The organism is Streptomyces sp. NPDC088794 (assembly GCF_044750545.1).
GTDB lineage: Bacteria > Actinomycetota > Actinomycetes > Streptomycetales > Streptomycetaceae > Streptomyces.
In genome coordinates, this window is record NZ_JBIVKB010000016.1 from 52,985 (window position 1) to 108,748 (window position 55,764).

51 protein-coding genes, 4 tRNA genes and 1 pseudogene (1 of these 56 running past the window's edge) are annotated in these 55,764 nt (G+C 70.9%); 30 read left to right on the forward strand and 26 right to left on the reverse strand.

Going from position 1 to position 55,764, the window contains the following annotated elements; all coding sequences use genetic code 11:
- Positions 1-229: 229 nt before the first annotated feature.
- The 3 genes from orn to ACIP6U_RS36485 all read left to right on the forward strand — a co-directional run bounded on the left by orn (position 230) and on the right by ACIP6U_RS36485 (position 1,553).
- Positions 230-832 carry an oligoribonuclease gene (gene orn, locus ACIP6U_RS36475; RefSeq protein WP_401726845.1) on the forward strand — a complete coding sequence of 201 codons (603 nt, stop codon included), beginning with the start codon at positions 230-232 and terminating at the stop codon, positions 830-832.
- An 82-nt stretch (positions 833-914) separates the two neighbouring features.
- Positions 915-990, forward strand: a tRNA-His gene (locus tag ACIP6U_RS36480).
- 65 nt (positions 991-1,055) lie between these two features.
- Entirely contained in the window at positions 1,056-1,553 is a 498-nt protein-coding gene (locus ACIP6U_RS36485) for a GNAT family N-acetyltransferase (RefSeq protein ID WP_401726847.1), read from the forward strand.
- Between the two features lie 98 nt (positions 1,554-1,651).
- Here the strand turns inward: ACIP6U_RS36485 and ACIP6U_RS36490 are convergent.
- Together ACIP6U_RS36490 and ACIP6U_RS36495 are read right to left on the reverse strand one after the other, a co-directional pair.
- Positions 1,652-1,870 (reverse strand): annotated as a pseudogene (locus ACIP6U_RS36490) (DUF6228 family protein); the annotation flags it as partial.
- A gap of 95 nt (positions 1,871-1,965) precedes the next feature.
- On the reverse strand, positions 1,966-3,009 hold the full coding sequence (locus ACIP6U_RS36495) for a LacI family DNA-binding transcriptional regulator (RefSeq protein WP_401726849.1): 1,044 nt from the start codon (positions 3,007-3,009) through the stop codon (positions 1,966-1,968).
- Positions 3,010-3,413: 404 nt separating this feature from the next.
- Here ACIP6U_RS36495 and ACIP6U_RS36500 point away from each other — a divergent pair, with 404 nt between their 5' ends.
- The 4 genes from ACIP6U_RS36500 to ACIP6U_RS36515 all read left to right on the forward strand — a co-directional run bounded on the left by ACIP6U_RS36500 (position 3,414) and on the right by ACIP6U_RS36515 (position 8,273).
- Positions 3,414-4,748 (forward strand): extracellular solute-binding protein, encoded by a 1,335-nt coding sequence (locus tag ACIP6U_RS36500; RefSeq protein WP_401726850.1) that lies wholly within the window; start codon positions 3,414-3,416, stop codon positions 4,746-4,748.
- A 5-nt stretch (positions 4,749-4,753) separates the two neighbouring features.
- Positions 4,754-5,773, forward strand: a complete 1,020-nt coding sequence (locus ACIP6U_RS36505) for a carbohydrate ABC transporter permease (RefSeq protein ID WP_401727189.1) — start codon at positions 4,754-4,756, stop codon at positions 5,771-5,773.
- A 12-nt stretch (positions 5,774-5,785) separates the two neighbouring features.
- Complete coding sequence (locus ACIP6U_RS36510; RefSeq protein WP_401726852.1) at positions 5,786-6,691, forward strand: carbohydrate ABC transporter permease; 906 nt, start codon at positions 5,786-5,788, stop codon at positions 6,689-6,691.
- Between the two features lie 145 nt (positions 6,692-6,836).
- On the forward strand, positions 6,837-8,273 hold the full coding sequence (locus ACIP6U_RS36515) for a GH1 family beta-glucosidase (RefSeq protein WP_401726853.1): 1,437 nt from the start codon (positions 6,837-6,839) through the stop codon (positions 8,271-8,273).
- A gap of 172 nt (positions 8,274-8,445) precedes the next feature.
- On the opposite strand, the gene ACIP6U_RS36520 is transcribed toward ACIP6U_RS36515, so the two are convergent.
- From ACIP6U_RS36520 to ACIP6U_RS36535, 4 genes are all read right to left on the reverse strand, one after another.
- Entirely contained in the window at positions 8,446-9,540 is a 1,095-nt protein-coding gene (locus ACIP6U_RS36520; protein WP_401726855.1) for an SH3 domain-containing protein, read from the reverse strand.
- A 168-nt stretch (positions 9,541-9,708) separates the two neighbouring features.
- On the reverse strand, positions 9,709-11,181 hold the full coding sequence (locus ACIP6U_RS36525; protein WP_401726856.1) for a cellulose binding domain-containing protein: 1,473 nt from the start codon (positions 11,179-11,181) through the stop codon (positions 9,709-9,711).
- 105 nt (positions 11,182-11,286) lie between these two features.
- Positions 11,287-12,690: a sensor histidine kinase gene (locus ACIP6U_RS36530; protein WP_401726857.1), complete on the reverse strand. Its 1,404-nt coding sequence runs from the start codon at positions 12,688-12,690 to the stop codon at positions 11,287-11,289.
- Positions 12,687-13,394 carry a response regulator transcription factor gene (locus tag ACIP6U_RS36535; RefSeq protein ID WP_401726859.1) on the reverse strand — a complete coding sequence of 236 codons (708 nt, stop codon included), beginning with the start codon at positions 13,392-13,394 and terminating at the stop codon, positions 12,687-12,689. Before ACIP6U_RS36535 ends, ACIP6U_RS36530 begins: the two co-directional genes overlap by 4 nt.
- Positions 13,395-13,491: 97 nt before the next feature.
- Between ACIP6U_RS36535 and ACIP6U_RS36540 the strand changes: the two genes are divergently transcribed.
- Complete coding sequence (locus tag ACIP6U_RS36540; RefSeq protein WP_401726861.1) at positions 13,492-14,007, forward strand: hypothetical protein; 516 nt, start codon at positions 13,492-13,494, stop codon at positions 14,005-14,007.
- A gap of 289 nt (positions 14,008-14,296) precedes the next feature.
- Here ACIP6U_RS36540 and ACIP6U_RS36545 read toward each other — a convergent pair whose 3' ends face one another.
- The gene (locus tag ACIP6U_RS36545) at positions 14,297-15,166 is read right to left on the reverse strand and encodes a spermidine synthase (protein WP_401726864.1); all 870 of its coding nucleotides are present in this window, start codon (positions 15,164-15,166) and stop codon (positions 14,297-14,299) included.
- A gap of 100 nt (positions 15,167-15,266) precedes the next feature.
- Positions 15,267-15,704: a hypothetical protein gene (locus ACIP6U_RS36550; RefSeq protein WP_401726866.1), complete on the reverse strand. Its 438-nt coding sequence runs from the start codon at positions 15,702-15,704 to the stop codon at positions 15,267-15,269.
- 300 nt (positions 15,705-16,004) lie between these two features.
- Between ACIP6U_RS36550 and ACIP6U_RS36555 the strand changes: the two genes are divergently transcribed.
- Positions 16,005-17,510: a tetratricopeptide repeat protein gene (locus ACIP6U_RS36555; protein WP_401726867.1), complete on the forward strand. Its 1,506-nt coding sequence runs from the start codon at positions 16,005-16,007 to the stop codon at positions 17,508-17,510.
- Positions 17,511-17,582: 72 nt separating this feature from the next.
- Here the strand turns inward: ACIP6U_RS36555 and ACIP6U_RS36560 are convergent, their stop codons facing one another.
- A complete protein-coding gene (locus tag ACIP6U_RS36560; protein WP_401726869.1) occupies positions 17,583-18,179 on the reverse strand; it encodes a histidine phosphatase family protein in 597 nt (198 codons plus the stop codon).
- Positions 18,180-18,379: 200 nt separating this feature from the next.
- On the opposite strand from ACIP6U_RS36560, the gene ACIP6U_RS36565 reads away from it, so the two are divergent.
- From ACIP6U_RS36565 to ACIP6U_RS36595, 7 genes are all read left to right on the forward strand, one after another.
- The gene (locus tag ACIP6U_RS36565; protein WP_401726871.1) at positions 18,380-19,315 is read left to right on the forward strand and encodes a phosphatase PAP2 family protein; all 936 of its coding nucleotides are present in this window, start codon (positions 18,380-18,382) and stop codon (positions 19,313-19,315) included.
- Complete coding sequence (locus ACIP6U_RS36570) at positions 19,212-20,591, forward strand: hypothetical protein (protein ID WP_401726872.1); 1,380 nt, start codon at positions 19,212-19,214, stop codon at positions 20,589-20,591. The genes ACIP6U_RS36565 and ACIP6U_RS36570 overlap by 104 nt, the downstream gene beginning before the upstream one ends.
- The gene (locus tag ACIP6U_RS36575; protein ID WP_401726874.1) at positions 20,582-22,183 is read left to right on the forward strand and encodes a hypothetical protein; all 1,602 of its coding nucleotides are present in this window, start codon (positions 20,582-20,584) and stop codon (positions 22,181-22,183) included. Before ACIP6U_RS36570 ends, ACIP6U_RS36575 begins: the two co-directional genes overlap by 10 nt.
- Positions 22,180-23,514, forward strand: a complete 1,335-nt coding sequence (locus ACIP6U_RS36580) for an AAA domain-containing protein (protein ID WP_401726876.1) — start codon at positions 22,180-22,182, stop codon at positions 23,512-23,514. The genes ACIP6U_RS36575 and ACIP6U_RS36580 overlap by 4 nt, the downstream gene beginning before the upstream one ends.
- Positions 23,515-23,635: 121 nt before the next feature.
- A complete protein-coding gene (locus ACIP6U_RS36585) occupies positions 23,636-23,998 on the forward strand; it encodes a hypothetical protein (RefSeq protein WP_401726877.1) in 363 nt (120 codons plus the stop codon).
- Positions 23,999-24,138: 140 nt separating this feature from the next.
- On the forward strand, positions 24,139-24,720 hold the full coding sequence (locus ACIP6U_RS36590) for a bifunctional DNA primase/polymerase (RefSeq protein WP_401726879.1): 582 nt from the start codon (positions 24,139-24,141) through the stop codon (positions 24,718-24,720).
- Positions 24,711-24,784, forward strand: a tRNA-Lys gene (locus ACIP6U_RS36595). The genes ACIP6U_RS36590 and ACIP6U_RS36595 overlap by 10 nt, the downstream gene beginning before the upstream one ends.
- Positions 24,785-24,861: 77 nt before the next feature.
- On the opposite strand, the gene ACIP6U_RS36600 is transcribed toward ACIP6U_RS36595, so the two are convergent.
- Positions 24,862-26,139 carry a M6 family metalloprotease domain-containing protein gene (locus tag ACIP6U_RS36600; RefSeq protein ID WP_401726881.1) on the reverse strand — a complete coding sequence of 426 codons (1,278 nt, stop codon included), beginning with the start codon at positions 26,137-26,139 and terminating at the stop codon, positions 24,862-24,864.
- Between the two features lie 312 nt (positions 26,140-26,451).
- On the opposite strand from ACIP6U_RS36600, the gene ACIP6U_RS36605 reads away from it, so the two are divergent.
- Positions 26,452-28,269, forward strand: coding sequence for a putative bifunctional diguanylate cyclase/phosphodiesterase (locus ACIP6U_RS36605; protein WP_401726883.1), 1,818 nt, complete (start codon positions 26,452-26,454; stop codon positions 28,267-28,269).
- Here the strand turns inward: ACIP6U_RS36605 and ACIP6U_RS36610 are convergent.
- From ACIP6U_RS36610 to ACIP6U_RS36620, 3 genes are all read right to left on the reverse strand, one after another.
- Positions 28,248-29,336 carry an LLM class flavin-dependent oxidoreductase gene (locus ACIP6U_RS36610; RefSeq protein ID WP_401726885.1) on the reverse strand — a complete coding sequence of 363 codons (1,089 nt, stop codon included), beginning with the start codon at positions 29,334-29,336 and terminating at the stop codon, positions 28,248-28,250. The two genes, ACIP6U_RS36605 and ACIP6U_RS36610, sit on opposite strands and share 22 nt — an antisense overlap.
- 121 nt (positions 29,337-29,457) lie before the next feature.
- Complete coding sequence (locus ACIP6U_RS36615) at positions 29,458-30,210, reverse strand: decarboxylase (protein ID WP_401726886.1); 753 nt, start codon at positions 30,208-30,210, stop codon at positions 29,458-29,460.
- Positions 30,207-30,995 carry an aspartate/glutamate racemase family protein gene (locus ACIP6U_RS36620; RefSeq protein WP_401726888.1) on the reverse strand — a complete coding sequence of 263 codons (789 nt, stop codon included), beginning with the start codon at positions 30,993-30,995 and terminating at the stop codon, positions 30,207-30,209. Before ACIP6U_RS36620 ends, ACIP6U_RS36615 begins: the two co-directional genes overlap by 4 nt.
- Before the next feature lie 215 nt (positions 30,996-31,210).
- Between ACIP6U_RS36620 and ACIP6U_RS36625 the strand changes: the two genes are divergently transcribed.
- Positions 31,211-32,200: a D-2-hydroxyacid dehydrogenase gene (locus ACIP6U_RS36625; protein WP_401726890.1), complete on the forward strand. Its 990-nt coding sequence runs from the start codon at positions 31,211-31,213 to the stop codon at positions 32,198-32,200.
- Between the two features lie 53 nt (positions 32,201-32,253).
- The gene (locus tag ACIP6U_RS36630; RefSeq protein ID WP_401726892.1) at positions 32,254-33,669 is read left to right on the forward strand and encodes an amidase; all 1,416 of its coding nucleotides are present in this window, start codon (positions 32,254-32,256) and stop codon (positions 33,667-33,669) included.
- Here the strand turns inward: ACIP6U_RS36630 and ACIP6U_RS36635 are convergent.
- Positions 33,650-34,144, reverse strand: a complete 495-nt coding sequence (locus ACIP6U_RS36635; protein ID WP_401726894.1) for a DUF3830 family protein — start codon at positions 34,142-34,144, stop codon at positions 33,650-33,652. The two genes, ACIP6U_RS36630 and ACIP6U_RS36635, sit on opposite strands and share 20 nt — an antisense overlap.
- Before the next feature lie 47 nt (positions 34,145-34,191).
- Between ACIP6U_RS36635 and ehuB the strand changes: the two genes are divergently transcribed.
- The 6 genes from ehuB (at position 34,192) to ACIP6U_RS36665 (ending at position 38,435) form a co-directional block, all read left to right on the forward strand.
- The gene (ehuB, locus tag ACIP6U_RS36640; protein WP_401726896.1) at positions 34,192-35,136 is read left to right on the forward strand and encodes an ectoine/hydroxyectoine ABC transporter substrate-binding protein EhuB; all 945 of its coding nucleotides are present in this window, start codon (positions 34,192-34,194) and stop codon (positions 35,134-35,136) included.
- Positions 35,133-35,852, forward strand: a complete 720-nt coding sequence (gene ehuC, locus ACIP6U_RS36645) for an ectoine/hydroxyectoine ABC transporter permease subunit EhuC (protein ID WP_401726898.1) — start codon at positions 35,133-35,135, stop codon at positions 35,850-35,852. The genes ehuB and ehuC overlap by 4 nt, the downstream gene beginning before the upstream one ends.
- Complete coding sequence (ehuD, locus tag ACIP6U_RS36650; RefSeq protein ID WP_124000211.1) at positions 35,849-36,499, forward strand: ectoine/hydroxyectoine ABC transporter permease subunit EhuD; 651 nt, start codon at positions 35,849-35,851, stop codon at positions 36,497-36,499. The genes ehuC and ehuD overlap by 4 nt, the downstream gene beginning before the upstream one ends.
- A 10-nt stretch (positions 36,500-36,509) precedes the next feature.
- Positions 36,510-37,286: an ectoine/hydroxyectoine ABC transporter ATP-binding protein EhuA gene (ehuA, locus tag ACIP6U_RS36655; protein WP_401726900.1), complete on the forward strand. Its 777-nt coding sequence runs from the start codon at positions 36,510-36,512 to the stop codon at positions 37,284-37,286.
- A 222-nt stretch (positions 37,287-37,508) separates the two neighbouring features.
- On the forward strand, positions 37,509-38,267 hold the full coding sequence (locus ACIP6U_RS36660) for an IclR family transcriptional regulator (protein ID WP_401726902.1): 759 nt from the start codon (positions 37,509-37,511) through the stop codon (positions 38,265-38,267).
- A gap of 94 nt (positions 38,268-38,361) precedes the next feature.
- A tRNA-Lys gene (locus ACIP6U_RS36665) sits at positions 38,362-38,435 on the forward strand.
- Between the two features lie 112 nt (positions 38,436-38,547).
- Here ACIP6U_RS36665 and ACIP6U_RS36670 read toward each other — a convergent pair.
- The 6 genes from ACIP6U_RS36670 to ACIP6U_RS36695 form a co-directional block, all read right to left on the reverse strand.
- Positions 38,548-40,212: a long-chain-fatty-acid--CoA ligase gene (locus tag ACIP6U_RS36670; RefSeq protein ID WP_401726904.1), complete on the reverse strand. Its 1,665-nt coding sequence runs from the start codon at positions 40,210-40,212 to the stop codon at positions 38,548-38,550.
- Between the two features lie 39 nt (positions 40,213-40,251).
- Entirely contained in the window at positions 40,252-40,716 is a 465-nt protein-coding gene (locus ACIP6U_RS36675; RefSeq protein WP_401726906.1) for a DUF3592 domain-containing protein, read from the reverse strand.
- A 182-nt stretch (positions 40,717-40,898) separates the two neighbouring features.
- Positions 40,899-41,114, reverse strand: a complete 216-nt coding sequence (locus tag ACIP6U_RS36680) for a hypothetical protein (RefSeq protein ID WP_401726907.1) — start codon at positions 41,112-41,114, stop codon at positions 40,899-40,901.
- A gap of 93 nt (positions 41,115-41,207) precedes the next feature.
- Complete coding sequence (locus ACIP6U_RS36685; protein ID WP_401726909.1) at positions 41,208-41,813, reverse strand: lytic polysaccharide monooxygenase; 606 nt, start codon at positions 41,811-41,813, stop codon at positions 41,208-41,210.
- Between the two features lie 204 nt (positions 41,814-42,017).
- Positions 42,018-43,145 (reverse strand): SPFH domain-containing protein, encoded by a 1,128-nt coding sequence (locus tag ACIP6U_RS36690; RefSeq protein WP_401726911.1) that lies wholly within the window; start codon positions 43,143-43,145, stop codon positions 42,018-42,020.
- A gap of 122 nt (positions 43,146-43,267) precedes the next feature.
- Positions 43,268-44,602: a peptidoglycan-binding protein gene (locus tag ACIP6U_RS36695; protein WP_401726913.1), complete on the reverse strand. Its 1,335-nt coding sequence runs from the start codon at positions 44,600-44,602 to the stop codon at positions 43,268-43,270.
- A 188-nt stretch (positions 44,603-44,790) separates the two neighbouring features.
- Between ACIP6U_RS36695 and ACIP6U_RS36700 the strand changes: the two genes are divergently transcribed.
- The 4 genes from ACIP6U_RS36700 to ACIP6U_RS36715 all read left to right on the forward strand — a co-directional run bounded on the left by ACIP6U_RS36700 (position 44,791) and on the right by ACIP6U_RS36715 (position 49,902).
- Positions 44,791-44,864: transfer RNA gene (locus ACIP6U_RS36700), tRNA-Lys, on the forward strand.
- 66 nt (positions 44,865-44,930) lie between these two features.
- Positions 44,931-45,668: a FadR/GntR family transcriptional regulator gene (locus tag ACIP6U_RS36705; protein ID WP_401726915.1), complete on the forward strand. Its 738-nt coding sequence runs from the start codon at positions 44,931-44,933 to the stop codon at positions 45,666-45,668.
- Positions 45,669-45,985: 317 nt separating this feature from the next.
- Positions 45,986-47,968: a glycosyltransferase family 2 protein gene (locus tag ACIP6U_RS36710; protein WP_401726917.1), complete on the forward strand. Its 1,983-nt coding sequence runs from the start codon at positions 45,986-45,988 to the stop codon at positions 47,966-47,968.
- On the forward strand, positions 47,965-49,902 hold the full coding sequence (locus tag ACIP6U_RS36715; RefSeq protein WP_401726919.1) for a galactose oxidase-like domain-containing protein: 1,938 nt from the start codon (positions 47,965-47,967) through the stop codon (positions 49,900-49,902). Before ACIP6U_RS36710 ends, ACIP6U_RS36715 begins: the two co-directional genes overlap by 4 nt.
- A 64-nt stretch (positions 49,903-49,966) precedes the next feature.
- On the opposite strand, the gene ACIP6U_RS36720 is transcribed toward ACIP6U_RS36715, so the two are convergent.
- Positions 49,967-50,986: a glycoside hydrolase family 6 protein gene (locus ACIP6U_RS36720; RefSeq protein WP_401726921.1), complete on the reverse strand. Its 1,020-nt coding sequence runs from the start codon at positions 50,984-50,986 to the stop codon at positions 49,967-49,969.
- A gap of 159 nt (positions 50,987-51,145) precedes the next feature.
- On the opposite strand from ACIP6U_RS36720, the gene ACIP6U_RS36725 reads away from it, so the two are divergent.
- Positions 51,146-51,925 carry a GAF and ANTAR domain-containing protein gene (locus ACIP6U_RS36725; protein WP_401726923.1) on the forward strand — a complete coding sequence of 260 codons (780 nt, stop codon included), beginning with the start codon at positions 51,146-51,148 and terminating at the stop codon, positions 51,923-51,925.
- 330 nt (positions 51,926-52,255) lie between these two features.
- Here ACIP6U_RS36725 and ACIP6U_RS36730 read toward each other — a convergent pair whose 3' ends face one another.
- From ACIP6U_RS36730 to ACIP6U_RS36750, 5 genes are all read right to left on the reverse strand, one after another.
- Entirely contained in the window at positions 52,256-52,921 is a 666-nt protein-coding gene (locus ACIP6U_RS36730; protein ID WP_401726925.1) for a class F sortase, read from the reverse strand.
- A gap of 2 nt (positions 52,922-52,923) precedes the next feature.
- A complete protein-coding gene (locus ACIP6U_RS36735; protein ID WP_401726926.1) occupies positions 52,924-53,454 on the reverse strand; it encodes a hypothetical protein in 531 nt (176 codons plus the stop codon).
- A gap of 92 nt (positions 53,455-53,546) precedes the next feature.
- Positions 53,547-54,326: an HAD-IIA family hydrolase gene (locus tag ACIP6U_RS36740; RefSeq protein WP_401726928.1), complete on the reverse strand. Its 780-nt coding sequence runs from the start codon at positions 54,324-54,326 to the stop codon at positions 53,547-53,549.
- 114 nt (positions 54,327-54,440) lie between these two features.
- Positions 54,441-55,496: a 2-aminoethylphosphonate ABC transporter substrate-binding protein gene (locus ACIP6U_RS36745; protein WP_401726929.1), complete on the reverse strand. Its 1,056-nt coding sequence runs from the start codon at positions 55,494-55,496 to the stop codon at positions 54,441-54,443.
- Positions 55,497-55,547: 51 nt separating this feature from the next.
- A protein-coding gene (locus tag ACIP6U_RS36750) for an ABC transporter permease (RefSeq protein ID WP_401726931.1) crosses the window boundary here: on the reverse strand, positions 55,548-55,764 show its 3' end. Its footprint extends 581 nt past the window's final position; 217 of the gene's 798 nt are visible here — the last part of the coding sequence; its start codon lies off the right edge, out of view — the gene reads right to left on this strand; its stop codon occupies positions 55,548-55,550.

Genomic DNA, 55,764 nt, shown 5'->3' on the forward strand with positions numbered 1-55,764 from the left:
CCCCACCCACCCGCTGGGGCTTCACCTGGGGCGGGCCCTTGCCGAGGAGGCGCAGGCCCTTACCCAGGAGGTCGGCACTTCTCATCGCCGGTGCAGGCATTTTCAGCCCGTCCGGCGTTTGAGGACGAGGCCGTCCAGGCCGAAAGCGGGGGTCTGGGGGCGCGGCCCCCAGTGACGTCCACGACAACGCGGGGCACCTAAAAGCGGACGTCACCTTTAGGGTGGTCGCATGAACGATCGCATGGTGTGGATCGACTGCGAGATGACCGGCCTCTCGCTGTCCGACGACGCGCTCATCGAGGTGGCCGCCCTGGTCACCGACTCCGAGCTGAACGTGCTCGGCGAGGGCGTGGACATCGTCATCCGTCCGCCGGCCGAGGCCCTCGAGACGATGCCGGACGTGGTGCGCCAGATGCACACCTCCTCAGGGCTGCTCGACGAGCTCGACGGCGGTACGACGCTGGCCGACGCCGAGGAGCAGGTGCTCGCCTACATCCGGGAACACGTCAAGGAGCCCGGCAAGGCCCCGCTGTGCGGCAACTCGGTCGGCACCGACCGCGGTTTCCTGCTGCGTGACATGCCGACGCTGGAGGAGTACCTCCACTACCGCATCGTCGACGTGTCCAGCGTCAAGGAGCTGGCCCGACGCTGGTACCCCCGGGCGTACTTCAACAGCCCCGAGAAGAACGGCAACCACCGCGCCCTCGCCGACATCCGCGAGTCCATCGCTGAGCTGCGCTACTACCGCGAGGCGATCTTCGTACCGCAGCCGGGCCCCGACTCGGACACGGCCCGGACCATCGCCGCGAAGCACGTGCTGCCCGCACGGTAAAAGCCGTGCGCGAGCACCCCTTCGGACCCTGTACACTTTTTCTCGGCCGGTCGGAAAATCACTGATTGAACGACCGGGCGTGGTGGGTGTAGCTCAGCTGGTAGAGCACCTGGTTGTGGTCCAGGAAGTCGCGGGTTCAAGTCCCGTCACTCACCCCAGGAAATCGGCCGGTGGCCCCGTTGATTCGGGACCACCGGCCGATTCGTATTCCACGGGACGCCACATGGACATCACCACGATCCACACCCCCCGCCTCGACCTCCTCCCCCTCCGCGTCGACCACGCCGCCGAGATGGCCGAAGTCCTCTCCGACCCGGCCCTGCACACCTACATCGGCGGCACCCCCGCCTCCCCCGCCGCCCTGCGCGCCCGCTACGAACGCCTGGTCACCGGCTCCCCCGACCCGTCCGTGACCTGGCTCAACTGGGTCCTGCGCCACCGCGCCGACACCCACCTCCTCGGCACGGTCCAGGCCACACTCACCGGCTCCACGGCAGAGATCGCCTGGATCACCGGCACCCCCTGGCAGGGCCACGGCTACGCCTCGGAGGCGGTAGGCGCCTTGATCACCTGGCTCACCGAACAGCGCGTCCGTACGGCCATCGCCCACATCCACCCCGCCCACCTGGCGTCGGAGGCAGTGGCCCGAGCGGCGGGCCTACAGCCGACGGCCGAGGAACAGGACGGTGAGCGGCGCTGGCGGTTGGCGCTGACCGGCTGAGTCACCTGGTGGATCCCGGATGTCACCGTCGTTCCCACTCCAGCGGCCTTCGGCCAAGGCCGCACGGTCCAGGTCAGCCCCACGTACCCGCCGAACCGGAAGACGGCTGACACCGCCAGGTCCCGGTCGTCGGTCTGCCAGCTCCGTGCGCCGTCCCAACCCCGGTAGTCGGCGGCCAACCCCTCCAGGAACCGCGCGAGATCGTCGGCCCGGACCCAGGCGACGACCTCGTCGACACGAGCGGTCAGACCTGGGGCATGCAGCTCAACGGCATAGTGCGCGGAGTCCGCGTCCAGGGCGATCCGTTGTCCTGGCAGCGGACGGTCACGCCGGCCCTGTCATCGGTGTTGTCGTCCGAGGAGGTCACGAGCGGAAGGCCAGGCCGACACCGCGCAGGCCGTCATCAAGCCGATCACGACGACGCCCGCGTCACCAACTCCGTTGCCAGTACCACCTGTCGGCGTTCCAGGCCCCGTGAAACCGCCGGACGGCGGTCCGCGATCTCTTCGAGGAGGAGGTCGATCATGCGGCGGCCCATTTCCTCGATGGGCTGGCGGACGCTGGTGAGGGGTGGGTCCATGTGGCGGGCTATGGCCGAGTCGTCGTAGCCGACGAGGGCCACGTCGTCGGGGATGCGGCGGCCCTCCTCGCGCAGCACCTGGCGGGCGCCGGCCGCCATGACGTCCGAGCCGGCGAAGACCGCGTCCAGGTCGGGGCGGCGGGCGAGCAGGGTCGTCATCGCTCTGCGGCCGCCCTCCTCGGTGAAGTCCCCCGGCTCGATGAGCTGTTCGTCCACCGGGTGGCCCGCGTCGCGCAGGGCGTCGCGGTAGCCGTCGACGCGGCGCTGGGCGCCGTACACGTCCAGGCGGCCCGTGATGTGGGCGATCGTGCGGTGGCCGCCGGAGAGCAGGTGTTCCACGGCCGAGCGGCCGCCGCCGTAGTTGTCCGAGTCCACGGAGGTGAGCGTCTCCGCGGCCGAGCGGGGGCCGCTGATCACCGCCGGGATCTCCAACTGGGAGAGGAGGTCGGGGAGCGGGTCGTCCGCGTGGACCGAGACCAGCAGGACGCCGTCCACCCGGTGCGCGGCCAAGTACTGGGCCAGGCGCCGCCGTTCACGGTCGCTGCCCGCGAAGATCAGCAGCAACTGCATCTCGGTGTCCGAGAGTTCCGCGCCGACGCCCTTCAGCATGTCCGAGAAGTACGGCTCCGCGAAGAACCGCGTCTCCGGCTCGGGGACGACCAGCGCGATCGCGTCCGTGCGGTTGGCGGCGAGCGCCCGGGCCGCGGTGTTCGGGACATAGCCGAGTTCGGCGACCGCGGCCTCGACCGCCGCGCGGGTCGCGTCGCTGACCCGCGGCGAGCCGTTGATCACCCGGGAGACCGTGCCACGACCGACACCGGCACGCGCGGCGACCTCTTCGAGGGTGGGCCTGCCACCACTCCGGCTCCGCGACATGGCTCCGCCTTTCCGCCGTTGAACCCTGCCTTGGCCTGGAATCTAACAGTCCCGCCCAACCAGTGGACGCCCCTGGGTGCTGCCGCCTCCAGACCCCCGCTCCGGCCCTGAAGGGGCCTTGTCCTCGAACGCCGAACAGGCTGAGAGTGGGCGGCAGCGAAAGAAGCCGCGGATTTATCGACTCCACTTAACAGCCCGATAACTGAACGCATCTCGCCACGCTCACTCCCTTGACACCCCCGCCCGGACCCGCCAACCTTCAACACATCACTGGTGGGAGCGCTCCCACAGTACCTGACACATACACATCCCGCACGTTCCCCGCCCGAGCCGCAGCGTGAACTAACGGGCCCAACAATGCAGTTGGCCGGGGGGTCGGCACGTCAGGGCAACAGGAGGACGCAATGCGCGCACGGACCCGAACCGGTACCGCCCACCGGGCGGTGGCCTTGGCGGTGGTCGCAACGCTGGGCGCCGGGCTGCTGGCCGGGTGTGCCGACGACGGTGGTGACAAGTCCGGGTCGTCGGACGACAGCGGCGGCGGCAAGGGCAAGACCACGGTCAGTCTCGGACTCTTCGGCACGTTCGGCTTCAAGGAAGCCGGCCTGTACGCCGAGTACGAGAAGCTCCACCCCGACATCAAGATCACCGAGAACGTCACCGAGCGGAACGAGAACTACTACCCCGCTCTGCTCAACCACCTCACCACCGGCAGCGGTCTTCAGGACATCCAGGCCGTCGAAGTCGGCAACATCGCCGAGATCGTGAACACCCAGGCCGCCAAGCTGGAGGACCTCTCCAAGGTCTCGGGTGTGAACAAGAGCGACTTCCTGGACTGGAAGTGGGCGCAGGCCACGACCAAGGACAGCCAGACGATCGGTCTTGGCACGGACGTCGGGCCGATGGCCATCTGCTACCGGAAGGACCTGTTCAAGAGCGCCGGACTGCCCACCGACCGCGACGCGGTCGGCAAGTTGTGGGCCGGCAGCTGGGACAAGTTCGTCACGGTCGGCCAGGACTACAAGAAGAAGGCGCCCAAGGGCACCACCTTCATGGACTCCCCCGGCGGTCTGCTGAACGCGGTGCTCAGCAGCGAGAAGGAGAAGTTCTACGACTCCTCCGGCAAGGTCATCTACAAGACCAACCCGGCCGTGCGTGCCGCCTTCGACCTCACGGCGAAGGCCGCCCAGGAGGGCCTGGTCGGTGCGCAGACGCAGTTCCAGCCGGCCTGGGACACGACCATCGCCAACGTGAAGTTCGCCGCGATGGCCTGCCCGCCGTGGATGCTCGGCTACATCAAGGGCAAGTCGAAGCCGGCCGCCAAGGGCCAGTGGGACGTCGCGGTGGCGCCCAAGTCCGGTAACTGGGGCGGCTCGTTCCTGACCGTGCCCAAGAGCGGCAAGCACGTGAAGGAGGCCGAGGCGCTGGCCGCCTGGCTGACCGCGCCCGAGCAGCAGGCGAAGCTGTTCGCCGTACAGGGCAGCTTCCCGAGCGCGCAGGCCGCGTACACCTCCTCGGAGGTCACCGGCGCCAAGAACGACATGACCGGTGACGCACCGATCGGCACGATCTTCGCCGAGGCCGCCAAGGCCAGCCCGGTGCAGGTGATCGGTCCGAAGGACCAGATCATCCAGCAGGGTCTGACCGACAACGGCGTGATCCTGGTGACCAAGGGCAAGTCGCCCGAGGAGGCCTGGAACACGGCCACCAAGACCATCGACAACAACCTGGAGCAGTGACCGGTATGTCAACCCGGCACGACACCGCCGCGCCCCCCGCCAAGGAGGGGGGCGCGGCCCCGGGCCGCCCGCCCGAGGGCTCCGTGGCCGAGGCGGACGCGCGGCGCCGCGCCCGGCTGTCGCGTCGCTGGCAGCGGGACGTGCGCTGGAGTCCGTACGCCTTCGTCTCGCCGTTCTTCCTGCTCTTCCTGGCGTTCGGTCTGTTCCCGTTGATCTACACCGCGTGGGCCTCGCTGCACACGGTGGAGCTGACGGCGCCGACCGACATGCACTGGGCGGGGCTGCGCAACTACACGCGCATCTTCGACGACGACTTCTTCTGGAACGCGGCGAAGAACACCCTGACGATCGGGATCATCTCGACCGTTCCGCAGCTGTTCATGGCGATGGGGCTCGCCCACATCCTCAACTACAAGCTGCGCGCCTCGACCTTCTACCGGGTCGTGATGCTGGCGCCGTACGCGACCTCGATCGCCGCGGCCTCGCTGGTGTTCGCGCTGCTCTTCGGCCGCGACTACGGCATGATCAACTGGGTGCTGCACCAGGTCGGGATCGGCGCGATCGACTGGCAGGGGAGCAAGTGGCCCTCGCAGATAGCCGTTTCGTCGATCATCATCTGGCGGTGGACCGGCTACAACGCGCTGATCTATCTGGCCGCGATGCAGGCGATCCCGCAGGATCTGTACGAGTCGGCGGCGCTGGACGGCGCCAACCGGTGGCAGCAGTTCTTCCACGTCACGCTGCCCTCGCTGCGGCCGACGATCCTGTTCACCGTCGTCGTCTCGACGATCGGCGCGAGTCAGGTCTTCGGTGAGCCGCTGCTGTTCGACGCGAACAAGGGCGCGTCCGGCGGTGCGGAGCACCAGTTCCAGACGCTGGGTCTGTATCTGTACGAGCAGGGCTGGGTGAACCAGCACCTGGGCCGGGCCTCGGCGATCGCCTGGACGATGTTCCTGATCCTCATCGTGGTCGGGATCGTCAACTACGTCATCTCGCGCCGGCTGCGCGCCAGTTCCAGTTCCTAAGGAGACCCGGCCGTGACGACGACCCTGACGAAACCCGCGGACGCCACTCCCGAGGAACCTCGGCGCGTCCTCCGACCCAAGGCCGCGCGGGCGGGTGGCACGCTGCACGCCGGCCCGATCGCGTACGTCGTGCTGATCCTGTTCACGCTCGGCTCGCTGTTCCCACTGGTGTGGACGGCGATCGCCGCGTCCCGTGACAACAACCGGCTGGCGCAGACACCGCCGCCGTTCTGGTTCGGCTCGAACCTCATGCACAACCTCGACATCGCCTGGAACGACGCCAACCTGGGCAAGGCGTTCGTCAACACCACGATCGTGGCGGGCACTTGTGCCGTGACCATCGTGGTCCTGTCGACGATCGCCGGGTTCGCCTTCGCCAAGCTGCGGTTCAGAGGGCGGCAGGCGATGATGCTGATCGTGATCGGCACCATGGTGGTGCCGCCCCAACTCAGCATCATCCCGCTGTACATGCTGGTCGCGAAGCTGGACTGGTCCGACCAGCTCCAGGCGGTGATCCTGCCCGGTCTGGTCAGCGCGTTCGGTGTGTTCTTCATGCGGCAGTACCTGATCCAGGCGCTGCCGGACGAGTTGATCGAGGCGGCCCGGGTGGACGGCGCGAGCAGCTGGCGGGTGATCTGGCACATCGTGTTCCCGGCGGCGCGCCCCGCGATGGCCGTGCTGGGCATGCTGATGTTCGTGCAGACGTGGAACGACTTCCTGTGGCCCTTCCTGGTGCTGAGCCAGAACGGCAACCCGACCGTGCAGGTGGCGGTCGCCGGTCTGGGCCGCGGCTACACGCCGGACCAGTCGCTGATCATGGCGGGCGCGCTGCTGGGCACGCTGCCGCTGCTGGTCGTCTTCGCGATCTTCGGCAAGCAGATCGTGGGCGGCATCATGCAGGGAGCGGTCAAGGGCTGACCCCGCTCGTCCGCCCGTCTCGTCGAGGGCAGGGGCCGGGTCAGCGTCGACTCGGCCCCATCCCTCTCCGCGCACACCCCTCTTCTCCTGCTTTCTCCTCCTTCTTTACACGTCGGTCTCCACGACCTCCTATGGGAGCGCTTCCATGTCTGAGCCCGCAACGCCGGCGACCCCGGTGACCTTTCCTCCCGCCTTCCTCTGGGGCGCGGCGACCTCCGCGTACCAGATCGAGGGTGCGGTGCGGGAGGACGGCCGTACGCCTTCGATCTGGGACACCTTCAGCCATACGCCGGGCCGGACGGCCGGCGGCGAGCACGGTGACATCGCCGTCGACCACTACCACCGCTACCGCGACGACGTGGCGCTGATGGCCGACCTGGGCCTGACGGCGTACCGCTTCTCGATCTCCTGGTCGCGGGTGCAGCCGACGGGCCGGGGCCCGGCGGTCCAGGTGGGCCTGGACTTCTACCGCCGGCTGGTCGACGAACTGCTGGCACACGGCATCAAGCCCGCCGTCACCCTCTACCACTGGGATCTGCCGCAGGAGTTGGAGGACGCGGGCGGCTGGCCGGAGCGCGACACGGCGTTCCGGTTCGCCGAGTACGCGCAGATCGTGGGCGAGGCGCTGGGCGACCGGGTGGAGCAGTGGATCACCCTCAACGAGCCCTGGTGCAGCGCCTTTCTGGGCTACGCCTCGGGTGTGCACGCGCCGGGCCGCACGGACCCGGAGGCCTCGCTGCGGGCCGCGCACCACCTCAACCTGGCGCACGGCCTCGGCACCACGGCCCTGCGCTCCTCGATGCCGTCCCGCAACTCGGTGGCGCTGAGCCTCAACTCCTCGGTGGTCAGGCCGGTTTCGCAGGACCCGGCGGATCTGGCGGCGGCCCAGAAGATCGACGACCTGGCCAACGGCGTCTTCCACGGCCCGATCCTGCACGGCGCGTACCCGCGGACGCTGCTGGCGGCGACCTCGTCGGTGACCGACTGGTCGTACGTCCTTGACGGCGATCTGCGGGCGATCCACCAGCCGTTGGACGCGCTGGGCCTCAACTACTACACGCCCACGCTGGTTTCGGCGGCCGAGTCGGCCGGTCCCGGTCCGCGCGCCGACGGCCACGGCGCGAGCGCGCACTCGCCCTGGCCGGGCGCGGACGACGTCACCTTCCACCAGACCCCGGGCGAGCGCACGGAGATGGGCTGGACGATCGACCCGACGGGCCTGCACGAGCTGATCATGCGCTACTCCCGCGAGGCCCCGGGCCTGCCGCTCTACATCACCGAGAACGGCGCGGCCTACGACGACAAGCCCGACCCGGACGGCCGCGTCCACGACCCGGAGCGCATCGCGTATCTGCACGGACACCTCGCGGCGGTCCGGCGCGCGATCGCGGACGGCGCGGACGTCCGGGGCTACTACCTGTGGTCGCTGCTGGACAACTTCGAGTGGGCGTACGGCTACGAGAAGCGGTTCGGGGCGGTGTACGTGGACTACGCGACGCTGGCCCGGACACCGAAGTCGAGCGCGCTCTGGTACGGGCGGGCGGCTCGGTCGGGGGCGTTGCCGCCTGCCACGGAGGTCTGAGCGTCTCGCCGGAGGTGGCGCGGTGCTCCGTCGTTGTCTGCGGCGCCGTTGTGGCTGGTCGCGCAGTTCCCCGCGCCCCTGGGGCGTTGACGGCCTCTTGGTCGAATCGGGCCGGCCCGCTCGGCGGGGGGCCGGGGTGCGGGCCGTCGTGGGGGCGGGCCGCACCCCGGCGTCAGCAGGTGGCGGGGACGAGTGTCTCGGGGGCGTCGCCGAACGCGGTGCCGGTGACCCAGCCCGTGCCGCCGTCGGCGAGGCTCAGCTGGATCCAGACGCTGCTCGTCCTGCCGTGGGCGGTGACCTGTTCGGCCTGCTGTACGCAGAGCGCGGGGTAGTCGGTGCCGGCCATGACGCTGCTGAGCTGGGTGCCCGTAATGCTCGGGGTCGAGCGCACCGGCGCGTTGGCGTCCGCGTGGACCGTGGTGGTGCCGGTGCTGGGGGGTGCGTCCGGGCTCTCGTCCGGTGAGACCGTCGGCGAGGGGCTGCCGTCCGTCACCGTGGGACTCGGCTCGACGTCGGGACCGGCGACGTAGACGGTGGCCGCCTGCCGGGTGCTCGCGGTGACCTTGTCGCCGGGGCCCGGGTCCCCGTCGGCGGCCGGCGGCAGTTGGACGGATCCTTCGGAAGCGAGGGGGATCAGGACGCGGGACACCGTGCCGTCGTCCTGGTCGGCCGGCTCGGTGGCGTACTGCACCGTGAGGCAGACGGCGGACAGTTCGGCCGCCGTGTCCGCGACGGAGTCGCCGGCCGACACCTCGGGCAGGGTGACCGGGACGCTCTCGCTCTGCGGGCAGGAGGGCGCCGACGAGGTCGGGACCTGGGTGTCCTGCGGGGTGTCGGAGATCGTCAGCGTTCCGCCGGTCTGCTGTCCGGTGAAGTCGGTCCGGAGAATTCCCTTCGCGGGGGCCAGGGTGATTCCGTCCATCGCCGGTTCCACCTTGTGTTCGGTATGGATCACATAACCGGCCTCGGCCAGCCCCAGCTTTTGGTCGACGTACCGAATGACGGCGGTGAGATATCCCTTCGGACTGACCGCGAACTGGTGTTCCACACCGGTGTCCACGCTGAACGCGCCGATCGGTGTCACAAAGGAACGCCCCACGGAGATGCTGATCTTTCCCGAGGCATCGAGAGTGAAAGTCACGGGAACGAATTCCGGGGTGAAGGAGACGGACGGATTCGACTTCTCACAGCCTGCCGCTCCCACCAGGGTCAGCAGGGACGCTCCCACCAGGAGCAGGGTGAACAGACGCACGCGTATCGAGCCCATGGCTCTCCCCCGATTCTCCGCCGGCGCACGACGGCTCGGGCATCGTAGCGACGCGATTCACGGCATCACCAGGGGAATTCCCCCGTTGCGACGGCAGAGGAAAATGAGGCGGAGCCCGGCGAATTCGATCCGCCGGGCCCGTCATTCACGTATCAATAAAACGCGCGACTAGTTGTACGTGCCGAACGCCTTCGAGAACGCGAACTTGTCCTGGAGGATCGAGCTGCAGGTGGCGTCGGCGGTCGGCTTGGTGCCACCGGCGCACTGCTGGTCGCGGCCGGCCGACCACATCGAGAGCCAGCCGAGGCCCTTGGACTTGGCGAAGTTGACCAGTTGGGTGGCGTCGTCGACCTTGAAGATCTCGGCGGCCACATCGTTCACGCCCAGCATGGGGGTGACGGCGACGGTCTTCCAGGCGGCGGCGTCCGAGAGGCCGAGCACGCTCTTGACCTGGGCCTGGGTGGCGGTGGCCGCCTGTTCGGCGTAGGTGCCCATGTCGCCGCTGTAGGCGGGGCCGTAGTCCATGGCCATGATGTTGACCGTGTTGATCTTCACGCCGTTGGACTTGGCGTTGGACAGGAGGTTCACGCCGTCCTGGGTGAGGCCCTCGGGCATCACGGGGAGGGTGTACGAGACGTCCAGGCCCGGGTGCGCGGCCTGGAGCTTGGCTATCGCCTTGGCGCGGTTGGTGTTCGCGGCGGTGTTGGGCAGCGCGCCGCCCTCGACGTCGAAGTCGACCTTGGTGAGCTTGTAGGCGTCCACGACCTTGCCGTACGCCGTCGCCAGCGCGTCCGCCGAGGAGCAGGTCGTGGCCAGTTCGGAGCCGGAGGCGCCGCCGAAGGAGACACGGACGTCGCCGCCCTTGGCGCGCAGGGCGCCGATCTGCGCGGCCACGGCGTCGGTGCCGAGGTCGCTGACGCCGCCCCACTTGGGGGTGCAGCCGCCGCCGTCGGTGATGAAGGCGAGGTTGTAGTTCTTGACGCCGGTCGCCGTCGCGCTCGCGAGGAGGTCGAAGGCCGGGTAGAGGGAGGTGTCGACGTAGGGCGCGAAGCCGGCGCTCGCGGTGGTGCCGGTGCCGGTGGTCGAGGTGGGGGTCGGCGTCGGCGTGGGGGTGGCCGTCTTGGTGGGCGTGGCCGTGGGGGTGGAGGTCGGCGTCGGGGTGGGCTTCGGGGTCGTGGTCTCCGTGGGGCGGCCGGTCGGTTCGGGCGTGGCGGTGTCGTCCGCGGAACACTTGACGCCGTCGATGAGACAGGCCGTGGGGTTCGCGGTGCCGTTGACCACGAAGCCGACGGTGACGGACTCGCCGGCGGTCAGCCCGTCGGTGTCCCACTTGGGCGGTGTCACGGTGACGTGCTGTCCGCTGACGCTCGACTCGGCGTTCCACAGCGAGCTGAGCTTGCTGCCGGAGGGCAGGTCGAACTGCAGCTTCCAGGTCTTCTCGGTGCCGCCGCTGTTGTTGGTGACGACGTACTGCGCGGTGTAACCCGTCGACCAGTCACTGGTCTTGGTGTACGCGGCGCCGATGCCGGCCGCCTGGGCGGTGCCCGTGAGCAGGACCGCGCCACCGCCGACCACGGCCGCGGCGACCACTCCGCCGATCACCTTGTTTCTGCCGCTCAGCTTGCGCCGGTGCGTGGTCATCGCGTGCCTGCCTTCGTTCTGGGGGTGGGGTGCGGCAGCACGCTAGCGACCTGGAATCGGGCAAAGTGCCTGATCCGGGCGGGGGTTGCGGATCTTAGGGTGCGCTTAAGGAAGGGATCGGGGGCGGTTAAAGGTCGAGACCAATCTGCCGCGCCGACGCCGTCGTACGGACCCCCGGTGACCTCTGCGTTCCGGCTCGCGGCCGTCCACCTGGATCCAGATCCGCACCTCGGTCCCGCCCAGCACGGACGACCCGATCCGTACGTCCCCGCCGGTCGACTCCGCGAGCCTGCGCACGATGTCCAGGCCGAGGCCGGTGGACCCGGCGTTGCCCGAGCCGCGCCCGCGCGCCATCGCGGCCACGGGGTCGATGATGCCGGGGCCCGCGTCGGAGACCAGGACGATCACCGCGTCCTCGCCGTTGTGCAGATCGACCGCGAAGGCCGTGCCCTCGACGGTGTGCCGGAAGACGTTGCCGAGCAGGGCGTCGAGCGCGGCCGCCAGGTCGGCGCGGGCCACGGGTATGCGTACCGGCCGGTCGGCCCCGGCCACCCGCCACTTGCGGCCCTCGTCCTCCGCGAGCGCCGACCAGAACACCATCCGCTCCCGGACCACCTCGGCCGCGTCGCACCCGGCGCCGGGCAACGCCGCCGCGGTCTGCGGCTTGGCCTCCCGCGCGGTCCGGATGATCGTGTCGACCTCACGCTCCAACTGGGCGACCGCCTCCCGGGTCTGGTCGGCGGCCGGACCGTCGCCGAGCGAGGCCGCGTTGAGCCGCAGCACGGTCAGCGGGGTACGCAGCCGGTGGGACAGGTCGGCCGCCAACTCCCGTTCGTTCGCCAGCAGTTGGACGACCTGGTCGGCCATCGAGTTGAACGCGACGGCGGCCAGGCGCAGTTCGTTCGGCCCTTCCTCCGGCACCCGCGCCCCGAGCTTGCCCTCCCCCAGCTCGTGCGCGCCCTCGACCAGGCGCCGGGCGGGCTTCACCATCCGTACGCCCAGCCGGTCGGCGACCGCGACCGAGCCGACGATCAGCGCGACACCGACCGCGGCGAGCACCGCCCAGGCCGTGCCCACGCCGTGCCTGACCTCGGCGTCGGGCACGAACACCTCGACGACCGCGATCGCGCCGGAGCTCAGCGCGACCGGCTGGAGCAGCGTGGAGCCGCCCTCGACCTCGGTCGTGGAGGCCCGGCCCAGCTTGCGTACGGTCGCGATGGCGTCGTCGGCCGCGCGCCTGCGCCCGATGTCGACGGCCTTGCCGCCGTCAACGGCGGGTATGTGCACGGCCATCCCGGAGTCGGAGCCCGCGGAGGCGACGACCTTCTCCAACTGGTCGCGGTCGGTGGTGATGGACAGCGCCGGGGCGACCGCGGCGGCCTCCCGCTCGGCGTTGGAGAACGCGCGGTCGCGGGCCATCTCCTTGATGACCAGGCCGAGCGGGACCGCGAAGGCGACCACGACCATGGCGGTGACCGCCAGGCAGACCTTGACCAGTGCCCATCTCATCGCGGCGGCTCCGCTCCCCCGGGTGGTTCCAGCTTCACGCCGACGCCGCGCAGGGTGTGCAGATAGCGCGGGCGGGCGGCGGTCTCGCCCAGCTTGCGGCGCAGCCAGGACAGATGGACGTCGATGGTCTGGTCGTCGCCGTACGACTGCTGCCACACCTCGGCGAGCAGCTCCTTGCGGGGCACGACGACGCCTGGCCGGCCGGCCAGGAAGGCCAGCAGGTCGAACTCGCGGCGGGTGAGGTCGAGCCGTACGCCGTCCAACTCGGCCTGGCGGCGCAGCGGATCGACGGTCAGACCGCCGACGCGCAGCACGCTGGACGGCGGGGCCTCGCCGGTGCCGGCGCGGGAGCGTCGTAGGACCGCCGCCATGCGCGCGGACAGGTGCTCGACCGAGAACGGCTTGGTCAGGTAGTCGTCCGCGCCCGCGTTCAGCAGCCGGACGATCTCCGTCTCGTCGTCGCGCGCGGTGGCGATGATCACGGGTACGTCCGTGATCCCGCGCAGCATCTTCAGCGCCTCGGACCCGTCCAGGTCGGGCAGTCCGAGGTCGAGGATGACCACGTCGAAACGGAAATGGGCGACCTCGCGCAGCGCCTCCAGTGCCGTCCCGACACTGCGCACCGTGTGGGCGGCGTCGGTCAGGTGCCTGATCAGCGCCGAGCGGACGAACTGGTCGTCCTCGACCACGAGCACACTTGCCATGCGCCGCACCGTACGCCATCCGGGCGAGCCGGATCCGGGCCTGTGGATAACTTCGGACGGGCGACACCTGTGGGGCGCGTGAGGCAGTATGGCCGCGATGCTCAGAGGACTCGCACACGTACTGGCTTGGTCGCTCGCCACGGGCGCGGCGGTCACGCTGTCGTGGTGGGGTGTCCACACGGTGATGGCGGGCACGGCCTACGATCCGCCGCGCGCCCTGCCCATCACGGCGGGCCGGGCGACCACGCAGGAGTCGAAGCCGCTCGCGACGTCGTCGCCGAGCAGGTCCACTCCCCCGCCGAAGCCGACGCCGTCGAAGACGTCCGCCGCGCCGAAGCCGACCCCTTCCAAGACCCCCACCACCACTCCCTCGCCCAGCACTTCGGCCGCCGGCCAGGTCAAGAGCTACGACACCGACGGCGGCCGGGTGGTCTTCGACCTCGCCGACACGTACGCGACGCTGGTGTCGGCGACGCCGGGTCCTGGCTGGTCGATGCAGGTGTGGAAGACGGAGACGTGGATCCGGCTGGAGTTCTCCTCTGGCGCGGACCGGGTGTCGGTGTTCTGCACGTGGCACGACGGGCCGCCGCGGGTGGACGTGGAGAACTACTAGGGCCTGTCCGGCGGATCAGGCCGGCTATGAGGTGCGGTGCTTCTTGGCCGAGCCGAGCGGGGTCTGGTGCGTGCAGCTGCGAGGCGGAGGAGGGCGGCGACGCGATGGGGGTCCCCCCGGTCGAGCGAAGCCGAGACTGGGGGAGTCGGCGACCGACGACAACGCCGTTGGGGGTCCCCCACGCCTTTAGGGCAGTGGGGGAGTGCGTGCCAGACCCCGCGACGCCGGACTGATCCGCCGGACAGGCCCTAGCCACCAACGGCCGGTTGAGGATCGACCGTCGGGTCGGTCAGCGGAACACCGAGGGTGGCGGGGCCGGCGAGGCCACCGCCGCCGTGTCCGTGACGGGGGCCGCGCCGCCGGTGAAGTCCAGCAGGGCGCGGCCGTGTTCGACGCGGCCGGGGTGCGGGTCGGAGGCCGCGCGGCGAGTGAGTTCCGCGAGCGGCAGCGGAGTGTCGGAGGCGACCAGGACCGCGTTGCCGAACCGTTTGCCGCGCAGCACGGTCGGGTCGGCGATCAGGGCGAGTTCGGGGAAGCGGGCGGCGGCGGTGGCGATCTGGCCGCGCAGATGGGCCAGCGGCGGGCCGTCGGCGAGGTTGGCGGCGTAGCAGCCGCTCGGGCGCAGCACGCGGCGGACCTCGTCCAGGAACTCCGTCGAGGTGAGGTGGGCGGGTGTACGGGCCCCGCTGAAGACGTCCGCGACGACGAGGTCGGCCCACCCGTCGAGCACCTTGGCGAGCCCTTCGCGCGCGTCGGCGGACCGCACCCTGATCCGGGCGGTGGTGTCCAACGGCAGCTGCCGGCGCACCAGTTGAACGAGCGAGGCGTCCCACTCGACGACCTGCTGGGTGGACCGGGGCCGGGTGGCGGCGACATAGCGGGCGAGGGTCAGCGCACCGCCCCCGAGGTGCACGACGTGCACGGGCTTGCCGGCCGGCGCGACGAGATCGACTACGTGCCCGAACCGACGCTGGTACTCGAAGGAGAGATACGCGGGATCGTCCAGATCCACGTGCGACTGCGGCGCCCCGTCGATCAACAGCGTCCAGCCCCGCGCCCGGTCCCGATCGGGTATGAGCTCGGCGAGCCCACCGTCGACGGCCTCGACGACGGCTTCAGCACCGGCCGACCCACGCCGCGCGTTCCTGGACTTTCCCATGCGCCCATTATCGACGGGGGTGGGAGGTGCCGCCTGCGCGCGCGGCGTCGCGGAACTGAAACCCCGGTAAGCGCCGCCCCGCACATCGCCGAAGGCACCGTCACCGGCAGTTGTCCGCCGCCTCGATCAAGCGGGCCGCCTCGCCCAGTGCCCGGCGCAGGACCGCCGGGTCGGTCGCGAGGTCGGTGTCGCCGGGCGGGAGGAGCCAGTCGGAGCCCTCGACGGGGGGCTCGGGGGGCAGGCGCAGGCCGCGGCCGTCGGTCTCCGTACAGGTGCTGCCGGGGACGTCCCAGGCGGCGGCGGTGCCGGAGGGAACGACGAAACCGAGGGTCCCGCAGCCGTCGTCGTGGAGTACGGGGCCCATCGCGTCGCAGGCGCCCCGGCGCAGGATGTCAACCGCCTCCAGACCCTGCCGCGTCGGCACCGTCACCAGGTCGCAGGCGGAGTCCGTGCCGGGCGGTGCGCCGCCGTCCGGTGCGGACGTGAACCCCGCCGTCGTCACCGGCGTACGAGGATCGCTGCTCTGCCTGGTTCGCATCCTGGACTCCACCACGGAACCCCTCCTTGGACGAAGCGGCTCGGGAGTCGGGTGGCTCCCGGTCCTGCTGGGTTCAACGCGCCGCCGCGTCAACGGCTACGGCGGAAATCCGCCGCAAAGGATGGCAGTTCATGGCAGATCCCGGATGAGATATCCGGTTTGTAGCCAAACCCTGCGTGCCGGGTCGGTGACAGCGGGTACGTTCATGCCCGCCGGAAATCAAGGGCGATCCCGTTGACAACCAGCTCAAGTCGCCCGGAATCCGGCTTGGTTCGACGGTTCGCACGAGAGGACCCGGCCATGGCGTCGTCAAAGGTGACCTCGTCCCAGCCCACCCGCCCACCACGGCCGAATCTGGCCTTCCGACAGCTGCGCGGCCGGCGCTCACCGGCCGAGTTCGCGGCGGCCGTACGGCGCTCGGCCCGTGAGATCGGGGAGCGGGTGAGCTGCGACGCGCGCTATGTCGGCCGGGTCGAGGCCGGCGAGATCCGTTGCCCCAACTACGCGTACGAACGGGTGTTCCTGCACATGTTCCCCGGCCGCACGCTCGCCGACCTGGGCTTCGCACCCCGCTCGTCCGTACGCGGCCGTGGGGCGCGTGCCACGGATGAGACGCAGGGGGCGCGCGATCCGTATGACACGAAGAACCCGCAGGGCGCGCGCGATACACACCCGCATGAGGGGGACCCGTACCGCACGCACGCGTACGACCCGCCCGACCATCACGAGAACCGTGAGCTCCACGAGAACGACGGGCTTCACGAGAACGACGAGAACGACGAGGAGAGCGACGTGCTACGTCGCGCATTCATGACCGGCGGGGGCGCCACGGTGGCCGCCGCCTCGCTGGGCCCCTTCGGGCTCGCCTTCGACGCGGCCGCCGCGGAACGTCCCGTGCGCCGGGCCGGGGCGAGCGACGCGGGCGCCCTGGAGGAAGCCGTCCGCAGGATCCGGCTGCTCGACGACCGGCACGGCGCGGACGGCCTCTACCGGCGTGCGGCGGCTCCGTTGCGCGCTGCCTACGCGCTGCTCGACGCCGGCGCGACCCGGCAGACCACCGCCGACCGGCTGCACTCGGGCGCGGGTGAACTCGCCATCTCGGTGGGCTGGTTGGCGCACGACTCGGGGCGCTGGGACGACGCGCGCTCGCACTACGCGGAGGCGCTCGCGACCGCCCGGATGACCGGCGACGACGCCTTGGAGGCGCACGCCTTCTGCAACACGGCGTTCCTCGCGCGCGACGCCGGCCGGCCGCGTGAGGCGGTGCGGGCCGCGCAGGCCGCGCAACGCGTGGGGCGGCCCCTGGGTTCGTCCCGCCTGATGTCGCTGCTCGCGCTGCGCGAGGCGGGCGGCTGGGCCGGGCTCGCCGACCGCGTCGCCTGCGAACAGGCGCTGGCCCGCGCGCAGACCCTCTACGAACGCGGCCCCTCGGACACCGACCCCGAGTGGATGACCTTCTACGGGGAGGCCGAACTGGAGGGCCTGGAGGCGCAGTGCTGGTCGACGCTGGGCGACTGGTCCCGTGCCGCCCGTCACGCGCGCCGTGCGGCCCATCTCCAGGACCCGCACTTCACCCGGAACATCGCCCTCTACACGGCGGAACTCGCCGACGACCTGGCCCGCGGCGGCCACCCCGACGAGGCCGCGACGGCGGGCCTGCGCGTCATGGACCTCCTGGACCAGGTCCAGTCCTCCCGCGTCCAGACGATGCTCGCGACCACCGCGCGCGTGCTGCTGCCGCACCGCCGGGCCTCGGGTGTGTCGACGTTCCTGGAGAGGCACGCTTCACGTCCGCGGATGGCGTGAGGCGTGGGGACAGCCCCGGACGGCGTGACGGGGGCGCGAGGGCGGGGCGTACGGGCGGAGTCTCGCGCGCCGTCAGTTCGTCAAGTGCCCCAAGTCGTTCCAGCTCTCGATCGCCGGTTCGCCGTAGGCCCAGCCGAGGACCGACAGGGACGTCGGGTTGAGGCGTATCCGGGCCGCGAAGTCGAGGGGGAGGCCGAGCCAGCGGGCGCCGATGGAGCGCAGGATGTGGCCGTGGGCGAAGACGAGGACGTCGCGGTCCTCGGCGCGGGCCCAGGCGACCACCTCGTCCGCGCGGGCGGTGACGTCGGCGAGGGACTCGCCGTCCGGGACGCCGTCGCGCCAGATGAACCAGCCGGGGCGGACGGCCTGGATGTCGTCCGGGGTCATGCCCTCGTAGGCGCCGTAGTCCCACTCCATGAGCGTGTCCCAGGGCTGGGCGCGCTCGCCGAACCCGGCGAGTTCGCACGTCTCACGCGCGCGTGCCAGCGGGCTGGTGCGCACCTCGACGCCGGGCAGCCCGCCGAGCGGGGCCCGGTGCAGGCGCTCGCCGAGCAGCTTGGCGCCCCGGCGGCCCTCCTCCAGGAGCGGCACATCGGTCCTGCCCGTGTGCTTGCCGGACAGCGACCACTCGGTCTGTCCGTGGCGGGCCAGCAGGATGCGCGCAGCCATGGGTGAGGAAACCTTTCCGGGATAACCAGAGGCGGACCGGATCCATCATCGCGCACCCTGGAGGAGGGCAACCCGACGGCCGATCTCAGCGTCTTTGAGGGCCGGGGGCCGCGCCACGAGGGCGCGCGCATACGCCGTAAAGTGGCACGGCCGGACCACCGGGCGCCGCACGAGACGAAGGGGGAGGGGATCGGAAGCCGATGACCGAGACACCAGGCACCGAGACAGCCCCGGGCGCCCGCCTGCGCTGGTGGACCGAGCTGCCGCTGATCCTGCTGGTGTACGCGTGCTACTCGGCCGGCCGGCTGCTCGCCCGCGGCAACGAGATCGGCGCCGTCGACCACGGCCTGACGATCCTGCGCATCGAGAAGACCCTGCACCTCAACGCCGAGCACCCGTTGAACCGGCTCTTCACGCGCGAGGCGTGGCTCGGCGTGCCGGCCGACTTCTGGTACGCGTCGCTGCACTACATGGTCACGCCCGCGATCCTGATCTGGCTGTTCAGGTCGCGTGCGGTGCACTACCGCGCGGCCCGCACCTGGCTGATGACGTCCACGTTCATGGGCCTGATCGGCTTCACCCTGCTGCCGACCTGCCCGCCCCGGCTGCTGTCCGCGGGCCACGGCTTCGTCGACACGATGGCCCAGTACAGCTCGTACGGCTGGTGGGGCGGCGACGCCAGTGCCCCGCGGGGCCTGGGCGGCATGACCAATCAGTACGCGGCGATGCCGAGCCTGCACGTGGGCTGGGCGCTGTGGTGCGGGGTCGTGCTGTGGCGGTTCGGCGGGACGCGGCTGACGAAGGCCGCCGCCGTCGCCTACCCGCTGCTGACCACGATCGTCGTGATGGGCACCGCGAACCACTACTTCCTCGACGCGGTGGCGGGCGCGGCCGTGATGGGCGCCGGCTTCCTGCTGACGCCGTACGTGATGCGGGTGGCGAACCGGATCCGCAAGCGGCTGCCCTTCGCCTCAGCACCCTCTCCCGGCGCAGGTTCCCCGATTGTCAGTGCCGGATGCCAGACTTCCGCAGGTGAGCGATTTCCACGGCAGCGCGAGTCCCGGATCGGTTCCGGAGCCGAGCCCGACGCCTCTTCCACCGACGCGGGAGAAGGCGCTGCGGCAGCGGCTCGCTGAGCTGCGCGGTCCCGGCGTACCGGCCAAGGCCCTCGACGCCCGCGCGCTGGCCGCGCTGGCGGCCAACCCCGGGTGCAGACGGCGCGCGATCCTCGACGGGGCCGGGGTGGACAAGACGGCGGTGGCCGGGGCGCTGGGCTCCCCGGCCGCCTTCGGCCAGTCCCAGTTCGCGATCACGCGGGGCAACGCGTTCGAGGCGAAGGTCAAGGCGGACGGCGGCGCGGAGCTGCTGCGGCTGGTGCACGAGCGGCTGGACGCCGGGGCCGAACCGCCCGCCGACGCGCGCGTGCCCGACCTCGCCGCGATCGGCCCCGAGGGCCGCGCGGCCCGTACGGCGCTGGCGCTGCGCGAGGCCGGCGAGGCGCGCGGTGCCTGGACGCTGCTCGACCACCCGATGCTGGCGCTGGACGTGGCGGGCTCCCCCGCCTTCCTGGAGCCGGACGCCGTGGTGGTGCACCCGGACGGCAGCTGGACGGTCGTGGAGATCAAGTCCTTCCCGATGCTGGACGGTTCGGCGGACCCGGCGAAGGTCGGCGCCGCCGCCCGCCAGGCCGCGGTGTACGTGCTGGCCCTGGAGCAGGTCGCCGCCCGCCTCGACCCGGCGCCTTCGGTACGGCACCGGGTGCTGCTCGTGTGCCCGAAGGACTTCTCCAACCGGCCCACCGCCTCCGCCGTGGACGTCCGCAAGCAGCGCGCGGTCACCGCCCGCCAGCTGGCCCGCCTCACCCGCATCCAGGACATCGCCGACGCCCTCCCCGAGGACACCTGTTTCTCCCCCGACCTGCCCGCCGCCGAGCTGACGGCCGCCGTCGAGTCGGTGCCCGCGGCCTACGCGCCCGAGTGCCTGTCCGCCTGCGAGCTGGCCTTCCACTGCCGTGACCACTCCCGCGCGGCCGGCGCGGTGACCACCCTCGGCCGCCCGGTCCGCGCCGAACTGGGCGGCCTGACGACGGTCGAGGACGTCCTGGCGGCATCCCGCGGCGAGACCGGAGACCCCGACGACCCGGCGGTGGCGGCCCTGCGCCGGGCGGCGCGGCTCCGGGCGGAGGCCCTGGCGGCGACACACCCGGCCGACGACCGGGCGGCACCGCTCCCCTTCGACGGAGAGCACGCACCGACCCGGCGCCTCCGCTCCGCGGGAGAGCCGGAAGAGCAGGGCCCGGCACACCCCGACACCGCCTCCGCCGGCGACCCGGCACAGCCGCCCCCGGTCACCTCACGGACCGGCCCCGTGCAGCCTCCCCGCACCCCCTCGGAGAGCACCCCGTGTCGCTGATCTCCACACTCGCCCGGCTCGAAGCCGTCAGCGCCGGCCGTGCCCAGCCTGCCGCGACCGTCCGGCACCGGCATCTGTCGGAGCGCCCTCTAGTGTTCGTGCCGCTCACCACCGCGGGTGAGGCCGGGGCGCCGCTCGGTGCGCTGGTGGGTACGGACCGGGACGCGCCGCGCCTGCTGGTCGTGCCGCAGCCCCGGGACCGCGACCTCAGGTTCGCGTTCCTGGCCGAGCTGGCGGACATCGTGCTGCCGTACATCGACGGCTACGCGGAGGACGTGGAGGCCGCCGAGCGCAACGAGACCGATCCGGAGACCGGCAAGCGCGTCAAGGTCGAGGTCGAGCTGTGCGCGGACGCCCCGCAGCTGATCGTGCCCAGCCGCGCGGGCCTGGACTTCGTCCGGCTGCTCGGCCGCTCCATGCGCTTTCGCCGTACGGCGGAGCAGGATCCGGAGACGCCGTATCCCGCGCCCCCGCGCGTGCCGCTGCTCGGCCGGTGGCTGACGCACTACGGGGAGCGGTCCCGGGTGCCGGGTTCCTCGCTGCTGCTGGCGATGACGGACGTCCTGGCCCGGCACTGGGCGACCGGGCAGTCCACCCTGGAGGACCAGCACCTGGGCGCGCTGCTCGCCTGGATCGACCCGCCGGAGGGCACGACCGGCGCGGAGGCCGCGCTGCGTGCCGAGCTCGCGCGGGACGCGAAGGGCCAGTTGCTGTGCCCGCCGGCCGGCCCGGCCACCGACCCGGCCTTCGACAACAAGCTGCTCGCCCCCGCACTGGACCGGCACTACCGCGCGCGTACCGCGCTCGCCGCCGCCGAGGACGGTCTTGAGGCGGACGACCGGCTCGGTGAACTCACCGCCGCCGAGCGGGAGATCCGCGCCCTGGTCGAGAGCCGGACCCGGCCCGCCTGGGACGCGGTGTGGCGCGGCCTCGACCTGGTGCGGGCGCTCCCCGAGGGCGGCCGGGTGGAGGAGCGGTGGACCCGGGACCGGTGGTCGTTCACCGCGCACCGCGACCGGATCGTCGCGGGCGAGCCCCCGCAGCCGCGCCGCGACGACGCGGTGACCGCGGCCAACAAGCTCGCCGCGCGCGAGCGCGAACAGGCCCGTCTGGAGGCGCAGGAGGCCCTGGACGACCCGCTGGTGATGGCAGGGCGGCGGCTGTCCGGAGAGGCGTTCGCCGGTGAGGTGACGGACGTGGTCATGGCGTACAGCGAGGGCAAGCGCCCCAGCCCGCGCCCGCTGGTCACCGTCCGCACGGACGACCGGCCGCACCTGGGCGAGCGGGCCAAGGTGTTCCGGTCGCTCGGCGGCAAGCCGCAGGCCGCGGAGTACGTCGGCCACGAGGAATCCCCGTCGGGCGACGCGCTGATCGTGCTCCGCGTCCTCGACAAGATGGGGCGCGGCAAGGAGCCCGAGACCGGCTCCGTGCCCGAGAAGGGCGACCGGCTCTGCTTCACGCTGTTCGAGCACGAGCAGCGCGGCGGCCCGAAACTGCCCGACCCGGAGGCGACCCCGTGGACGCACGGCGGCCCACCCGGTGAGGCCGTCGCGGAGGCCGCCGATCCCCTGACCTCGGAGGACGTCCTGTGACCGCCGCCTTCGACCCCGGTGCCGCGGCGACCCGGGCGACCGACGCGATCCTCCACGACACCCTGCACGGCACCCACCGGGGCGTGGTCGTCGACTCCCCGCCCGGCGCCGGCAAGTCCACGCTCGTCGTGCGCGCCGCGCTCGAACTGGCCGACGCGGGGCGCCCGTTGATGGTGGTCGCGCAGACCAACGCACAGGTCGACGACCTCGTCCTGCGGCTCGCGGAGAAGAACCCCGAACTCCCCGTCGGGCGGCTGCACAGCAGCGACGCCGACCCGTACGACAAGGCGCTCGACGACCTGCCGAACGTACGCAAGTCGGCGAAGGCCGCGGACCTGGCCGGGCTGTCGGTCGTCGTCTCCACGGCCGCCAAGTGGGGGCACGTGAAGGTCGACGAGCCGTGGCGGCACGCGATCGTGGACGAGGCGTACCAGATGCGCTCGGACTCGCTGCTCGCCGTGGCCGGGCTGTTCGAGCGGGCGCTGTTCGTGGGCGACCCGGGCCAGCTGGACCCGTTCGCCATCGTCGGCAGCGAGCAGTGGGCGGGACTGTCGTACGACCCCTCGGCCTCCGCCGTGACCACGCTGCTCGCGCACAACCCCGAGCTGCCCCAGCACCGCCTCCCGGTGTCCTGGCGCCTGCCGGCATCGGCGGCCCCGCTGGTCTCCGACGCGTTCTACCCGTACACGCCCTTCCGCAGCGGCACGGACCACGGCGACCGTCGCCTGTCCTTCGGCGTCCCCGCCGACGGCTCGGGGCCCGACCGGGTGATCGACGAGGCCGCGGAGTCCGGCTGGGGCCTGCTGGAGCTGCCCGCGCGGCACACCCCGCGGACGGACCCGGAGGCGGTACGGGCGGTGGCGACGGTCGTACGACGACTCCTGGACCGGGGCGGCGCGGCCACGTCGGAGCGCTCGCCGGATCCGACCCCGCTCACCGCGGACCGCATCGCCGTCGGCACGGCCCACCGCGACCAGGCGGCCGCGGTCCGAGCGGCGCTCACGGAACTCGGCGTCACGGACGTCACCGTCGACACGGCGAACCGTCTCCAGGGCCGCGAGTACGACGTCACGGTCGTCCTCCACCCGCTCTCGGGCCGCCCCGACGCCACCGCGTTCCACCTGGAGACGGGCCGCCTGTGCGTCCTCGCCTCCCGCCACCGGCACGCCTGCATCGTGGTCTGCCGCGCCGGCGTGACCGACCTCCTGGACGACTACCCGTCCACGGAACCGGTCCAGCTGGGAACGCTGGTGAAGTTCCCGGACGGCTGGGAGGCGAACCACGCGGTGCTGGCAAGACTGGCCGAACACCGGGTGAGCTGGCGGCCCTGAGCCGGGGCCGCCGACCGACTGATCTGAACCGTCGTGGTGGTCTTGCGCGGGCACGAGACAATGGACGGTGGCCCGGTCACATGACAGGGCGCCCGCGACGTACGTACGAGGAGGAGAAGACATGGCGGAGCCCACGCCGCGTCGGAACGAACCGCGGCTACGCCCCGCGCCCCTGCTCTTCGAGCCCGCCGAGGCGGCCGCCGATCCGGAGCACTTCTTCGACCTGGAGTCGATCGACGACCCGCACGCGCTGCTGGCCCGCTCCACGGAGCTGGCGCAGGCGTTCCGCGCGGCGGCGGACCGGGCGGTGGAGTACCAGGCGATGGCGGCGGCGCAGCTCGCGGACCCGCGGCGGTTCGACCGGCTGACACCCGCGGACATCGCGGAGCGGGCCGAGTGGACCGAGGACTATGCCAAGAAGATGGTCGAGTACGGGCAGCGCCTGATGCGCGGCGCGGAGGGCGGCGGGCCCGACCCGGTCTGAGGCGAGGGGGATCTACCCTCGCCCCAACCACCCATGTCGGCATATGCCAGGCGGGCAAGATACTCCGCCCCACCCTCTCCTGTCCCGATTTCCGGCAACTCTCAGAAACGGAACGCTCACGCCCGGTAGATCTTGATGCCATGAGCACCGAACCCGACCAGCCCTTCTCCGACCGTTGCGACGTCCACGGAGTCACCCGGGACGGCGCGATCTGGCTCGCCTCGGCAGGAACGTATCCGCGCAGCACGCTCGCCCTCTGGGAGGAGCGGCCCGACGCTCCCGTCGTCTTACCGTGCGGTTCCGTCTTCGACGTCGTCAGCGTGCCCGCGGTCTTCGGGCGCCGCATGCTCGACCGGCTGTGGGAGGAGGGGCCGGGATCGGGGCCGGTGGCGGTGTTCCGCGGCCGGACGCTGTTGTTCGCCGCGCCGGGTACGGCCCAGCGGCTGCCGTCGCTGCTCCGCTGGGAGGAGTTCGGCCGCACGGGCGCGATCCCGTCCCTGCTGTGCCACGGCAACGGCGACGCGGTGACCGTGCCGGCCCCGCTGGCCGGCGCGCCCGCGTCCCGCTGGCTGGTCGCCCCCGACACCCGTCACCCATGGCTGCCGGGCCCCGAAATCGTGCTCTGGGCGGCCGTCCGAGCGGCCCGCTCAGCCGTGCGGATATCGATTTTTCCTCCCGCCGATCAGGATGCTAAGGTCTACGACGTCAGCAGGCGCCGCTAGCTCAGTTGGTTAGAGCAGCTGACTCTTAATCAGCGGGTCCGGGGTTCGAGTCCCTGGCGGCGCACAGACAGTGAAAGCCCCTCGCGATTGCGAGGGGCTTTTCGCGTGCCCAAGGACACCCGCGCCAAGACGGCCTCGGTGCTACCCGACCGAGATCCTCACCGTCCAGGCTCCAGAAGCCGTCCTCCCCTCCACCGCCACCCGGACCTTTCCGCCCCGTGCCGTGCCGCCCGGGACGGTGAAGCTCTCGCCCAGGGAGACCGGGGCGTCGGCGAGTGGAGGGTAGACCGAGTTCTCCCAGCAGGCCTCGGTGCGCGGGTGGGCGTCGATGACCTGGATGGGGCCGTCGCCGGACTGGGCGCCGCTGCTGATGCGGTAGACGAGGACGCCGGACCGGCACACGGCGGTGTCGTTGCCGACCGGGCCGCGCGCCTCGAAGGCGAGCGCGCTGTCGGGGCCGGTGCGCACCACCGCGAGCTTGGTGCCGCGCCCGAGGCCGAAGGCCGGCGATCCGGCCGCGCCCGTCACCGGCAGCCCCGGCCCGGCGCCGAGCGGTTCGAGGGTCAGCCGGGTGGTGCCCTGTCCTCGCGCGCACACCACCTGGCGCGGCTCCAGCCAGCCCAGCTTCCACTTGTGCCAGCCGAAGAGGTCGGGTGCCATGCCGAACTGGCTGCCCATCAGGTCCCAGTCCCCGACATACGTGTCCCAGTCGCCCTTGCCGTCGACCGGCCGGTGGTAGAGGTCCGGCAGGTCGAAGACGTGCCCGGTCTCGTGGGCCAGCACCAGCCGGTCCGGCGGATGCTTCTCGAAGACCGTGACGACCCGCCGGATGTCCGTGCCGTCGGCCCGCAGCGGGGTGTCCATGTTGACGACCTTCGTGGCGTCCGAGTCCACGCCGGGCGCGTCCGGGTCGGCGACGAAGTACACGACGTCATACCGGGAGAAATCGACCTCGGGGTCGGCGGCGGCGAGCGCGTCGCGCAGGTAGGCGGCGCGGTCCGCGGCGTGCCAGTCGCGCTGTATGGCGTAGGCCGTGGACGGGCGCGGCATCCGGATCCAGTGGCTCAGCGGGTGCGGGTCGAGCGAGAACCGGCCGTAGGAGGCGCGCTCGAAGAAGCGGCTGGTGGCCGGGAAGTGGTCGCCGGTGAGCTGGGCCGGTGTGGTGCGCGGGGCCGCGTCGGGAAAGGAGAGGAAGACCATCACGGCGTCCAGCCGGCGGACCGGGCGCGGATACGCGGCGTTCCACGTGTCGACGCCCTCCGAGTGGTGGGCGTCAGTGCGCTGGAGGGCGCACGGGGCCGCCGAGAACGGTTCGGCGACCGAGGGCCCGGTGAAGAGCGAGGTCGCCGCGAGTGCCGAGAGGGTGGTGAACACCGCGGCGGTGCTGCGCAGTCGGGGCCGGGGGAACTGACGCGGCAACTGAACCTCCGGGAGCGGATCACGGGACACCGCACCCAGCCTCTTGGAGATTGTCGTACTACGCCCTGTTTGTCTGCACCAGAAGAGTGAGTCAGCCGAAAGACCGTCAGAGACGACACTCCGAACCGCTCACGGAACGTCACAACTGGTCGGAGGCCAGATGAACACGTCCAGGTGCGGGCAGAAACGATCTGTCAGAACGGTCGCCCGATCCTGGACACTGGACAGTGGCTGGAAGGCCCTTGGGTCTGCCTCTATGATCGGCACACTTTCCTGCACGGACAGAGATCGAATGCACTGCGGGAGCGAGCGGTGAGCGGAACGTCCGAAGGGCCGGCGCCCGCGGCAGACCTCGATCGGTCCGCCGTCACAGAGAGTGACACCATCTATCGGTCCGTCTTCAGGACCTCTTCCCTCGCGATGGCCGTCGTCGACCGCGAGGGTCTCGTCGTCAGCGCCAACGACGGTTTCGGCGCCCTGTTCGGCAGCGCGCCCGACGCGTTGACCGGCCGGGTCGCCGCCGACCTCGTCGACCTGGCGTCCGACGCGCGCACCTGGCACGCCTACCGCGAGGTGCTGCGCGGCCGGGAGGCCAGACTGCGCTGCACCCGCCGGCTGAAGCGGCCGAACGGGGAGTCGGTGTGGGCGCAGATCGCGGTCGCGCCGCTGCCCGCGCCGGGAAAGGGCATCCTGCTGTCGGTCGCCGACATCAGCGCCCAGCACGAACTCCAGGACCGGCTGCGGCACTTGCAGATGCACGACCCGGTGACCCGGCTGCCCAACCGCACCCTGTTCTTCGAGCGCCTGACGGCCGCGCTGGACGCGGAGTCCTACGCCGACGGCGGCACCGGGCGAATCGGGCTGTGCTACCTGGACCTGGACGGGTTCAAGGCCGTCAACGACACGCTCGGCCACCGCGTCGGCGACCGGCTGCTGTCCGCCGTGGCCGAACGCCTCACGCGCTGCGCCGACGAGGTCGGGCAGGGCCGGGCGGGCGCCACGCTGGTGGCCCGGCTCGGCGGCGACGAGTTCGCGCTCCTCGTGGAGGACTCGACCGGCACCGAGCAACTGGCCGACCTCGCCGAGTCCGTCCTGGAGGCGGTCCAGGCCCCGTTCGACCTCGGCGGTCAACGGGTGTCGGTGTCGGCGTCCATCGGCGTCGTCGAGCGGCTCGCGACGGGCACCACCGCGACCGCCCTGATGCAGGCCGCCGACACCACGCTGTACTGGGCGAAGGCCGACGGGAAGGCCCGCTGGACGCTCTTCGACCCGGAGCGCAACGCCCACCGGATGACCCGCCAGGCGCTGTCCTCCTCGCTGCGCCCGGCCGTCGAGCGGGGCGAGTTCGCGCTGGAGTACCAGCCGCTGGTGGGGATGGAGGACGGGCGGCTGAACGGAGTGGAGGCGCTGGTCCGCTGGAACCACCCGCAGTTCGGCATGCTGACGCCGAATCGCTTCATCACACTGGCCGAGGAGGACGGCTCGATCGTGCAGCTCGGCCGCTGGGTGCTGGTCACCGCCTGCCGGCAGGCCCGCCGCTGGCAGCTGGAGCACCCGGACCAGCCGCCGCTGTTCGTCAGCGTCAACGTGGCGGTCCGGCAGGTCTGGGACTCCGACCTGGTCGCTGACGTGGCCAAGACCCTCGCGGACACCGGCCTCGCGCCGCAGCTGCTCCAGCTGGAGCTGACCGAGTCGGCGGTGATGGGCTCGGCAGGCCGGCCCCTCCAGGTGCTCCAGGCCCTCAGCGACATGGGCGTCGGGATCGCCATCGACGACTTCGGCACCGGCTACTCGAACCTCGCCTACCTCAGCCGGCTGCCGGTGTCGGTGCTCAAGCTGGACGGCTCGTTCGTACGCGGCTTCCAGTACGAGAGCGACGGCACCACGGGCGCGCCGCCGAACCCCGCCGACGAGGTGATCGTGGAGGCGATGATCCAGCTCGCGCACCGGCTCGGGCTGACCGTCACCGCGGAGTGTGTGGAGACCTCGGCGCAGGCCTCGCGGCTGCGCCGGATCGGCTGCGACACCGGCCAGGGGTGGCTGTACTCACGGCCGGTGTCGCCGGATCGTATCTCCGAGCTGATCGGCCCCCGGACCCGCTCCGGGGATCAGGTGGTCGGCAACCCGTAGGCGTCCGCGATCAGTTCGTACGAACGCAGGCGCAGGTCGCCGTTGTGGGCGTGGGACGTGAGCATCAACTCGTCGGCGCCCGTGCGCTTCTGGAGGTCGTCGAGGCCGGCGCGGACCTCGTCGACGGTGCCGTGGATGACGTTGGCGTTCCAGGAGGTGATGAACTCCCGCTCCATGGGGCTGAATTCGTACGCCTCGGCCTCTTCCGGGGTGGGCACGAGTCCGGGGCGGCCCGTGCGCAGGCGGACCATGTTGAGGGAGGCGGCCAGCACCTGGCGGCGGGCGTCCTGCTCGTCGTCGGTGGCGAGGGCGGAGACGCCGATGAGGGCGTAGGGGGCGTCCAGGACCGCGCTCGGGCGGAAGGACTCGCGGTAGAGGTCGAGCGCCGGGATGGTGTTCTGCGCGGAGAAGTGGTGCGCGAAGGCGAAGGGCAGGCCCAGCACGCCGGCCAGGCGGGCGCTGAAGCCGGAGGAGCCGAGCAGCCAGATCGGCGGGCGGTGCGGGGACTGTACGCCGCCGGGCGAGGTCGACTGGATCGGGCCGGGGACCGCGTGGATACGGCGGTAGGGGTGGCCGTCGGGGAAGTCGTCGTCCAGGAAGCGGGTCAGCTCCGCGAGCTGCTCGGGGAAGTCGTCGGCGCCTTCGTTGAGGCGGTCCGTGCGGCGCAGGGCGGCCGCGGTGGCGCCGTCCGTGCCGGGGGCGCGGCCCAGGCCCAGGTCGACGCGGCCGGGGGCCAGCGCCTCCAGCGTGCCGAACTGCTCCGCGATGACCAGCGGGGCGTGGTTGGGCAGCATGACGCCGCCCGAGCCGAGCCGGATGCGGTCGGTGTGGGCGGCGAGGTGGGCGAGGATCACGGCGGGCGACGAGGAGGCGACGCCGGGCATGGAGTGGTGCTCGGCGACCCAGTAGCGGTGGAAGCCGCGTGACTCCGCGAGGCGGGAGATCTCGACGCTGGTCTTCAGGGCTTCCGTGGCGGTGCGGCCCGCGCCGACGGTGACCAGGTCCAGTACGGAGAGGGGTACGGGGGCGGTGCCCTGTGCGGTGCCCCGGATCTCGTCTGCCGTCACGGTGAGTGCCTCCTGGTTTTCGGCGGTTCTGTCGTTCCCGGCGTTAACAGGAGGCACTCTCCGTTTTATTCCCTGGGGGCTGCGCCCCCAGACCCCCATCGGCCCTGAAGGGGCCTCGTCCTCAAACGCCGGACGGGCTGAAAGACGCCTGCACCAAGGGCTCGCGCGTGAAGAGTGCCCCGAGCCTCGGTGCGTTCACCCTGCGGTCCGCCAGGCGTAGGCCCTCCCAGACCGTGACCTGGTTCGCGGTGAGGACGGGCTTGCCGAACTCCCGTTCCAGGGTCTCGATGTGGGCGGCGGTGTGCAGGGCCGTGTCCGGGAGGAGGATCGCCTCCGCGTCTGGGGAGTCCGCCTCGCGGGCCAGCGCGAGGACCTCCTTCTCGTCCCAGGTGCCGACCTCGGCGGCCGTGACGATGCCGGCGCCGCGGACGCCGGTCACCTCCGCGCCGCCGGCCCGCAGGAACTCCGCGAAGAGGGCGGCCACGTCGTCCGGGTAGGTCGCGCCGACGGCCACGCGCCGCAGACCCAGTTCCTGGGCCGCGTGCACGAAGGCGAAGGACGTCGAGGAGGCCGGCAGACCCGCCGTGCGGGCAAGGGCGCGGACCTGCTCGTGGGCGCCCTCCCAGCCGTACACGAAGCTGCCGCTGGTGCAGGCCCAGACCATCGAGTCCGCGCCCGCCATTCGCAGTTCGCCGACGCCCGCCGCGAGCCGGTCGGCCGAGCCCATCTCCAGCAGCGCGTCCACCCGGTGCGCGTCCTCGCCGATGTCGGTGTGGACGACGTCCAGGCGGATGTCGCTGCCGAGCAACTGCTCGATGCGCGGATAGTCGTCCTCGGCGGAGTGGCCGGGGTAGAGGAATCCGAGTGACGTCATGGTGAGCCTTCCTGCTGCTGTTCTTCGGCCGGCAGTACGGGGCCCGGGCGCGCCGCCGGATCGATCAGCGCTTGGTACGGGCCCACCGCCCGGGTACCCAGTCGGCGCAGCGCGGCCCACATCGTCACCTGGTTGGCCGAGATCACCGGTATGCGCAGTTCCGCCTCCAGTTGGGGGATGACGTCGTAGGTCGGGAGGTTGGTGCAGCTGATGAACAGGGCGTCGGCGTCGCCGCGGACGGCCGTGCGGGCCATGTCGGCCACCTCGCGGTACGGGACCTTCCAGATGTGCCGGGTCAGGCCCATGAAGGAGCAGCCGGCGACGGTGACGCCCGCCTCGGCCACGTACTCCTCCAGAGCACGTGTCACCGACACCGTGTACGGGGTCACCAGGGCCACCCGGCGGGCGCCGAGCTCGGTCAGCGCTTCCAGGAGCGCGCCCGAGGTGGTGATCGAGGGGACCGCGCCGGCCCGGGTCATCGCCTCGCACATCGCCCGCTCACCGGCGATCCCGCCGACGAAGCTGCCGGAGGTGCAGGCGTAGCCGACGACCTCCGGGGAGACGGCGGTGAGCGTGCGGACCGCGTCCGCCAGCGTCTCGTGCTCGCTGACCAGGCGGGCCAGGTCAAGACTGACCTCGACCGGCACGAACGGCGTCCGGGTCAGATGCAGGGAGACGTCGTCGGGCACCCAGCGCCACAGTTCGCGGTCGAGTGCGAAGTCGAAGGGGGCCACGACACCGACACCGCGCTGCGGAGCGGGGCCACCGAGAAACGACAGGTCCATGGCGGGCACCGCCCTCACAAGGAGAAAGGGGTCAGCAACGGACCGTGCGCAACGTCCGTGTTGACGAAGGTAGGTTCGAGTGCGAGCGTGGTCAATCCGCCGCCGTCGACGCCTGTGTTAAGCCCGCGTTCCACCCATGTCACCTGCCGCGTCGAGCCACGTCGGGGCCGATGCGACACCCCGTCGGCCGATCGTCACCGGAGAAAAATTTCCGTATGCGTGACCTGAGCGACCCCAGTGCCCCCGTCCCCGCCCCGGCCTCCACACCCACCCTCCTGGTCCTCGACGCCGAACCGCTTCCCCGGCTCGGCAGTCTCACCGGCCGCGCCCGGGTCGAGCACGCCGACGAGTCGACGCTCGCCGAGCGACTGCCGTACGCCGACGTCCTGTTGGTGTGGGACTTCGCCTCGCGCGCGGTCCTGTCCGCATGGCCGGGCGAGGGGCCGCGCCCGTGCTGGGTGCACACGGCGAGCGCGGGCGTGGACCACCTGATGTGTCCCGAACTCGCCGCGTCCGACACGGTGGTGACCAACGCGCGAGGCGTCTTCGACCAGCCGATCGCCGAGTACGTCGCCGCGCTCGTCCTCGGCATGGCCAAGGACCTGCCGCGGACCCTGGAGTTCCAGCGGGAGCGGACCTGGCGGCACCGGGAGACGCAGCGGGTGGCGGGCACGCGCGCGTGCGTGGTGGGGTCCGGCCCGATCGGGCGGACCATCGCCCGCACGCTCAAGGCGCTCGACATCACCACCGCGCTGGTCGGCCGCACCCCGCACACCGGCATCCACGGCCCCGACGACCTGGACCGGCTGATCGCCCGCGCCGACTGGGTGATCGCCGCCGCGCCGCTCACCGAGCAGACGCGGGGCATGTTCGACGAGCGCCGTTTCGGGGTGATGCAGCCGTCCGCGCGGTTCATCAACGTCGGGCGCGGGCCGCTGGTCGTCGAGGAGGCGCTCGCCCAGGCGCTCGCGAAACGGTGGATCGCCGGGGCCGCCCTCGACGTCTTCGAGCACGAACCCCTCACCCCCGACAGCCCGTTGTGGCACGTGCCCGGCCTGATCGTGTCCCCGCACATGAGCGGCGACACCGTCGGCTGGCGGGACGAACTGGGCCGGCAGTTCGTGGAGTTGTACGACCGCTGGGAGGCCGGCCGGCCTCTGTTGAACGTGGTCGACAAGAACCGCGGGTACGTACCAGGACGCTGAGTACGCGCGCTGTTGACCACCCGGACGCCGAACACCCGGACGCTGGAGGGCAGATGACGGACCTTGCCGAGCTGACCGCCGCACAACTCCTCGACGGCTACCGCAAGGGCGAGTTCAGCCCCGAGGAAGCCACCCGCGCGACCCTGGAACGGGCCGAGCGGATCCAGCCCGAAGTGAACGCGTTCGTCCGCCTGTTGGCCGACGAGGCCCTCGCCCGGGCCCGGGAGTCGACGGGACGGTGGCGGCGCGGCGAACCGGCCGGCCTGCTGGACGGCGTGCCCGTCACGGTGAAGGACATCCTGCTGCTGCGCGGCTCACCCACCCTGCGGGGCTCCAGAACGATCTCGGAGAAGGGCAGTTGGGACGAGGACGCGCCCTCCGTGGCCCGGCTGCGCGAGCACGGCGCCGTCTTCCTCGGCAAGACGACGACCCCGGAGTTCGGCTGGAAGGGCGTCACGGACTCCCCGGCGTCCGGGGTGACCCGCAATCCCTACGACCGCACGCGCACCGCGGGCGGCTCCAGCGGCGGCGCGGCGGCGGCCGTGGCCCTCGGGGCGGGCCCCCTCGCGCTCGGCACCGACGGCGGCGGCAGTGTCCGTATCCCGGCCGCCTTCTGCGGGATCTTCGCGCTGAAGCCGACCTATGGCCGGGTGCCGCTGTACCCGGCGAGCGCGTTCGGCACGCTGTCGCACGTGGGGCCGATGACCCGGGACGCGGCGGACGCGGCGCTGATGCTGGACGTCATCGGGGTGCCGGACGCCCGCGACTGGTCGGCGCTCGGCCCGCCGCCGGGGTCGTTCGCGGCGGGGCTCGGCGCGGGGGTGCGGGGGCTCAGGGTCGCGTACTCGCCGACGCTGGGCGGGCAGGTGGCGGTACGGCCCGAGGTCGCCGCGGCGGTCCGGCAGGCGGTGCAGGGGCTGGCCGGGCTCGGCGCGTACGTCGAGGAGGCCGACCCCGACTTCGCCGATCCGGTGGACGCCTTCCACGCCCTGTGGTTCGCGGGGGCGGCCCGGGTGACCCAGCGACTGGGGCCGCAGCAGCGGGAGTTGCTGGACCCCGGGCTCCGGGACATCTGCCGGACCGGCACCCGGCTTTCCGCGCTCGACTATCTCGCCGCGGTGGACGTCCGGATGGAGCTCGGCCGCCGGATGGGCCGCTTCCACGAGTCCTACGACCTCCTCGTCACGCCGACGCTGCCGATCACGGCGTTCGAGGCCGGCGTCGAGGTGCCGAAGGGGTCCGGGCTGCGGCGCTGGACGGGGTGGACGCCGTTCACGTACCCCTTCAACATGACCCAGCAGCCGGCGGCGACCGTGCCGGTCGGCACGGACGGCGCCGGGCTGCCGGTCGGGCTGCAGCTCGTGGCCGCGCGGCACCGGGACGATCTGGTGCTGCGCGCGGCGCACGCGCTGTACGAGGCGGGGATCGCCGCGCCCGTCCCGGCCGGTCTCACAACCTCCGGAAGCTGAGCGTCTCCCCCGCCGCCCCGGTCCGCCACAGGTCGTTGCACCCCTCGGCCAGCTCTTCGAGGCCCTCGACGACCTGGCCCCAGACGATGCCGGGCACCCAGCCCACATCGCCGTTCAGGAGCAGGTTGTTGCGCTCGTAGAACAGAGCCAGGTCGACCACCGTCGTACCGGCGCGGACCTCCCGGTCATAGCCGTAGGCCTTGGTGCCGAGTTCCGATCCGGCGAAGGAGAAATAACAGAGATCTCCGGGAATCGGGGTAACTGTCGGATTTTCCAGCGGCGGCTCCGATTCCGCGAACGGCGGGAACAGGGCGTAGATCTCGTTGCGCGCGTATTTGGCGTGATAGACGTCACTGCCGAGTGGCAGAGCGTCCCATACCGCGGCGCAGGTGAGAGGGGCGCGGTCGTCCAGCAGTTTCGCCCTGCCGGTGATTCCGCGTTTGACCAGGGAGACTTCTATGTAGCGGTCGGTCATGTCATCCATGGTGCATACATCGCATCGTCTCGGGTAGCCGCGCCGCCATGGCTCCACCACTTCGGAACGACAGAGGCACAAACAAGCCAGGCCCATCCGGCGCCACCGCCGGGACCAGCCGCCGATCGCTGCTCGCGGGGGTGGCGGCGCTCGGTGCGCTGGGGGCCGCGGGCTGCACGCGCGTGGCCACGGCGTCGACCACCGACGGCGGCGACCTGCTCGACCGGCTCAAGGCGGCGGGTGTCGTACGGCTGGGTATCGCCGGTGAGATCCCGTTCGGCTACATCGACAAGGACGGCGAACTGACCGGCGAGGCGCCGGAACTCGCCCGGGTCATTTTCAAACGGCTCGGGGTGGACAAGGTGCAGCCCGTGCCGACCGAGTTCGGCTCGCTGATCCCCGGCCTGAATTCACAGCAGTTCGACGTCGTGGCGGCCGGGATGTATGTCAACGCGGAACGCTGCGAACAGGTGATCTTCGCCGATCCCGACTATCAGATGCTCGATTCCTTCATCGTGCGCAAGGGAAATCCCAAAGGTCTGCACAACTACAAGGACATCGTCGCGAAGAAGGCCAAGTTCGCGACCGGGACCGGTTATGCGGAGATCCAGTACGCCGTCGAGGCGGGGTACAAGGAGAGCGACATCCTGATCGTGCCTGACCAGGTCGCGGGGTTGAACGCCGTCGAGGCCGGACGCGTCGACGCCTTCGCCGGTACGGCGCTGACCACCCGCGAGGTGGTGAAGAAGTCGGGCAAGGCCGAGGCCACCGACGCCTTCGCGCCGCTCGTCGACGGCAAACCCCATGTCGACGGGGGCGCGTTCGCGTTCCGGCCGACCGAGACGAAGCTGCGCGACGCGTTCAACGTGGAACTGCGCGCGATGAAGAAGAGCGGCGAACTCTTCCGCGTGCTGCGGCCGTTCGGGTTCACCAAGGCCGAGATGACCGACCTGACCGCGAAGGAGCTGTGCGGGGAAGGGGCGAGCGGATGACCTCGGGACTGTGGGACCTCGTACTCAAGGGCGTCTGGACCACGATTCAACTCCTCCTGTTCAGCGCCCTGTTGGCGGCCGCCGTCAGCTTCGTGGCCGGTGTCGCGCGCACCCATCGCCGGTGGATCGTCCGCTTCCTCGCGGGCGTCTACACCGAGGTGTTCCGCGGGACCTCGGCGCTGGTCATGATCTTCTGGGTGTTCTTCGTGCTGCCCCCGGCCTTCGGCTGGCAGCTGGTGCCGATGTGGGCGGGCACGCTGGCGCTCGGGCTGACCTACGGTGCCTACGGCTCCGAGATCGTGCGCGGTGCGCTGAAGGCGGTCGACCCGGCGCAGCAGGAGGGCGGGATCGCGCTCAGCTTCACGCCCTGGCAGCGGATGCGGCTGATCCTGCTGCCGCAGGCGGTGCCGGAGATGATCCCGCCGTTCTCCAACCTGCTGATCGAACTGCTCAAGGGCACCGCGCTGGTGTCCGTCATGGGCATGGGCGATCTCGCGTTCAGCGGCAACCTGGTGCGGCTCGCGCTCCAGGAGAGCGCCGAGATCTACACGTATCTGCTGCTCATCTACTTCGTGATCGCCTTCCTGCTGACGCGGGTGATGCGCGGTCTGGAGAAGAAGCTCAAGGCCGGTGTCGGCAAGGCGCCGCAGCGCGGAGTGGCCGCGGGTGAGCTCCAGCGGGCCGAGACGAGCGGGGTCGGAGGTGGTGTCGCGTGAAGTGGGACTGGAACGCGGTGGGCGACTTCATGCCGCACTTCTGGGACGGTCTGGTCGTCACCCTTCAGGCGCTCGCGCTCGGTTCGCTGATCTCGTTCGCGCTGGGCCTGGTCTGGGCGCTGCTGATGCGGACGCCGACGCGCTGGGTGCGCTGGCCGGTCGGGGTGGTCACGGAGTTCGTGCGCAACACCCCGCTGCTGGTGCAGCTGTTCTTCCTCTTCTACGTGCTGCCCGAGTGGGGGCTCACCTTCTCGGCGCTGACCACCGGTGTCTTCGCGATCGGGCTGCACTACTCGACGTACACGATGCAGGTCTACCGGGCCGGCATCGAGGCCGTGCCGGCCGGCCAGTGGGAGGCGGCGACGGCGCTGAACCTGCCGCGGGTGCGGACCTGGCAGGTGGTGATCCTGCCGCAGGCGATCCGGCGGGTGGTGCCCGCGCTCGGCAACTACGTGATCGCGATGCTCAAGGACACGCCGATGCTGATGGCGATCACCGTGCTGGAGATGCTCGGCCAGGCGCGGCTGTACTCCCAGGAGCACTTCCAGTTCACCGAGCCCCTGACGGTGATCGGCGTCGCCTTCATCGTCATCTCCTACCTGGCCTCCCTTCTTCTGCGAGCTCTGGAGCGACGTCTTGTCCACTGACGCCCCCCTCATGAAAGATCCCGACTCCCACGCCAACCCGCCGGTGGACGGCAGCGAGCTGATCAGGTTCGACTCGGTCACCAAGCGGTTCGGCTCCAACACGGTCCTGGACCAGCTCGACTTCTCGGTCGAGTCCGGCAAGCACGTCACGCTGATCGGTCCGTCGGGCTCCGGCAAGACCACGATCCTGCGCATGCTGATGACGCTGACCAAGCCCGACGAGGGCACGATCACCGTCGCCGGCGAGAAGCTGTTCCCCGCGTCCGAGAAGCAGCTCCGCGAGCTGCGCAAGAACATCGGGATGGTGTTCCAGCAGTTCAACCTGTTCCCGAACATGAGCGCGCTGCGCAACATCACCGAGGCGCCGGTGACGGTCCTCGGTCTTTCCAAGGAGGAGGCGGAGCAGCGGGCCCGCGAACTGCTGGACCTGGTGGGCCTCGCCGACAAGGCGGACGCCCGCCCGACCCAGCTCTCCGGCGGCCAGCAGCAACGCGTCGCGATCGCCCGGGCGTTGGCGATGCGTCCGCAGGTGCTGCTCCTGGACGAGGTGACGTCCGCGCTCGACCCGGAGCTGGTGGCCGGTGTCCTGGATCTGCTCCGGGACATCGCCCGCACCACCGACATCACGATGCTCTGTGTGACCCACGAGATGAACTTCGCCCGGGACATCTCGGACCAGGTGCTGATGTTCGACGCGGGCCGGATCATCGAGGCGGGCCCGCCGGAACGGATCTTCAGCGAGCCGGAACAGGACCGGACCCGGGAATTTCTGAGCGCGGTGCTGTGACCTCGGATATTGAATGACGTTCAATCTGCGAGGTCCAGGCGGTGGATCAGGACAAAGGCATATGCCAGAGTGCCTTCGTCCCTGTTGAGAGGGGTGCGGGCGGGGTCGGAATCTCGTCAACACCCGCTCACAACAGGCCTCTTGGCGGTTATCGTGGAGAGGATTCGCTGTCCGGTTACGGTCCAGTAGCAGTGCGAACAAGCGAGCGCAGGGGGATTCACCGTGGCGCTGAAGCACGAGCCGACCGCGCCGTACCACTCGGCCCAGGACGCCCTGCGCGTCCTGGAGACGGTGGCGCGGCACACCTCCGGAGTCACCGACACCGAGCTCGCCCGCCACACCGGCCTCGACCCCGAGCGGCTGACCGCCCTGCTGCGGATGCTGCGCCGCGAGGGGTACGTGGAGCAGACCACCGACGGGGCGTACGTCACCGGCGACGCCCTCACCAAGCTCGGCTCCACCGACGGCCGCGAACAGGCACTGCGCGAGCGGCTCCAGCGCACGCTGGACCGGCTGCGCGACTCGGTGGGCGCGGCGGTGTACCTGAGCCGGTACGTCGACGGGGAGGTCCGCATCTCCCAGTACGCCGACGGTCCCACGACCCCGGTGGTGCACGAGTGGGTCGACTTCCGTTCCTCGGCGCACGCCACCGCGATCGGCAAGAGCCTGCTGGGCCAGCTCGACCACAACAGCCGCCGCGAGCACCTCTCCCGGCACAGGATGGCCCGCCTGACCTCGCGCACCATCACCAGCGACAAGCTCCTGCTCTCCCGCCTGGAGACCCAGCCGCCGACGGTCCCCCACCTCGACCTCCAGGAGTACGCGGTCGGCACGGTCTGCGCGGCCGTCCCGATCACGGCCGGCTCCGCGGTGGGCTGCCTGGCCCTGTCCCTCCCCGTGGAGCACGCCCACCGGCTGCGCCAGGCGGCCGACACGCTCAACCGGAGCGCGACCCCCCTCCTCCTGTCCCTGGCGATCTGACCCACCTCACGTGGTCCGAAGCACCTCTCCGCACCAGGTAGTATTTTCCTGTCGCCGACCGCGAGACACAGATCCAGCGGTCGGCGTGAGTCATGCGCCGCTAGCTCAGTTGGTTAGAGCAGCTGACTCTTAATCAGCGGGTCCGGGGTTCGAGTCCCTGGCGGCGCACAGATCGAAGGCCTCTCGCGGACGCGGGGGGCCTTCGTCGTCGGCACGGGCTCTCGTCGGCTCCGCACGGGTGGGCTGGGGGTCCGGGGGTTATCCCCCGGGAGATGCAGCATCAGCGGGTCCGGGGTTCGAGTCCCTGGCGGCGCACATGTGAAGGGCCTCTCGTGGAGACGAGGGGCCCTTCGGCGTCCTCGGTGGTCAACCGGCGGTAGGTGGTCTCGCCCGGTGGGCGCCACCAGACCGGGTCCGTGCAGTGGATGCCCTCTTGGCGGAGGCGGGCTCGGTGGATCTTGTTCGTGGCTGTGACCGGCATCCGCTCCACAACGCGCACGAAACGGGGTGCCATCTTCGTGCCCAGATCGGGTTGCGCCAGCAGGAACTTCGCGAAGTCGAGCGGGTCGAACCTGCCGGCGACGGCCGCCATGACCTGGTCTCCGGTGACCGGGTCCGGGATCGCGTACACGGCGACGGCGTCGGCGCCCTCGTAGCGGGCGAGGATGTTCTCGATCATCGCGGCGGCCAGGTTCTCGCTGTCGACGCGGAGGCGGTCGTCGGCGCGGCCGGCGAAGTAGAGGTAGCCGTCGCCGTCGCGGTAGAAGAGGTCGCCGGTCCAGTACCAACCCTCCCGGCGCCGTTCCGCGTCCGCCTCCGGGTTGCGCCAGTAGCCCTCGAAGGGGTTGGGGGCGCGGTTCACCAACTCCCCTATCGCCTCTTCCCCGTTGAGCAGTCGGCCGGATGGGGAGAAGGCCGCCGGTGGGCACTCCGCCCGCGTCTCCGGATCGAGTACGGCGAGCCCAGGTGCCGCCCGGCCCACCGCGCCGGTCGGCGTTCCCGGTGACCACTGCACCGCCGCGCCGCCCTCCGAGGACCCGTATCCCTCCACCAGCCGTACCCCGAAGCGCCGTTCGAAGGCCGCCGCGTCCACCGCTCCCGCCTCCGTGCCGAAACCGAGGCGCAGCGGGTTGTCGCGGTCGTCGGGGCGCTCCTCGGTGGCCAGGACGTACTGCACGGCCCGGCCCACGTACGTGAAGTACGTCGCCCGGTAGCGGCGTACGTCCGCCAGGAAACCGGAGGCCGAGAAGCGGCGCCTGAGCGCCACGCCCGCGCCGGCCACCAGCGCGGGCGCCCAGTCGGCGATCACCGCGTTGCCGTGGAACATCGGCATGCAGATGTAGTGCACATCGCCCTGGCCCACTCCGAACTGGGTGACCAGGGAACGCCCGGCCGCGGCCAGCCTGCCCTGCGTGCAGATCGCCGCCTTCGGGGCGCCCGTGGAACCCGAGGTGAAGTAGAGGAGGAAACGGTCCGCGGGGGTCGCGCGGGAGGCGTCCGGCTCGGATTCCGTATACGACGCGAGCAGCACCTCGTACTCCTCCGTGTCCGTCAACAGGATCCGCACGCCCGGGAGTTCGAGGTCGGCGAGGAGCGGGAGGTGGGCCCGTTCCGTGAGCAGGACCCGGCACTCGGTGTGCAGGATGTCGCGGGCGAGTTCCGGGCCGCGGCGGGTGGGGTTGATGCCCGCCAGGGCCGCCCCGGCGAGGGCGGCGGCGCTCAACCACAGTGGGTATTCAGGGGTGTTGTCGAGCAGCACGCCCACGTGGGGCTCGGCACCGGCCGGCAGGAGGTCCGCCAGCAGGGCCGCGCGGGCCGCGGCACCGGCGGCCACCTCGTGGTGGGTGAGGACCAGGTCCTCGCACCACAGCCCGGGGCGGTGGTCACCCCAGCGTGCCTGTACGAGTTCGGCGACGGTACGCCCGGTCGGCCTTGTCGACTCCATGAGGGCGCACGGTAGTTGACGTACCGTCAGATGTGGAGACTACGGCTGGAGGAAGTCGCCCGCCAGGTCGAAGGCCTCGTGGACGCCGATCATGAAGGCGATGCAGAAGGCGGCCATCACGCCGAGGAACGCCAGCAGGCAGCCCGTGCCCGCCGCGAGTCTGCCGCGCGCCGGGGTCTTCGCCGTGGCCCGGTCGGGGCGGTCCGCCGCGTAGCGCACGGTGACGATGTCGCCCTCCAGGATCGTGCCCGGTCCGCCGCCCTCCTCGAAGCGGACGACGCGGCCCTCACGGGTCATGAACTCGTAGACGTGGTGGAGGGTCGTGTGCACCATGCTGTCGCCGCCGCCGCTGGTCGTCGCGTACGTCCGCAGGCAGCGGGCCTCGGCCGTGAGGCCGCTGGTCCAGGCACGGTCGACCTGCCGGGCGCGGTGGACCACCGCAGTGGCGCCCAGGAGCGCGACGGCGAGCATGAGCGACGGCACGATGTAGAAGAACGCTTCCATGGGGTCCCCCGAACTCCCTGCACAGCCGATGCGGCCGGTGTGCAGGGAACGTACCCCCAGGTCGGGCAGTGTTCGCTCAAGAAATGCTCAGAGATCGGACATGACTTCGGCGATGTCTGCGGACACCGTTCAGTGCGGGTCGCCCAGGAAGGGGAAGTCGGACTGGAGGTCGTCGTGCGGGCTCAGTCCGTCGGGCGGCCCCGGGCCCAGACGCCGACCTGCGGCTCCGCGCCGAAGGTGACGGGGGCGTCCGAGACGATCGTCTCGCCGGCCTCGACGTCGGCCGCGGCGTCCCGGCCGGTGGCCTGCTGCACACTCGCGCTCTGCGTGGCGCCCTCGACCGGCGAGAAGCGCACCCGGAAGGCGAGGTCGTTCACCGCGTCGCCGTCGTTGTCCACGCCGAACTCGTAGACCGACAATCGCCGCGGTCGTCACGGCCGGGGACCCGGCCGTGACTCCGCACACCTGTGGGACGACTCCGGTCAGAAGGTTCAGAAGGTGACGTCGGAGCAGGCGTAGAACGCGTTGGCCGTGTCGGCGATCGTCCATACGGCGACGATCACGTGGTGACCGCTCAGCCCGCTCGGCAGGGTGCCGCTGTGGGAGAGCGTGGACGGCGGGCGCTGGTTGTTGTACGGCACCGTCAGGAACGGTGTGGTGTTGAGGTCGGAGCGGGCCAGGTTGTGGTTCTGGTTCCAGCCCGACTTGGTGACGTAGTACTTGAAGTCGGTGGTGGCGTGCATGGCGGTGAACTGCCAGCGGAACGTGTAGCTCTGACCGCCCGTCACCCTGGTGGTGGGCCAGGCGCCACCCGAGGGGGTCCTCGACGAGCTGAGCTGGGAGAACCTGCTGACACCGCCGTTGCAGATCTGGCCGTCGGCCGGTCCGCCGCCCGGGAAGCCCTTGGGGCCCTCGACGCTCTGCGGCTCCCACTGGATGTCGCCGCAGTTGGTCACGGTGCCGTTCTGACAGAGCTTCTGCCTGCTGATGGGGAGGTCGGTGTAGCCGTGGCCGCTCGCACCGCCGGAGGAGAGCACGAGGGCTCCGGTGGTGGCGAGACCCACCGCGACTGCGGACACCTTGGTCTTTTTGCGCATGCTGCCGCTCCCTGGAGAACGTGGGGGAAGTTCCGTGAGGCGTGCAGGTCTAGACCAAGTCCCAGGTTATTGCCGTTAGTTGAACATGTCCATACCAATCGCAGAGGTCAATTCCGAAGGCGGTTCCAGGCCGTTCACCCGTGCCGGACGGAGGCGATCATCTGTGCCTGGCAGCGGCGATCACCGGCGCCGATCCGGGGCACGTCACTGCCCCGTCTCGCCCCGTCCCGCGCAGAACGCCACCGTCAAGTCCTTGACCAGCGCCTTGCGTTCGTAGTCGTCCAGTTCGACCAGGCCCCGCATGGTCAGCCGGGTCACCGTGTCCTCCACCGAGTCGACGACCGAGGTCAGCACGGACGCCCGGTGCTGTGCGTCCAGCGCGGTGAGCCGGCGGCGGTGCATCGCGGCGGCCACCTCGGGGGCGTACTCGGTGCGCACGGGACGTACCGAGAACACCTCGAGGCCGAGCGGCGCCGCGTCGGCCGTCACCAGCCGGGTCAGTGCCTCGGCCGCCGTGTCGCCCGCCCCTCGCGCGCCGCCCGGCGGCTCCACCGGCACCCGGGCCAGGGCCGCCTCCACGCACTCGCGCAGATACGTCTCGTGGTCCTCGACCCCGAGCGTGGCCCGCGCGGTGTCCCGCACCCGCCACACCACCAGGACGACCACCCGCAGCGCGACCCCGTTCCCGTCGGCCGCCTGCATCGGCTCGCTGCGCCAGTGCCGCAGCCGTACGTCGACCCGGCGGCGCAGCAGCAGCGGGTTGACCCACATCAGACCGGTACGCCGGACGGTCCCCCGGTAGCGGCCGAAAAGACCGAGCACCCAGGCCCGTCCGGTCCGCCCGCGGGCCAGTCCGCCGAAGCCGAACAGGGTGAGCGCCCCGGCTCCCGCGTACGCCGCCCACTGGAGGGGACCGAGCCCGGCCCCCGCGTACTCGGGCAGCCGCAGGGCCTGCGCGGCGAGCGGCGGCAGGATGCCGGCCCACCACGAGGCGGCCAGGCAGCCGGCCGCCCCGCAGCTCCCGGCGAGGACACCGAGCGTCGCGGGCAGTACGTGGGCCGGGCGCTCCGCCAGATCGGGGTCGACCTGCGGGGCGGGACGCGGCGCGACGGGCGCGGGGCGCCGGAAGCGCGGCTGCTCGCCGGTGCCCTGCCGGCGCCCCACGACCGCGGGCTTCAGCGGCACCGACACCGGGTCGGGCTCGTCACGGAACAGCAGGTGGACGGGGATCTCGGTGGTCGCCTCGTTCTGGATGAGCCGCGCGGCGCGGGCCTGCTGGCCCTCCGCGGGTCCCTCGGACTCGGGCGTGTGTGAAGTGGTCGTCGTACTCATGGGTGCCTCCAGCCTCCGCGCCAGATGCGTCACAACGGATGGGACAACGGGTGATCGGGACTGCGGGTGGTGAGGACTGCGGATGGTGAGGACTGCGGGTGCCGAGGACAACGGACGCTCGCTCAGGAGAAGAGCCGTCGCCAGGTCTCCGGGCCCGGGTAGCCGTCCGCCGCGCCGCCCCGCCAGCCCTGGGCTCGCTGGAACGCCTCGACGTTGCGTCGGTCCGCCTCGCCCCAGCGCGGCCCCGGTCCTGTCGTGTAGTACTTGCCGAACCCTTTCTTCACCAGCTGCTTCCCGAGCTGCGTGACGTAGCCGCTGCTCGCGCCGGGCCGGAAGGCCGCCCGGCCCGGATAGGCGGGGACCCCGTGCGAGGAGGGCGTCCCGTGCGAGGAGGGCGCCGGCGGCCCCGCCGCCCCGGCCGTGATGTTCTTGCCCTTCCCGGTGACCAGCAGCTGCCAGGTCAGCGGTCCGGGCAGCCCGTCGGCATCGGCGCCCCGCCAGCCCTGGGCCAGTTGGAAGGCCTGGGTGGCCCGCCGGTCCGCGTCCGACCAGCGCGGGCCGGGACCGGTCGTGTAGTAGCGCCCGGCACCGCGCGCGACGAGCATCGTGCCGAGCTGGGTGACGTACTTGTTGTTCGCGCCGGGACCGAAGGACCCCGTTCCTGGGTACAGCGTCGACTTGGCCGGGCCGGTGGGCGTGACCGGGACGCCCGGGGCCTCCGCCCCGGCGGTGTCCGGCGCGAGGCCCTTGTAGCGGTAGGCGACGTACTGGTCCGAGTGGCTCCAGTACGCGTAGGGGGTGGCCTGTCGGCGGGCGCGCGGGGGCGTCTGCTCGTAGGCGATGTAGTAGGTGTGCGTGTAGTCCGTCCAGCCGCCGAAAATGACGACGTGCGAGCCCTTTTCGGGGTTCGACGGATTGTGGAACAGGAGAATGTCGCCGGGCTGCAGATCCTCCTTGGGAATGCGGTCGCCGTACTGGTCGAGGCTGCCCGTCCATTCGTTTCCTGGCAGCGTCCAGGCCATCGAGACGAAGCCCGAACAGTCCTGGCGGTAACCGTCGGACCAATACGCGGTCATGCTGTACGGCACCTGAGCGGCGACCCAGGTCTTGGCCCGCCTGATGATCTCCGAACGGGTGGTCGCGGGCGCCTTGACCGCGGCCGGCGGTTTGGCCGGGTGCCCGCTCGGGCCGTGCAGCGGGGCCTTGCTGCCCTGCGGGGTGTCGGGCTCGTCACCTGCGGGAACACCGGGCCGCGCGGGTGCGTGCGGGGCGGCGATCGCGGGTACGGCACCGCTCGCGCCGAGGGCCGCGGAGGCGGCGGCCGCCACGATCACCACGCGGTGCGCCGCGGGATGCCGGGACGCTCGCGCATACGGCAGAACCGTGCGCCAGTGGGCGCATCCGGGGCAGTCGCAGTCGCTCGCGGGATCGAATTCCTCGAATACCGGAGTCTCCATGCGATACCCCTCACACTCCAGATGGAAATGGCCGCGCGTGTGCACGTTGATCAGTTTCCCAACTGTCTTCCCGACGCGCATGTTGACGGTCCGAATGATGTACAAGCCGCCCCGGGGAGCGGTCCCGGCGGGCCGCCCGGCTGGTCCGGAGCACCCCTGGAGATCCGGTAGAGTTGACCCGTCAGCGCGCGCCGCTAGCTCAGTTGGTTAGAGCAGCTGACTCTTAATCAGCGGGTCCGGGGTTCGAGTCCCTGGCGGCGCACGTAGAGAAGAAGGTCCTCCATACACATGGGGGACCTTCTTCTGCGTGGCCGGATACCCTCTCGCCATGGCAGCGCGTGACCTCCAGGAGCGGATCAAGAAGCTCATCATCGACGGCCGGCTCGGGTCCGGGGCGCCGCTGCCGACCGAGCCCGAACTGATGGCGTATCTGGGCGCGAGCCGGAACTCGGTGCGGGAGGCGCTCAAGGCGCTGCAGGCGATGGGCATCGTGGAGATCCGGCACGGCTACGGCACCTACGTCGGCGCGATGTCCCTGGCCCCGATGATCGAGGGCCTCGCCTTCCGTACGGTCGCCGGGCACTACCGCGGCGAGGACAGCCTGCTCCAGCTGCTCGAACTGCGCGAGGCGGTGGAGACGGGACTGATCTCCCGGCTCGCGGGCCGGCTGCCCGAGCGGGACCTGGCTGAACTGGACGCGCTCGTGGCACGTATGGATCGGCAGGCAGCCGCCGGAGGCGACGGTCTCGCCGAGACCGACCGGGCATTTCACGCCACTCTCTACCGGGGGTTGGACAACGTGCTGCTCGGTGAGGTGCTGGAGGCGTTCTGGGACGCCTTCCACCGGGTGCACACGGATCTCGGGGGCGTGCCGCAGGATCCGAAAGTGACCTGCCGGCAGCACCGGGACATCCTCGACGCGGTGCGATCGGGCGGTGCGATACGGGCGGAGGAGGCGATAAGGGAACACTTCGGGAACATCCGCGCCCGGTTGTCCACAACCCGGCCCCGGCTGTCCACAACCGATCCACAAGACCCCCACAGGCGCCACAATGAACGCGTATGACCGGTAAACACCGCGTTTCGCATCTTGCGATCATGATGAACGGCGTAGAACCCTGTTTTTCAAGATGCTGCGGATACGCGGCAGTTGGGGGATCAAGTAACCGGTTGCCGGGTCTGCGGGGAGAGGGGCCCCGTTCACGAGGCGATGCCGAGGGGGGCATCATGCAACCGGAAGGGCACAGTTCCATGTCTAAGAGTGTGCAAAATGTGGTGACTGTGGCCCGCCACTGACACGTGCGTGGTGAGTCGAGGGGGACTCGCCGCGGACGGAAGGAACCGACACAACACGCGGGTGACCCGCGTGTGGGGGGATGACTCATGACGTCGACGCCGACGGGCGCCCGGCAGAACTTCGACCCGTCAGAAACCACCCAGCTCAGAGTGCCTTCGCACCGAAACAGCCAGACGGGCCAGTTCCGCCGGATCAAGAAGACACTGCCGAGATACGACTACGAGCACTACAGCCGGCTGGCCGGTCCCCTCACACAGCCCGATCCGAGCAAGCCGTACAAGGTGCAGTACCGCTCGCTGCTGTCGCAGGAGCCGCACCGGCTGCGGGCCGCGCTCATGCTGGGCGCCGCGCCGCTGCTGTCCCTGGTCCTGCTCGGCTGGCTGCTGCAGCCGGAGCACTGGACCGAGCGCGACTACCCGGCCTTCGCCTTCCTGCCGGCCCTCGACATAGTGATGCTCGTCTCGATCGGCCTGATCGAGTTCTTCCGCTGCATGAACGTGCTGTCGAACGCGCACGCCACCCTGGTCGCCCGCGACCCCATCCCGGTGGTGCCCGAGACCGGCACGAGAGTGGCGTTCATCACGACGTACGTGCCCGGCAAGGAACCCCTGGAGATGGTGACCAAGACCCTGGAAGCGGCCGTCCGGCTGCGGCACCGGGGTCTGCTGCACGTCTGGCTGCTGGACGAGGGCGACGACGCCGAGGTCAAGGCGGTCTGCGCCCGGCTCGGTGTGCACCACTTCTCCCGCAAGGGCGTCGCGCAGTGGAACCAGGCCAAGGGCGCGCACCGCGCCAAGACCAAGCACGGCAACTACAACGCCTGGCTGGACGCGCACGGCGACCAGTACGACTTCTTCGCCTCCGTCGACACCGACCACGTGCCGCTGCCCAACTACCTGGAGCGGATGCTCGGCTTCTTCCGCGACCCGGACGTCGGCTTCGTCATCGGCCCGCAGGTGTACGGCAACTACGACAACCCCATCACCAAGGCCGCCGAGTCCCAGCAGTTCCTCTTCCACGCCCTCATCCAACGGGCGGGCAACCGGTACGGCTCGCCCATGTTCGTGGGCACGTCGAACGCCGTACGCATCAGGGCCCTCAAGCAGATCGGCGGCCTGTACGACTCGATCACCGAGGACATGGCGACCGGTTTCGAGATGCACCGCGCCAAGAACCCGGCGACGGGAAAGAAGTGGCGGTCGGTGTACACGCCGGACGTGCTCGCGGTCGGTGAGGGGCCGGGCGCCTGGACGGACTTCTTCACCCAGCAGCTGCGCTGGTCGCGGGGCACGTACGAGACGATCCTCAAGCAGTACTGGAAGGGCTGGTACTCGCTTCCGCCGAGCAAGCTCTTCAACTACACGATGATGATCATCTTCTACCCGATGTCGGCCCTCAACTGGATCCTGGCGGCGCTGAGTTGTGCGCTGTTCCTGGGCCTGGGCGCCTCGGGCGTGAACATCGACCCGACGGTCTGGCTGATGCTGTACGGCAACGCGTCCGCGCTCCAGATCGGCCTGTACGTCTGGAACCGGCGGCACAACGTCTCCCCGCACGAGCCGGAGGGCTCCGGCGGGGTGGCGGGCATGGTGATGTCGGCGCTGTCGGCGCCGATCTACGCCCGCTCGCTGCTGGACACCGTGCTGCGCCGCAAGAGCAAGTTCGTGGTGACGCCCAAGGGCGACTCGGCCAGCCCGGACACGCTGTTCGGGACCTTCCGCATCCACCTGTTCTTCATCCTGGTCTTCGGTGCCTCGATCGCCGCCGGTCTCACCCTCGGGCACGGCCACCCGGCCATGCTCGTGTGGGCCACCTTCGCCCTGCTGATCACCGCCTCGCCGATCATCGCGTGGCGGTACGAGCTGCGGCAGACCAAGAAGCGGCCGCCGGCGTCGATACCGCCGCAGGCGCAGCCGTCGGCCGCCGAGCAGCCGTACCAGGCACAGCCGTTGCCCGCGCAGCACGCGCCGCACGGCGGCGGGCAGAAGCCCAGCTGGGCCTCCTCCGGCGGTGGCAACGACCAGACCATGCAGATCGCACTCGGTGGACTCGGGGGACGTAAGGAATGAACGACCGTGCAGGCCACCGCCGGGCCCGTCGACTCGCGATCGGCACGGTGGTGGTGCTCGCGCTGGCCGGGATGAACGGGCCGTGGCTGTACCGCTTCGGGACCGAGAAATACCACCAGTACAAGATCAACAGACCTGAGTACAAGGCGGACAACGGGCACTGGCAGATCGTCGACTTCCCCGAGAAGTACCGCCTGAACACCATCCACGCGGCGCTGCTGCGCACCGGCAAGGTGCTGCTCGTCGCCGGTTCGGGCAACAACCAGGACAACTTCGACGCGAAGAAGTTCGACACCCGGATCTGGGACCCGGTCAAGGGCACCATCAAGAAGGTGCCCACCCCGGCCGACCTGTTCTGCACCGGGCACACGCAGCTCGCCAACGGCAATCTGCTGATCGCCGGCGGCACCAAGCGGTACGAGAAGCTGAAGGGTGACGTCACCAAGGCCGGTGGCCTGATGGTGGTGCACAACGAGAACCCGGACGCGCCGATCACGCTGCCGGCGGGCACCAAGTTCACCGGCAAAGAGAACGGCAAGACCTTCGTGTCGAAGGACCCGGTGCTCGTGCCGCGCGCGAAGAAGGTCTTCGACAAGAAGACCGGCGCCTTCCTGCGCAACGATCCCGGGCTCGGCCGGATCTACGTCGAGGCCAAGCAGAGCGGCACCAAGTACGAGACCGGCACCCAGGACAACTACCGCATCCAGGGCCTGACCGGCACCGACGCCCGCAACACCTACGGCATCGCGCAGAAGCTCGCCCTGGACAAGAAGGACTTCCAGGGGATCAGGGACGCCTTCGAGTTCGACCCGGTGGCCGAGAAGTACATCAAGGTCGACCCGATGAACGAGGCCCGCTGGTACCCGACGCTGACGACACTGTCGGACGGCAAGATCCTCAGCGTCTCCGGGCTCGACGACATCGGGCAGTTGGTGCCGGGCAAGAACGAGACCTTCGATCCGGCCACCAAGAAGTGGACGTACCTGAAGACGGTCCGGCAGTTCCCGACCTACCCGGCACTGTTCCTGATGCAGAACGGCAAGATCTTCTACTCGGGGTCCAACGCGGGGTACGGGCCGGACAACGTGGGCCGTGAGCCCGGCGTCTGGGACGTGGACACCAACAAGTTCACCAAGCTCCAAGGGCTCAGCGACGACAAGGAGATGGAGACGTCCGGCACGGTGCTGCTGCCGCCGGCGCAGGACGAGAAGTTCATGGTGATCGGCGGCGGCGGGGTCGGCGAGTCCAAGGAGTCCAGCAACAAGACGCGGCTGATCGACCTCAAGGACAAGAACCCGACGTTCACCGACGGGCCGACGCTGGAGAAGGGCACGCGGTATCCGCAGGCCTCGATCCTCCCCGACGACAGCGTGCTGGTGTCGGGCGGCTCGCAGGACTACCGCGGGCGGGGCAACTCCAACATCCTCCAGGCGCGGCTCTACCACCCGGACACCAACACGTTCGACCAGGTCGCCGACCCGCTGGTGGGCCGCAACTACCACTCCGGGTCGCTGCTGCTGCCCGACGGACGCGTGATGTTCTTCGGGTCGGACTCGCTGTACGCCGACAAGGCCGACACCAAGCCGGGCAAGTTCGAGCAGCGGATCGAGATCTACACGCCGCCGTATCTGTACCGGGACTCCCGGCCGTCGCTGTCGGGCGGTCCGCAGACGATCGCCCGCGGCGCTTCGGGGACGTTCACGTCTCCGCAGGCCTCGGCGATCAAGAAGGTGCGGATGATCAGGCCCAGCGCGTCGACCCACGTCACCGATGTGGATCAGCGGTCGATCGCGCTGGACTTCACGACGTCCGGCAACAAGATCAAGGTGACCGTGCCGAAGAACAAGAACCTTGTTCAGTCGGGGTGGTACATGGTGTTCGTGGACGACGATCAGGGGACGCCGAGCGAGGCACAGTGGGTGAAGGTGCCGTAGCGCTCCCGCGAGTTGGTGGTCGGGCGCGGGAGCGCTGTGGCTGGTCGCGCAGTTCCCCGCGCCCCTAGGTACCTGACGCCTTGGCCAACTTCAGAGCGTAGGTCGGCCACCATTCGCCCGCCTTCGGGCCGCCCTTGCACTCGCCGTCCGACTCTCCCGGGCGCTTGACCCACAGGTACGCGTCCACCAGGTCGTCCGACGTCTTGGTCGTCGGGGTCTCGCCCAGGGCGCGGCCCGGGGGGTTGCACCAGCGTTCGTCCTCGTCGCCGCCGGTGTAGGGGCCGTTGCCGTTGCGGCTGGTGTCGATGACGAAGGGCTTGTTGCCGACCTTTCCGGAGAGCTGCTTGCCGTAGGTGATGGAGTCCTTGGTCGAGTAGAAGTTGGAGACGTTGACGGCGAAGCCGTCGGCGTCCTCGACGCCCGCCAGCTGCAGGGACTCGAAGATCTCGTCGGGGTGGCCCCAGCCCGCGTTGCCCGCGTCCAGGTACACCTTCGTGGACTTCAGGGACGTGAGCTTGGTGATGGCGCCCTTGAGGAGGTCGTAGCGCTCCTCGTGGAACTCGTCCGGGGTGCAGCCGTCGACCAGGTGCAGTACGGCGTCCGGCTCCAGGACGACCGTGGCCGCGCGGTCGCCGATGCCCGCGGCGACCCCGTCGATCCAGTCCCGGTAGGCGTCACCGTCGGCGGCGCCGCCCTGTGAGTACTGGCCGCAGTCGCGGTGCGGGATGTTGTAGAGGACCAGGAGCGCGGTGCGGCCTGCCTTGTCGGCGGCCTCCGTGAAGCCCCGTGCCTCCTCCTTCGGGTTCTCCGGGCCGATCCACTCACCGGTCGGCTGCTCGGCGATCTTGCGGATCTGCTCGGCGTCCTTGTCCTTTCCGGACTTCGCGTAGGCGGCCACCTGCTGGGCCGCGTTGCCGTCGGGGTTGACCCAGAACGGGTCGCTCTCCTTGGGCTGTTGAGTGATGGTGGCGCCGGCGCCGTCCTGCTCGCCGTCGTCCGATGAGGAGGAACATCCCGCGATGATCAGTGCCGCCCCCAGCACTGTCGCGGAAGCCCTCACTCCGGCCCCCCTGCTGCCGTACATCCAACTCCCCCTTGGGTGCACCGTTCCAAGTGTCAATCCTGACATACGCCACGCCACGGCCACGAGATCGCCCGAGCCTTGTCGGGGAGCTGTTACAGCACCCATGGTGGGGTAGGTGTGCGGCAGGGGCGGGCGGTCAGGGAAAGGGAGTGCGCGGTCATGCACGACACCACCCGGGAACTGCGGCTGGCGGCAGCGCTCGTGGAGGCCGCGGACACACTCGCCGAGGACTTCGAGGCCACGGTCCATCTGCGGCGGGTGGCCGACCACTGCGTGGAGCTGCTGGCCACGCGGGCGGCCGGGATCATGCTCGTCGACGGGGAGCGGACGGTGGCGCTGGCGGGCAGCGGCGGGGCACGGGAGGTCGCGCTCGACCTGCTGCGGGCCCAGTCCGACAGCGGGCCCTGCCTGGAGAGCCACGGCTCGGGGCGCCCGGTCGCACCGGTCTCCGTGCGGGCGGCGCACGCGGACGCCCGCTGGCCGGCCTTCACCGGTGTCGCGCTCGACCACGGCATCACGACCACGTTCGCGGTACCGCTGCGCCGGCGCGGGACGGCGCTCGGCGCGCTCAACGTGTTCGCGGCGGACGACACCGGCGGCGGCAACGACGGCTGGGAGCCGGAGCTGTCGGTCGCGCAGGCGCTCGCCGACGCGGCGGCCGTCGGGCTGGTCAACCACCGCGGGTACTCCCGGTACCGCACGCTGTCGGCGCAGTTGCAGGAGGCGCTGTCCAGCCGAATCCGGATCGAACAGGCCAAGGGCATGCTCGCCGAGCGCTGGAGCACCGGCACCGCGGAGGCGTTCACGGCGCTGCGGCGGTACGCGCGGCGCCGACGGCTGACCCTGGACCAGGTGGCGGGCGCGGTGGTCGACGGGACGGTGGACGACGCGGAGCTGCGCACCGCGGCTCGGGGTCCGTCCGGGCCGGGGCAGTTGTAGAGGCTCGTACCACCTGCGTGGATGACCGAGAGCCACCGGTCGGGGACTTGGCGTCGAACGGCCTCTAGGCCGGGGCGCTCATCCGTTCTAAAGTCTTCTCAGACGACCCCAGCCCCCGGTCGGTCAAAGCCTCCCGCGCGGTCGCCGGGCTACTCCCGCAGCCCGTGCGAGCGCGGTCGAGGACCAGCCCGGTCGACGGCTTTTTCGGGGGGAGCGGGTCGTCGACCGGGCTCAGGTGCCACCGGAGGCAGGGCCCGGTGCCGTCAGAGATCCGGCGTGAGTCGATCGAGCCCTGTCGAGCCGGTGCCGTCATGCGAACGAGCCGCCCGCTCAGAGGCCGGTCCCCGTGAGGTACGCGGACACGATCACGTTGGCCGTGTAGCTGCGGCTGGTCCGGTCGAAGGTGCCGCCGCAGGTGATCAGCCGCAGCTCGGCGCGGCCCGACTCGCGCTGTCCGTAGGCCTGTTGGGCGTCGAAGCCGGTCCGGTTCAGCACAGTGACGTCGTCGACGGTGAACTCGGCGACCTTGCCGTCGGCGCGGATCACCCGGATCGTCTCGCCGGGCTTGAGCGCGCTGAGCTTGTAGAAGACGGCCGGCCGGGTCTCGGTGTCGACGTGCCCCACCAGCAGCGCGGCCCCCTTGGCGCCCGGCTTCGCGCCGGCCGCGTACCAGCCGACGACGCCCGCCTGGTCGAAGGGCGGCGGATCGATCGCGCCCTGTCCGTCGAGGCCGCGGGCCACGACCGGCGCCTGCACACCGAGGTCGGGGATGTCCACGCGCTGCGGCAGGGCGTCGCCCAACGGGCTTGCCGGGGGCGGCAGTTCGACCTCCGGCGGCCGTCCGACGGCGGCCATGTCACCGGTGGTCGGCGCGGATATCCCCTGGCGTATGTCGGTGACCTGCCGTCCCCACAGCCACAGCCCGAGGAGCAGCAGCGCCCAGGCGACGCCCATCAGCAGCCGTCCCGAGCCGCTGGAACGCTCGTGGTCGGACATGGTCAGCCCGTTCCGCGGCTCCGGCGGGCGCCGAGCAGCGCCACGGCCGCGACGGCGATGCCGGCCAGCACGAGACCGGTCACCGCCTGCGCCGTACCGGGCCCGGCGGCCCGGGCGTCGGCGTCCACGGCGGCGAGGTGCGCGGTGCCGCCACCGCCCGCGTGGACGGGGGCGACGGGCGACGCGGGCGCGGTGGGCTCCGCCGTACCGCCGCCGACGGTGAACCTGCCCTTGCGCTCGGTGTCGCCGCAGGTGACCTTCACGTCGTAGCTGCCGGCGCTCAGTGCGGAACGGACGCGGGTCTCCCCGACGAGTGTGCCGCCGGTGCCGGTCAGCTTCGCGTCCGCGACGAAGGCCGCGGAGACCGCCGTCGCCGTCCGCTGCCCACAGCCGTCCACACGTACGGCGACATCAGCGCCCGGAGCCGGGGAGGCCGGGCGGATCGCGATGCCGCCGTCCTGCGCGTACGCCGTCGGGGTGAGGACGGCCACGAGTACCGCGGCCGCACCGAGAGTGACCTTTGCTGAACCCATCGTGAACCTCCAGATATCTGGAGACTCCTCCTCGGGAGCGGCCCCCGCATCCTCAGCGGGGTCCTGTTGCTCCGTACGGGTGCGCCGGGGTTTCAGATCCGGTCGACGAGGTCCGCGATCGAGTCGACGACCTTGGACGGCCGGTACGGGAAGTCCTCGATCTGCTCCGGCCGGGTCAGGCCGGTGAGGACGAGGAAGGTCTGCATCCCGGCCTCCATGCCGGCCAGCACGTCGGTGTCCATGCGGTCGCCGATCATCGCGCTGGTCTCGGAGTGGGCGCCGATCGCGTTGAGCCCGGTGCGCATCATCAGAGGGTTCGGCTTGCCGGCGAAGTACGGCTGCTTGCCGGTCGCCTTCGTGATCAGCGCGGCCACCGCGCCGGTCGCCGGCAGCGCGCCCTCGGCGGAGGGCCCGGTCTCGTCCGGGTTGGTGCAGATGAAACGGGCGCCGGCGTCGATCAGCCGGACCGCCTTGGTCATGGCCTCGAAGGAGTACGTGCGGGTCTCGCCGAGGACGACGTAGTCCGGCTCGTGGTCGGTGAGGATGTACCCGATGTCGTGCAGGGCGGTGGTCAGGCCCGCCTCGCCGATCACGTACGCCGAGCCGCCCGGCCGCTGGTCGTCCAGGAACTGGGCGGTGGCCAGGGCCGAGGTCCAGATCGACTCGACCGGCACGTCCAGGCCCATGCGGCGCAGCCGGGCGTGCAGGTCGCGCGGGGTGTAGATCGAGTTGTTGGTGAGCACCAGGAAGGGCTTGCCGGACTCGCGCAGCCTCTTCAGGAAGGAGTCGGCGCCGGGGATCGGCACGCCCTCGTGGATGAGCACACCGTCCATGTCGGTGAGCCAGGACTCGATGGGCCTGCGGTCTGCCATGTGCGTGTCTCCTGGCGTTGCGTACGAGCGTGAGGCGGGGGGCGCCGGTACCGCGCCGTGCCGACGCCCCCAGCCTAGGCCTTGCCGCAAGTCAGGACTCCGCCCAGTCCGCCGTCAGCTGCCGGTCGCGGACTTCCAGTCCTCGACGTACGACGTGAGGTTCTCGTCGATGTCGTTCCAGTCCGGCGTGAAGATCTCCACGCCGGCCATCAGCTTGGTCAGCGCGACGGCGTTGGCGTCGACGGCCTTGACGTCCGTGCGGGCGCTGAAGCCGCCGCCGATCTCGCTGACCTGCTGCTGGGCCGCGCGGCCGAGCATGAAGTCGAGGAGCTTCCTGCCGTTCGCGCTGTGCGGCGCCTTGGTGACGAGGCCGGCGGCGTACGGGAGCGCGAACGTGGTCGGCTTGCCGCCCGCCTTCGCCGGGAACCAGATGCCGAGGTTCGGCATGGTCTTGGACTGGGCGTAGTTCATCTGGACATCGCCGTTGGCGACCAGCAGCTCGCCCTTGTCGACCTTGGGGGCGAGCTTGCCGGTGGAGGCGGACGGGCCGACGTTGTTGGACTGGAGCTTCTTCAGATAGGCGAGGGCCGCGTCCTTGCCGCCGAAGTCGTGGATCGCCTTGATCAGTACGGCGGTTCCATCACCGGCGACACCCGGGGTCGAGTACTGGAGCTTGTCCTTGTACCGGCCGTCGAGCAGCTCGTCCCAGGTCGTGGGCGCCTGCTTCAACTGCCCCTTGTCGTAGACGAAGGCGAAGTAGTTGTTGACGACGGAGGTCCACGTCCCGTCGGCGGCCTTGTCGGCGCCGCCGACCGACTCGGCGCCCTTCGGCTCGTACTTCTGGAGCAGGCCCTTGCCGTCGGCCTGCTGGATGAACGGCGGGAGGGTGACCAGCACATCGGCCTGCGTGTTGCTCTTCTCCCGCAGGACGCGCTGCACCACCTCGCCGGAACCGCCCTCGACGTACTCGACCTTGATGCCGGTCTGCTTCTGGAAGTCCTTGAAGACGGTGTCGTACCAGCCGTCGCCGTTCTCGCCCTTGAGGCCGTCGGCGCTGTAGACGGTGACGACCTTCTCGTCGGAGGCGGCCGAGGTGCCACCGCAGGCGGACAGGAGCGGGGTGGCGAGGAGGGAGAGGGCTACGGAGATCTTGAGCGCGTTTCTGGGCATGGCGAGGCTGACTCCTTGCGTGGGTACGGGTGTTGGATCAGCGGTTCCGGATCAGCGGTACGAAGCTCGGTTGCGGATGCGGGAGACGGCGAACAGGGCGATCAGGGTCGCCGCCATGAGGACGACCGCGACGGCGGAGCCGGTGAAGAGGGCGCCGCGGTCGGTGGCCGCGTAGATGAGGACGGGCAACGGGGTCCAGTCCGGCGGATAGAGCATCATCGTGGCGCTCAACTCCCCCATGGACAGGGCGAAGCAGAGGCCGGCGGCG

Coding starts and splice junctions, on each gene's coding strand:
- orn (WP_401726845.1), top strand. CDS start 230: ATGAACGATCGCATGGTGTGGATCGACTGCGAGATGACCGGCCTCTCG.
- ACIP6U_RS36485 (WP_401726847.1), top strand. CDS start 1,056: ATGGACATCACCACGATCCACACCCCCCGCCTCGACCTCCTCCCCCTC.
- ACIP6U_RS36495 (WP_401726849.1), bottom strand. CDS start 3,009: ATGTCGCGGAGCCGGAGTGGTGGCAGGCCCACCCTCGAAGAGGTCGCC.
- ACIP6U_RS36500 (WP_401726850.1), top strand. CDS start 3,414: ATGCGCGCACGGACCCGAACCGGTACCGCCCACCGGGCGGTGGCCTTG.
- ACIP6U_RS36505 (WP_401727189.1), top strand. CDS start 4,754: ATGTCAACCCGGCACGACACCGCCGCGCCCCCCGCCAAGGAGGGGGGC.
- ACIP6U_RS36515 (WP_401726853.1), top strand. CDS start 6,837: ATGTCTGAGCCCGCAACGCCGGCGACCCCGGTGACCTTTCCTCCCGCC.
- ACIP6U_RS36520 (WP_401726855.1), bottom strand. CDS start 9,540: ATGGGCTCGATACGCGTGCGTCTGTTCACCCTGCTCCTGGTGGGAGCG.
- ACIP6U_RS36525 (WP_401726856.1), bottom strand. CDS start 11,181: ATGACCACGCACCGGCGCAAGCTGAGCGGCAGAAACAAGGTGATCGGC.
- ACIP6U_RS36530 (WP_401726857.1), bottom strand. CDS start 12,690: ATGAGATGGGCACTGGTCAAGGTCTGCCTGGCGGTCACCGCCATGGTC.
- ACIP6U_RS36535 (WP_401726859.1), bottom strand. CDS start 13,394: ATGGCAAGTGTGCTCGTGGTCGAGGACGACCAGTTCGTCCGCTCGGCG.
- ACIP6U_RS36540 (WP_401726861.1), top strand. CDS start 13,492: ATGCTCAGAGGACTCGCACACGTACTGGCTTGGTCGCTCGCCACGGGC.
- ACIP6U_RS36545 (WP_401726864.1), bottom strand. CDS start 15,166: ATGGGAAAGTCCAGGAACGCGCGGCGTGGGTCGGCCGGTGCTGAAGCC.
- ACIP6U_RS36550 (WP_401726866.1), bottom strand. CDS start 15,704: ATGCGAACCAGGCAGAGCAGCGATCCTCGTACGCCGGTGACGACGGCG.
- ACIP6U_RS36555 (WP_401726867.1), top strand. CDS start 16,005: ATGGCGTCGTCAAAGGTGACCTCGTCCCAGCCCACCCGCCCACCACGG.
- ACIP6U_RS36560 (WP_401726869.1), bottom strand. CDS start 18,179: ATGGCTGCGCGCATCCTGCTGGCCCGCCACGGACAGACCGAGTGGTCG.
- ACIP6U_RS36565 (WP_401726871.1), top strand. CDS start 18,380: ATGACCGAGACACCAGGCACCGAGACAGCCCCGGGCGCCCGCCTGCGC.
- ACIP6U_RS36585 (WP_401726877.1), top strand. CDS start 23,636: ATGGCGGAGCCCACGCCGCGTCGGAACGAACCGCGGCTACGCCCCGCG.
- ACIP6U_RS36590 (WP_401726879.1), top strand. CDS start 24,139: ATGAGCACCGAACCCGACCAGCCCTTCTCCGACCGTTGCGACGTCCAC.
- ACIP6U_RS36615 (WP_401726886.1), bottom strand. CDS start 30,210: ATGACGTCACTCGGATTCCTCTACCCCGGCCACTCCGCCGAGGACGAC.
- ACIP6U_RS36620 (WP_401726888.1), bottom strand. CDS start 30,995: ATGGACCTGTCGTTTCTCGGTGGCCCCGCTCCGCAGCGCGGTGTCGGT.
- ACIP6U_RS36625 (WP_401726890.1), top strand. CDS start 31,211: ATGCGTGACCTGAGCGACCCCAGTGCCCCCGTCCCCGCCCCGGCCTCC.
- ACIP6U_RS36630 (WP_401726892.1), top strand. CDS start 32,254: ATGACGGACCTTGCCGAGCTGACCGCCGCACAACTCCTCGACGGCTAC.
- ACIP6U_RS36635 (WP_401726894.1), bottom strand. CDS start 34,144: ATGACCGACCGCTACATAGAAGTCTCCCTGGTCAAACGCGGAATCACC.
- ehuB (WP_401726896.1), top strand. CDS start 34,192: ATGGCTCCACCACTTCGGAACGACAGAGGCACAAACAAGCCAGGCCCA.
- ehuC (WP_401726898.1), top strand. CDS start 35,133: ATGACCTCGGGACTGTGGGACCTCGTACTCAAGGGCGTCTGGACCACG.
- ehuA (WP_401726900.1), top strand. CDS start 36,510: ATGAAAGATCCCGACTCCCACGCCAACCCGCCGGTGGACGGCAGCGAG.
- ACIP6U_RS36670 (WP_401726904.1), bottom strand. CDS start 40,212: ATGGAGTCGACAAGGCCGACCGGGCGTACCGTCGCCGAACTCGTACAG.
- ACIP6U_RS36675 (WP_401726906.1), bottom strand. CDS start 40,716: ATGGAAGCGTTCTTCTACATCGTGCCGTCGCTCATGCTCGCCGTCGCG.
- ACIP6U_RS36685 (WP_401726909.1), bottom strand. CDS start 41,813: ATGCGCAAAAAGACCAAGGTGTCCGCAGTCGCGGTGGGTCTCGCCACC.
- ACIP6U_RS36690 (WP_401726911.1), bottom strand. CDS start 43,145: ATGAGTACGACGACCACTTCACACACGCCCGAGTCCGAGGGACCCGCG.
- ACIP6U_RS36695 (WP_401726913.1), bottom strand. CDS start 44,602: ATGGAGACTCCGGTATTCGAGGAATTCGATCCCGCGAGCGACTGCGAC.
- ACIP6U_RS36705 (WP_401726915.1), top strand. CDS start 44,931: ATGGCAGCGCGTGACCTCCAGGAGCGGATCAAGAAGCTCATCATCGAC.
- ACIP6U_RS36710 (WP_401726917.1), top strand. CDS start 45,986: ATGACGTCGACGCCGACGGGCGCCCGGCAGAACTTCGACCCGTCAGAA.
- ACIP6U_RS36715 (WP_401726919.1), top strand. CDS start 47,965: ATGAACGACCGTGCAGGCCACCGCCGGGCCCGTCGACTCGCGATCGGC.
- ACIP6U_RS36720 (WP_401726921.1), bottom strand. CDS start 50,986: ATGTACGGCAGCAGGGGGGCCGGAGTGAGGGCTTCCGCGACAGTGCTG.
- ACIP6U_RS36725 (WP_401726923.1), top strand. CDS start 51,146: ATGCACGACACCACCCGGGAACTGCGGCTGGCGGCAGCGCTCGTGGAG.
- ACIP6U_RS36730 (WP_401726925.1), bottom strand. CDS start 52,921: ATGTCCGACCACGAGCGTTCCAGCGGCTCGGGACGGCTGCTGATGGGC.
- ACIP6U_RS36735 (WP_401726926.1), bottom strand. CDS start 53,454: ATGGGTTCAGCAAAGGTCACTCTCGGTGCGGCCGCGGTACTCGTGGCC.
- ACIP6U_RS36740 (WP_401726928.1), bottom strand. CDS start 54,326: ATGGCAGACCGCAGGCCCATCGAGTCCTGGCTCACCGACATGGACGGT.
- ACIP6U_RS36745 (WP_401726929.1), bottom strand. CDS start 55,496: ATGCCCAGAAACGCGCTCAAGATCTCCGTAGCCCTCTCCCTCCTCGCC.